Here is a 57,671-nt window from a genome sequence, read left to right as displayed (position 1 = left end):
TGGGCTTACATATTGAAACACCATTTCAGGTATTTCCAGATGGATTTCCAAAGGAATTATTAAATGAGCTTGAAAAACGGACTGGACGTGGAGTTTTAGGGAATAAGCCAGCATCCGGAACCGCCATTATTGAAGAGCTCGGCGAAGAGCACATGAAAACAGGAAAATTGATTATCTACACTTCTGCAGATTCAGTTTTACAAATCGCAGCACACGAGGAAATTGTTCCATTAGATGAGCTTTATAAAATTTGTGAAATTGCCCGTGAATTAACTCTTGATGAAAAGTATATGGTTGGACGTGTCATTGCCCGTCCATTTATTGGGGAACCAGACAATTTCGCAAGAACATCAAACAGACATGACTATGCATTAAAACCATTTGAGCGAACAGTGATGAATGAATTAAGTGATAAAGGTTATGATGTTATCGCAATCGGAAAAATTTCAGATATTTATGATGGTGAGGGAGTTACACAAGCACTACGTACTAAGTCAAATATGGATGGAATGGATAAGTTAGTTCAGACCCTTAATATGGATTTTACAGGCTTAAGCTTTTTAAATTTAGTTGATTTTGATGCTTTATTTGGACACCGTCGTGATCCAATAGGCTACGGAAATGCATTAGAGGAGTATGATGCGCGTTTACCGGAAGTGTTTGAAAAATTAACAGATGACGATTTAGTAATCATTACAGCAGACCACGGAAATGATCCGATTCATCCTGGAACAGATCATACACGTGAATTTGTTCCTTTGTTGATTTATAACAAAAAAATTGATGGTGGTAAGGAATTACCATTACGAACAACTTTTGCTGATATTGGTGCAACTGTAGCTGATAATTTTAATGTAACATTACCTAAACATGGAAAGAGCTTTCTTTCAGAGATTAACGGGGGAATATAGGAATGGATCAAACAATCATTGAAAAAGCAGCACAATTTTTAAAGGATAAAAGCAGGGAAGTACCGGAAATCGGTTTGATTTTGGGTTCAGGATTGGGTGTTTTGGCAGATGAAATTGAAAATCCAATCAAAGTACCATATGACCAAATTCCAGAGTTTCCAGTGTCAACCGTGGAAGGTCACGCTGGGCAATTAGTTTTCGGTAAATTGCAAGGGAAATCAGTTGTTGCTATGCAGGGACGTTTTCACTTTTATGAGGGATACAGCCTTGATAAGGTTACATTCCCTGTTCGTGTAATGAAAGAACTTGGTGTCACGTCTTTAGTAGTTACAAATGCAGCGGGTGGTGTGAATGAATCATTCCAACCAGGCGATCTAATGATTATCACAGATCATCTTAATTTCGGGCAAAACCCACTAATTGGGCCAAATGATTCGAATCTTGGAGCAAGGTTTCCGGATATGTCAGAAGCATATACAAAAGAACTCCGTAACCTTGCAATGGAGGTAGCGAATGAATTGAATATTGCGATACAAGAAGGGGTTTATGTCGGGATGACAGGACCATCTTATGAAACACCAGCAGAAATAAAAATGCTACGAACATTAGGAGGTGACGCCGTTGGAATGTCAACTGTTCCAGAGGTGATTGTTGCCCGACATGCTAAATTAAAGGTCCTTGGTATATCTTGTATCTCAAATATGGCAGCAGGAATTTTAGACCAGCCGCTTACCCATGATGAAGTAATTGAAACTACTGAAAAAGTAAAAACAGAATTTTTATCACTTGTTAAACAAATTGTAAAGAAAATGTAGGTCACACATACCAACAGTTGGAAAAAGGTGAAAAATATGAGAATGGTTGATTTAATCGAAAAAAAGCGGGATGGAATGGAATTAACATCAGAGGAAATTTCATTTGCTGTAGAAGGGTATACAAAAGGTGAAATACCTGACTATCAAATGAGTGCTTTTACAATGGCAGTTTTCTTTAAGGGAATGACGAAACAGGAACAAGCTGATTTTACAATGGCAATGGTTCATTCTGGAGACACGATTGACCTATCAGGAATTGAAGGAATAAAGGTGGATAAACATAGTACAGGTGGAGTTGGTGATACAACCACATTGGTGCTTGCTCCTTTAGTTGCATCAGTCGGGGTACCAGTTGCAAAGATGTCAGGGCGTGGGCTTGGTCACACTGGTGGAACGATTGATAAGCTCGAATCCGTTTCGGGCTTCCATGTTGAAATTACTAACGAAGAGTTTATTCATCTCGTCAATCAAAATAAGGTTGCTGTCATTGGACAAAGTGGGAATCTAACCCCTGCAGATAAGAAACTTTATGCGTTACGGGATGTCACAGCGACTGTTAACAGCATCCCATTAATTGCGAGTTCTATTATGAGTAAGAAAATTGCGGCAGGAGCAGATGCGATTGTTTTAGATGTAAAAACTGGCGCTGGTGCTTTTATGAAGGAAATAGATGATGCAAAAGAGCTAGCAAAGACTATGGTTGATATCGGAAATAATGTCGGCAGAAATACGATGGCCATCATTTCCGATATGAGTCAGCCACTCGGATTTGCTATTGGTAATGCACTAGAAGTAAAAGAGGCGATTGATACGTTAAAAGGTGAGGGTCCTGCTGATCTCGAGGAGCTCTGTCTTGTTTTAGGAAGTCAGATGGTATTACTAGCGAAAAAAGCTAATTCTCTTGAAGAAGCTAGAGGTCTGCTTGAGGAATCGATTAGAAGCGGGAAAGCATTAGACTCCTTTAAAACCTTTTTATCATCGCAGGGTGGAGATGCTTCTGTCGTGGATTCCCCTGAAAAGCTTCCAAAGGCAAAATATCAATTTGAATTTGAAGCCGAATCGGATGGATATGTTTCAGAGATCATTGCTGATTCATTCGGCACAGCAGCAATGCTTCTAGGTGCGGGAAGAGCAACAAAGGAATCGACAATTGATTTGGCCGTTGGCCTTGTGCTACGGAAAAAAATCGGTGATAAGGTTTCAAAGGGAGAAAGTCTTGTAACGATTCATAGTAATTTTGAAGATATTGTTGAAATCAAAAACAAGCTAGCTGAAAGTATTTCGGTTTCTCCAAATCCTGTAAAACCTACAACTTTAATCATCGATAAGATATCATAATTTACAATCCGGGGATAAAAATCCCCGGATTTTTTTTAGGTGTCTAGTTTTAGACTCAATCGGCTCTCTGGTCTAAGCTAATCACTTCGGAATAAGGTGCGCCTTCTGTCAGCGCTTGCCTAATGCTTGATGCCCAGCGCAGAGCACCTAAAACTTTTTTATGTATAATTTTTGTTTTGATGGAAAAAATGGGAAAGTATAAAGAATGGAGGGTTTGGAGATGAATCGCGTATATATTAGTCTGTTAATTTCAACAATCATGATTTTTACGTTTAGCCCTTTCGCTTCTGCACAGGAGTCAACTGTTGATTTAGCGAATAATGCAAAATCAGCAATTTTAATTGAACGTGATACAGGGAAGATTCTTTACGAAAAAAATAGTGATGAAAAGCTTCCACCGGCAAGCATGACGAAGATCATGACATTGCTATTAATCATGGAAGCGCTTGATAAAGGTAGTATCATCTATTCCGAGAAAGTTAGAACAAGTGAACATGCCGCATCAATGGGGGGATCACAAATATTCCTTGAGCCAGGCGAAGAAATGACAGTCGAAGAGATGTTAAAAGGTATTGCCATTGGTTCAGGAAATGATGCATCTGTTGCCATGGCAGAAAAAATAGCAGGTTCTGAAGAAGCATTCGTTGAAATGATGAATGAGAAGGTTAAAAAATTAGGCCTAAAGAATACACAATTTCAAAACCCAACGGGTCTTCCTGCGGAAAATCATTATAGCTCTGCCCATGACATGGCCATCATATCCAAGGAATTGCTGAAATATGAAGATATTACTAAATTCACCGGACAATATGAAGATTATTTACGTCAAAATTCCGATAATAAATTTTGGCTTGTAAATACAAATCGCCTTGTTAAATTTTATCCAGGTGTGGACGGGTTAAAAACTGGCTTTACAACAGAGGCAAAATATTGTTTAACAGCCACTGCCGAAAAAGAGGAAATGCGTTTAATATCTGTTATTTTTGGAGCACCAACTCCCAAGGATCGCAATGCGCAAGTAACCAAGATGCTTGACTATGGATTTAGTCAATATAAGACACACCCTTTATATGATCGAAATCAGGAAGTCGCTGAATCGAAGATAAGTAAGGGAAGTGAAAAGAAAATCAAGCTTGTCACATCTGAGCCTATTTCCCTTTTAACAAAAAAAGGTGAAAAAATTGATGATGTACAAGAAGAAGTGGTTGTAGCTGAAAAGTTAAAGGCACCGATTAAAAAAGGTGATGAGATCGGAAAACTCGTGATTAAGAAAGATGGAAAGGTTTTAAGTGAAAGCCCACTAGTAGCAGAAAAAGATATTGATGCTTCCAGCTGGTGGAATTTATTTAAGCGTACAATGGGCACTTTTAATAAAACTCCATAAATTTATACCTAGTTCTCGATGTCTAGCTCCAGGCGCCATCGGCTTTCTGGTATAGCTAATCGCTTTGGAAGGTAAAATGCACCTTCTGTCAGCGCTTATCTTATGCTTGTCGCCGATGGACGGGCGCCTTGCACTTTTCTGTTTTTTTTGCCGAATGAACACTAGTTTTGTCATCTAGAAGGATTCTTCCGTGTTAATCTCGAAAAGACTCACTATACGATTTAAAGGAGGCATTGTAAAGTGAGTCTTGGTATTGAACTTGAGGTAAAACACAATGTATTATGTATTCGGCTTATAGGTGAGTTAGACCATCATACAGCTGATGAATTGCGATTAAAGGTAACCGATACGATTGAGAACAATCAAATTAATCACATCTTATTGAATCTTGAAAAGCTTACATTTATGGATAGCTCGGGATTAGGTGTAATTTTAGGAAGATATAAGCAAATTAAAAATCTAGGTGGAGAAATGGTTGTTTGTTCCATTTCCACGCAGGTCGAACGTTTATTTGAGATGTCTGGCCTTTTCAAAATCATTCGATTAGAGCGTGATGAGTCTTTTGCGCTTCAGTCATTGGGGGTGGCGTAATGAAAAACGAAATGCACCTTCAATTTTCAGCACTAAGCCAAAATGAGTCTTTTGCTCGTGTTGCTGTTGCAGCATTTATTACACAACTTGATCCAACCTTAGACGAACTAACTGAAATTAAGACAGTTGTTTCTGAGGCCGTAACAAACTCAATTATTCATGGATATGAAAGTGATCCAAATGGGCTTGTTTATATTTCATGCAAAATTGAAGACAGTACTGTGTATATCACCATAAGAGATGAAGGAATTGGAATTAATAATCTCGAAGAAGCAAGGCAGCCATTATTTACAACAAAGCCGGAGCTAGAGCGATCTGGTATGGGCTTTACAATCATGGAAAATTTCATGGATGAGTTTGAAGTGGAAACAGGTACAGCAAGCGGTACAACATTACGGCTAACAAAGCATTTATCAAAGAGTAAAGCGTTATGCAATTAAGGAGACTTGCCAATGGATGTGGAGGTCAAGAATAACAAAAGTGAAACGTATTTAAAGGACAATGAAGTTAAGAATTTAATTAAACTCAGCCAAGAAGGGCGACAGGAAGCACGTGATCTAATCGTCCAGAAGAACATGAGGTTAGTTTGGTCTGTTGTACAAAGATTTTTAAACCGAGGCTATGAACCAGATGATTTGTTTCAAATAGGCTGCATAGGACTTTTGAAGTCTGTAGATAAATTTGATTTATCATATGATGTTAAATTTTCAACTTACGCTGTACCAATGATTATCGGTGAAATTCAGCGGTTTATTCGAGATGATGGTACAGTAAAGGTGAGTCGTTCATTAAAGGAGACCGGGAACAAAATCAGGAAGGCTAAGGATGAACTGTCAAAACAATTTGGTAGAGTTCCAACAATTGTTGAGATTGCAGAGTACTTGGAAATCACTCCTGAGGATGTTGTTTTAGCTCAAGAGGCAAGTCGAGCACCTTCATCAATTCATGAAACCGTCTATGAAAATGATGGAGACCCGATTACATTGCTTGACCAAATAGCAGATAATAATGAGACAAAATGGTTTGATAAAATTGCATTAAAGGAAGCAATTCGTGAGCTGGATGAACGTGAGAGATTAATCGTTTTCCTACGTTATTACAAGGATCAAACCCAATCCGAAGTCGCGACAAGGCTAGGTATATCCCAAGTACAAGTGTCGAGGCTAGAGAAAAAAATATTACAACAAATGAAAGACCGAATGGATGTTTGATCCATTCGGTTTTTTCGTTTATCTGGCCGTGGTAATTATTGGAGTTTGCGGTCAAATCGCATTAGATAGATCAGATTTAACATACTACATATATAAGGAAAACAATGTGTAGGGTGTGAAAGTGATGGAAAAATCAATTTATGTTCGAATGCGCCATCGCGTACTGGTACAACCCAATGCAACTGTGAAAATTGGAGAAATCGTACAAATAAGTGCAGAAAAAAATATCGCCCAGGAGATTAAAAAGATCGTAATTCATCAAGTAAGCAAAAAAGATAATAATATTATTGTCATTGATGTAATGAAGGTCATTGACCAAATCAGGAGACGATTTCCTCATGTTGATATTCAAACGGTAGGTCCAGCACAAACCATCATTGAAGTGGCTATTAAGAAAAAACGGTTTGCACCTGCATTATTTGTAGCCGTTTGGTGTTTATTATTTATAGGAGCAGCTCTTACCATGATGAATTTCCATGAAGACGTATCAATGAGAGAGGTTCATCTTCGCATTTATACCATGATTACAGGTGAAGTGGTTCCAAAACCATTGCTTTTTCAAATTCCATATTCAATAGGTTTAGGGTTAGGGATGATTTTATTTTTTAATCATTTTTTTCGCAAACGACTTAACGAAGAACCAAGTCCACTTGAGGTTGAAATGTTTAACTACCAACAGGATTTAGATAATTACTTAATTATTGCAGAAAATAAAGAAAGCATGAAACACATCGATGACAATTAAAATCCTTCTAGTTATTTTTATTGGATTAGGAAGTGGACTTGCAGTTGGAGGCGGTTTTGTCGCATTCTTAGCCGTCTTAGGCATTATCCCTCGGCTTACACAGTTAACAAAAACGATGAAATTCATTCGACATTATGAGTGGGGTGTTGTACTCGGTGCTGTATTTGGTGGCTGGTTTACTCTAAATGATCACATTTTTTACCTTTGGGATATTTTGGTCCTACCCGTTGGGTTAGCAAGTGGAATATTCGTTGGAATGCTGGCAGCAGCGCTGACAGAGGTACTGAATGTTTTTCCAATCTTAGCAAAACGAATTGGAATCGATAGTAAAATCGTTATTTTAGTTATGGCGATTGTGTTCGGAAAAATCGCAGGGTCTTTATTTCAATGGATGTACTATGTGAAATGATTTAACAAGTAAAAGCCTCCGGGGGATGCCACGATTTTTCAAGTGAATTTTTCAATCAGTATGATCAAAGACTAAGTACGCCACTTTATGTGGCAACGTCTTTATGACCCACTTCCTGTGGGCCAAAATTCGGGCACAAATACGGCAAGGTGCATTTGATTAAATTGCTTTACATTTTCGCATTCGAGGAGTGAACATGAAGTGGCTACTAAAAAAAAGATGAAAGATGATTATAAAAACAGCGTTAAAAAGTATCAGCCTAAACCAAAGTACTTCTTAAATTGTGTTAAGGCATTTCTGGTTGGAGGAGCTATCTGCTTAATCGGTCAAGGAATACAAAATTTCTATATGACAGTATTTAATTTCTCGGAAAAAGATGCGGGAAATCCAACTGTTGCAACTCTTATTTTAATATCTGCCTTGTTAACCGGGTTTGGCCTATATGATAAGCTTGGGCAATTTGCGGGTGCGGGATCTGCGGTACCTGTAACAGGATTCGCAAATTCGATGACAAGTGCCGCAATGGAGTATAAGAGCGAAGGTATTGTACTAGGAATCGCTACGAATATGTTTAAGCTTGCAGGCAGTGTTATCGTTTTCGGAGCAGTTTCTGCGTATATTGTCGGGATTATTCGTTATTTCTTTAATCTCACAATTTCTTGATTGATGGGAAGGGTGGACCAATATGAGGTTAGTTGGAAAACAAACATGGGTATTTGAAAATCAAATCTTTTTAAATTCAACAGGGACAGCTGTGGGACCAAAAGAAAGTCTTGGTCCTTTAGGTTCTAGTTTTGATATAAAATATGATGAATTGCATTGTGGTGAAGATTCCTGGGAATCTGCTGAAAGAAGGCTAATGGTAGATTCCATTGATTCTTGTCTCCAAAAGGTAAACTTGTCAAATGATGACGTCGATTTTTTTTTAGCTGGCGATTTATTAAATCAAAATGTAACGACAAATTATGCGGCTAGACATCATCAAATTCCACTAATTTGTATGTTCGGTGCTTGTTCGACTTCAATGGAGTCACTTGCTGTTGGTTCAGCGCTTGTTGATGGTGGATTTGCAAACAGAATCCTTGCATCGACGAGTAGTCATAATGCAACGGCAGAAAGACAATTCCGTTATCCAACTGAATATGGCGGACAAAAGCCTGATACGGCAACGTTTACTGCTACAGGTGGTGGTACAGCATTGGTGAGTAAAGAGAAGGGACCGATTCGGATTACTTCAGCAACGATAGGAAAAGTAGTCGATTTAGGAATGACAAATCCTTTTGATCTTGGTTCAGCGATGGCACCAGCAGCAGCGGATACCATTACCCGACATTTTCAGGATTTAAATATCAATCAAGATGAATATGACTTGATTGCGACTGGCGACCTCTCCGGTGTAGGAAGTCCGATTCTAAAGGAAATGGTAAAAGAAGAGGGCTATGATTTGGGCAACAAACATAATGACTGTGGATTAATGCTATATCATTCAGACCAAGAGGTGTTTGCAGGTGGAAGTGGCTGTGCTTGTTCAGCAATTGTTACGTATGGTCATATTGTAAAAGAACTCATTAGTGGCAATTTAAACAAGGTTTTTATTGTTGCAACAGGTGCACTTCTTAGCCCAACAATGATTCAGCAAAAGGAAACCATTCCTACAATCGCACATGGAGTGGTGTTGGAACGCGTTTAATTTTATTCAGCAGAAATTCTACTTTATATAAGCAGTAGTATGAATGCATCAACAGTATACATTTCAGTTAGGGCTAAAACCCTGCTGAATAAATTAAGCCTCCGGCGGATGCCTCGATTTTTAAAAGGAAAATTTTCGAGCAAGTTCGAAAAAAATCGGGCGCAAATACGGCAAGGCGTATTTGATGGTGGTGAGTAGGGAATGGAATATTTATATGCTTTTTTAGTCGGTGGAGCAATTTGTGTAATAGGACAGCTTTTACTTGATTTTGCGAAATTCACTCCTGCACATGTGATGAGTGTTTTTGTCGTAGCAGGAACAATTTTAGATGGATTTAATCTTTACGACAATTTAATCAGATTTGCAGGTGCTGGTGCGACTGTTCCCATCACAAGCTTTGGTCATTCACTTTTACATGGCGCAATGCAAAGTGCAGAGGAACATGGATTTATTGGAATCGCAATGGGGATATTTGAATTGACTTCTGCTGGCATATCCTCGGCAGTATTGTTTTCTTTCTTAGTTGCACTGATTTTCAGAGCGAAAGGATAGAATCTATGGATGAAACTAGAAGAAAAGTGATTCTAGTAACAGATGGCGATGAATATGCACAAAAGACATTAGAATATATTGCAAAAGAAGTGGGGGGACGATGTATTTCCAAATCACAAGGAAACCCTACAACTTTATCGGGCAAAGAAATAGTGAAATACATTCTAGATACCCCTCATGACCCTGTTTTTGTAATGTTTGATGATAGTGGCTTATTGGGTGAAGGAATGGGTGAACATGCATTAATGTATGTCGCAAATCATCCTAAAATTGAAGTGTTGGGTGTTATTGCGGTTGCATCGAAAACCCATCAATCAGAATGGACAAAGGTTGACATCAGTATTGACAGAGACTTAAATCTTACGAAATACGGCGTTGACAAAAGCGGGATTACTGAGTATGACATTGGCCGAATTAACGGGGATACGGTGTATTGTTTAGATAAACTGGATGTTCCAATTATCATAGGTATTGGAGATATTGGAAAAATGGCACGTAAAGATGATCTTAAACTTGGTGCACCTGTAACAAGAAAAGCAGTAGAATTAATACTTGAAAGGAGTGGTTACGATCGGACAAGAAAAGAAGATGACTCCAATCTCTCCTGAAATAGTCGATAATGATAAATATTTTGAATCACGTATAGGTTTAGGAACTACAAATTTTGATATCGGTGTTAGAAAGATTAAGATTTTAAATAAAGAAGTTCATCTATATTTTTTAAATGGATTGTGTGATACGGCAATTATTGTTCAAATTTTAGAGGAATTAGTAAATATCAATGATAAAGAAAAGAACTCCTCCCAGGCCTTCGAAATCATTGAGAATCGCCTTGTCCATCAACAAGTGAGTACCATCAAGAATTTAGACGAAGCTGTTGATACTATCCTTTCAGGGCTTATCCTCTTTTTAGTTGATGGGGAGGATTCCGGATTAGCCATTGATGTACGAAGTTATCCAGGTAGAACACCTCAAGAGCCTGATACCGAAAAAGTAATCAGGGGTGCTCGAGACGGATATGTTGAAAACATTATTGTGAATTGTGCATTAACGAGGAGAAGGATTCGTGATGAAAGGCTCCGAAATGAGATTTTGCAGGTTGGTGAGAGATCAAAGACAGATATTTGTGTCTCGTATATTCAGGATGTGGCAGACCCAGATTTAGTTGAGATAATTAAAAAAGAACTTAGCAAGATTGATGTTGATGGCCTAACAATGGCGGATAAAACAATTGAGGAATTTATCGTTCATCAAGGTTTTAATCCATATCCATTGGTAAGATATACAGAGCGTCCAGATGTGGCAGCAACCCATTTACTTGAAGGGCATGTAGTCATAATGGTTGATACTTCACCAAGTGTAATTATCACTCCTACAACGATGTTCCATCATGTACAACATGCTGAAGAATATCGTCAAGCTCCAGCAGTCGGAACCTTACTGAGGTGGACAAGATTTATCGGAATAATCGCATCCATTTATCTTTTGCCACTATGGTTTTTATTAGTATTAGAGCCGGATATGATTCCAAAAGCAATTGATTATATTGGTCCTAACGAAAAATCAAATATCCCGGTAGTTGTTCAAATATTCCTTGCTGACATGGGAATTGAGTTTTTAAGGATGGCTGCGATACATACGCCAACACCATTATCAACTGCAATGGGTTTAATTGCAGCAGCATTAATTGGTCAAATTGCAATTGATGTTGGATTGTTTGTTCCGGAGGTCATTCTATATGTAGCGATTGCTGCAATTGGGACATTTGCAACACCAAGCTACGAATTAAGTGCTGCAAACCGGTTTGCAAGATTGTTCTTATTGATACTTGTTGCCATTTTTAAGGTACCAGGATTTATTATTGGCTGTACCTTATATTTCTTATTTTTAGCAAATATCCGTTCTTTGAATACACCATATTTATGGCCATTTTTGCCTTTTAATGCAAAAGCTTTAATGCAAATTATCATTCGAACTTCGGTTCCCGGGGCAAAGTTAAGACCAAGTATCGTACACCCTCAAAAACCTTTCAAACAATAGTTGCACCATATAATACGTTGTGTTAATCTATTTTTCATAGCACAGCGTTAAAGATATTATGACAGCTGATGACTATAAGTGATTAGCTGTCTTTTTTTATTAAATAAGATGAGATAAGCATGAAATCGTGCTTTTTCATAGTAGGCTCTGATGAGTACTCTTTCAAGGAATGAGGGGAATTCGATGTTTTTGCATGGAACAAGCAAAGTAAATGAAAAAAACCACTTAGAAATTGGTGGGGTAGATGCAGTAGAATTAGCAAAACAATACGGCACACCTTTATATGTGTATGATGTTGCACTTATCAGAGAGCGTGCTAGAAGCTTTCGTGAAACCTTTCAACGATTAAATATTCCTGCACAGGTTGCATACGCAAGTAAAGCCTTTTCAACGATCGCAATGCTTCAACTTGCACATGAGGAAGGGTTATCACTAGATGTAGTTTCTGGTGGGGAATTATATACTGCACTACAAGCAGGTTTTCCAGTGGAACGAATTCACTTCCATGGTAATAATAAAAGCTATGAAGAACTAGACATGGCAGTTAAAAATAAGATTGGCTGTCTTGTTGTTGATAATTTTTATGAGCTTTCATTGTTAGAGCAGGTTTGTATAGAGAATAAGTCAACGGTGAAAATTTTATTACGGGTAACACCAGGAGTTGAAGCGCATACTCATGATTATATTACAACTGGTCAAGAAGACTCTAAGTTTGGATTTGGACTCGATAACGGACAGGCAGACCAAGCAGTCGAGCAGGCACTTCATTCAGAATACTTAGAGTTATTAGGGATTCATTCTCATATTGGTTCGCAAATTTTTGAAACAACAGGATTTTTAGTAGCTACTGGTAAAATGTTTGCAAAACTTAAAGACTGGAAGGACCGCTTGGAGTTTACACCTACGGTTTTAAATCTTGGTGGTGGATTTGGAATTCGCTACACAGAAGAAGATAAACCACTTCCAGCGTCAAAGTATGTTGAAGCAATAATCGGGGAAGTAAAAAAGCATGCTGATGATCTTTCGATTGAAATTCCAGAAATTTGGATTGAGCCAGGTCGATCAATTGTAGGGGATGCAGGAACAACGATCTATTCAGTCGGTTCTCGAAAAGAAGTACCTAATATTCGTCAATATCTGGCAGTTGATGGGGGCATGACAGACAATATTAGACCTGCCCTTTACCAAGCAAAATATGAGGCGGTTTTAGCAAATCGAGTTAAGGATCCTGTTGAAGAGACAGTTTCAATTGCCGGTAAATGCTGCGAATCCGGCGATATGCTTATTTGGGATATACCATTACCAAAAGCAAATTCAGATGATGTTTTAGCTGTTTTCTGTACAGGTGCGTACGGATACGCTATGGCTAATAATTATAACCGCATTCCAAGACCTGCAGTTGTATTTGTAGAGAATGGTGAGGCGCAGCTTGTCGTCCAACGTGAAAGCTATGAAGATCTAGTTAGATTAGATATTCCATTAAAATTGGAAGTAGTAGAATAATAAGAAAAGCGCATGGAGCTAGACATCGAAAAAAGAAACCCACGAAAAATTCGTGGGTTTTCATTATTGTCATTATTTGAAAAAATTCTTAATTGCGTCAATTAGGTTAATAAAAAATTCTTTTACCTTATCTAAGAAGCTTTGCCCTTCTTCAGATTCAAGAAAGTTTGTTAGTTTATCCTTTGCTAAATTTAATTGTTCTCCAACCTGATTCCAGTCGATATTAAGTTCCATTAATTTATTAAAAAGTTCCATTAGTCGATTTATGTCAGCTTCTGTTAACGTAATACCCAAATCATTCGCAGCATTTACAATAATGGTACGAAGTTCTTCATCGTTTTTCGGTGCGTTTTTAGCTATTTCATCCTTAATTTTTGCCATTAAGGCAGCAGCATCTTCTGCACCAAATTTTTCACTTAATTTTGTGGTTTCCACCATTTCTTCATTAGCAATCTGCTTAACTTCCTCAGGAATTACCTTGTCTGAAGAAACCTCGTAAGCTTTAATAATTCCAGTTAATGCTGCTGTTCCAGAAACATCAAAAGGTCCAGTTACATAGATTTTTGCGTCTTTCACACCAGCTGTAATTAATGCATTAGCATACATTTCCTCTGTAATTAAAGTGATATGTTTTGAAATTGTTACATCTAACCCCGATCCTTCTTCCTCAATGGTGATAGAAGCTGAAGATAGGGCTTTGTTCCCGATTCTTGCCTTTGGAATATAATTTCCAAGGTACTGATGTTCTTCAGCGTTAGTGACAACGACAAGCTGTGGGTTCTCCGGTGCGTTCATTTCTTTTAAGATTGCTTCCTTTTGTGTTTCGGTTAAGTCTTCACCAAGTGTAATAATCACATCTCCGGGTGCAGCGTCTGCGAAGCTAAGTGATGGAAAAATGAGTGAAAACACAAGTAAAAATGAGAGTATATGTTTATATCTCAAACTAGTTTCCTCCTTTTATTTTTTTATGCAAGGTTATCCCATCGTACATATTATATATTATTCTTCACCAAAAATATCTTTTTGACGTGTATTTAGGAAAAACGCCCCCTTTCACATTGGATTATTCCAACCATTTATAGTAAAATGAACTCGTTCAATACATATGGACGAAAGATTAGGAGCGGAGGTTTCAAATGAAAAAAGCTAGCATTGAATTTGAAAATGGAGAAAAAATTGTAATTGAATTATATCCAAATGAAGCACCTGGAACTGTAGAGAATTTTGAAAAGCTTGCGAATGAAGGTTTTTATAATGGTCTAACATTCCACCGTGTAATTCCTGGCTTTGTCGCACAAGGTGGTTGCCCACGTGGAAATGGAACTGGTGGACCTGGGTATACAATAAAATGTGAAACAGAAGGAAATCCACATAAACATGTACCAGGAGCATTATCTATGGCACACGCTGGAAAAGACACCGGTGGAAGCCAATTTTTCATCGTACATGAGTCACAGCCTCATTTAGATGGTGTACACACAGTATTCGGACAAGTAATTGAGGGATTGGAGTCTGTGTACCGAATTAAACAGGGCGATGTCATGAAAGAAGTTAAAGTTTGGGAAGAGTAAGATGCGAGGCACAACAGGTCATTCTTGTTGTGTCTTTTTCTTTGTCTTATAATGATTATTGAGGTGAAACTAAATGGGTAAAGGTAGATGGACGGTATTATTTGTTCTGCTTTTAATTTCGATTGCATGGGGAGTTATTTTTTGGCTGTTTATAGCTTAATTAATCATCCATATGAATACTAAAATACATAATCTGTATCGTAAAGTATTAAATTCGACAAAATAAGAATACTTTATGTTATACTGTTTTACATCGCTAAAAGAATTAAATATTTTCCTTCGGGGGTAGGTGAAATTCCTTACCGACGGTGATGAACAAGTTGTTCTAAGCCCGTGACCCATTTTAATGTTAACATTTTTATTATGTTAATAGGCATTATGCCATGAGAATTCATTTGAAATGGTGGACTTTGGTGAGAATCCAAGGCCGACAGTTAGAGTCTGGATGGGAGAAGGATGTTAGTACGGTATGTGAAAAAAATTTGTCCATAATACCTTTATTTGTGTTGGGCAAAATACATATTCTGCTGCTTAAATGACATCGACCAAGACCCCGGATTGTTTTCCGAGGTCTTTTTGTTTTGGCAAATAAAGATAGAACCCCCGTAAATAGTACATGATAAATAGAAAGGTGTGTAGATAAGATGAGAGATCAAGATTATATGAATTTAGCGATAAATGTTGCAAAGGCAGGTAAAGGTCAAACCACTCCCAATCCTGTCGTAGGTGCAGTCATTGTCAATGAAGGACGTGTTGTAGGAATCGGAGCACATCTTAAAGCCGGAGAACCTCATGCAGAGGTGCATGCAATAAGAATGGCTGGTGAAAAGGCACAAAATGCAACCGCGTATGTAACTTTAGAACCGTGTAGTCACCATGGAAAAACTCCTCCATGTGCTGACCTTTTAGTGAATAGTAATGTGAAAAGGGTTGTTATTGCAACGACTGATCCAAATCCACTCGTTGCTGGAAAAGGCATCGCCAAATTAAAAGCAGCCGGAATCGAAGTTGAGGTCGGGGTATGCAAGGAACAAGCAGATGCTTTAAACGCAGTTTTTTATCATTTCTTAGATAAAAAAATTCCTTATGTAACTTTGAAATCTGCCACTACTCTTGACGGGAAAACAGCAACAGTAACTGGTGAAAGTAAATGGATAACCGGTGAGGCTGCTCGAAATGATGTTCATTTATATAGAAGTATCCATGATGCGATTCTTGTAGGGGTAAATACAGTGCTTGTAGATAATCCAAGTTTAACAACAAGGCTTCCAAATGGGACAGGCAAAAATCCGATTCGAATCATCTTGGATTCAACCCTAAGAACCCCCCTTGATGCACAAGTAGTCAATGACGGCGAGGCAGAGACTTGGATTATTGTATCCAATCGGGTAAATGAGGAGAAAATGAACGAATTTTCAGGTAAAAATGGTGTTAGAATTATCAAAATGCAAGAGTCTGAATTATCAATTAACACCTTGCTTACACGTCTAGGTGAAGAAGGCATTTCCTCCATTTATGTTGAAGGTGGAGCAGAAGTGAATGGCAGCTTTTTAAAGGAAAAGGCAATTAACCAAGTCATCGTCTACCTTGCACCAAAGTTAGTAGGTGGAAAGCTAGCACCTACGTCAATTGGTGGTACTGGAATCGAAGCTATCGATGATGCATTACAATTAACAATTAAATCTGTGGAACAGCTCGGAGAAGATGTAAAAATCGTAGCCGAACCGAGAGTGTAGGTGAAAAAAATGTTTACAGGGATTGTTGAAGAAATCGGGAAAGTAAAAGCAATAAACGGATCACAGGATTCGATTGAAATGGTGATTCAGGCTAAAAGAATTCTCGAGGATGTGAACTTAGGTGATAGTATTTCGGTCAATGGAGTTTGTTTAACTGTGACGGAATTCACATCTGATGGTTTCAATGTTGATGTGATGCCAGAAACGGTTAAATCAACGTCATTACGCGAATTAAAACGTAATCACGCTGTCAATCTAGAAAGAGCCATGGCTGCTGGAGGCCGCTTTGGAGGGCATATTGTTTCAGGTCATGTAGATGGTATCGGAAAAATTGTTCGAAAAGAACCAAAAGGAAATGCCGTGTATTATGAAATTGAAGTTCCAGAAGAACTTGTTCAGTTTATGATTTACAAAGGATCGGTTGCGGTGGACGGGACAAGCTTAACTATTTTCGGACTTACGGAAAATACGTTTACTCTCTCTTTGATCCCTCATACGTTATCAGAAACGATTTTACATAGAAAGGGTGTAGGTGACATTGTAAACATCGAATGTGACATGTTTGGGAAGTATGTAAGCTCATTTCTGCAACGATCTTTAGTAAACGAAAAATCAACTAAATCCAAGATTACCACAAGCTTTTTAGAAGAACACGGCTTTAAATAAAAGGGGGGACAACAATGTTTGATCCAATTGAAGATGCACTTTCCGATCTAAAACAAGGAAAAGTAATCATTGTTTGTGATGATGAAGATCGTGAAAATGAAGGAGATTTTATTGCACTTGCCGATAAAGCAACTCCAGAGGTCATTAATTTTATGATCACACATGGACGTGGACTCGTATGTACTCCTATTACAAAAGAGTTGGCCAGTAAATTAAATCTAGACCCGATGGTTACGCATAATACGGACCCGCATGGAACTGCTTTTACAGTAAGTATTGATCATAAAACTACTACAACAGGTATAAGTGCAATTGAACGTTCAACAACAATATTGGAACTACTCAACCCAGATTCAAAAGCATCAGACTTCAAAAGACCTGGTCACGTTTTTCCTTTAATTGCAAAGGAAGGTGGAGTACTCCATAGGGCTGGTCATACAGAGGCAGCTGTCGATTTAGCGGCCCTTTGTGGCTCAGATCCAGCTGGGGTAATCTGTGAAATTGTGAAAGAAGACGGAACCATGGCGAGAGTTCATGATTTGCGAAAGATTGCAGATGAATTTAAGCTAAAAATGATTACGATAAAAGAATTAATTCGTTATCGTAACCAAAATGAACAGCTACGAACTGGAAATGAATAGGTAATTTATACAATTTTAAAAAAATAGCACAATAACTAATAACACCGGAGGTTAATGATGAATAAAATTTATGAAGGACACTTAGTTGGCACAGGTTTAAAAGTAGGGATTGTAGTTGCACGTTTTAATGAATTTATAACAGCAAAGTTATTAACAGGGGCACTTGATGGACTTAAGAGACATGGGGTTGCAGATGAGGATGTAGAAATTGCTTGGGTTCCAGGTGCCTTTGAAATTCCTTTAATAGCTAAAAAAATGGCTGAATCAAGCAAATATGACGCTGTAATTGCGTTAGGGACCGTCATTAGAGGCTCTACTTCCCACTATGATTTTGTATGTAACGAAGTAGCGAAAGGATTGGCTTCAACTTCATTAGCTACTGGAAAACCTGTCATGTTTGGTGTTTTAACAACTGATTCAATTGAACAAGCAATCGAAAGAGCGGGAACAAAAGCAGGAAATAAAGGATGGGATTCGGCTGTATCTGCTATTGAAATGGCGAATCTAGCCCGTTCCTTTGAATAATTAACGAGAGTTTGTATAGATATAGAAGGTTTTGGATATAATTTAAATTTAAGGGTATTCCAAAAAGACTATGGAAAAATAGCTTGGATAATGGTAATCTTAATAAATGTATTAAGGTTAGTCCAAAAGTAATAATGGTTATACTATTTGGAAAGTTTTTCGATAATGAGGGATTTATATGTTAATTCGTTATAAAAAGAATTATGAGAAAATCGCAATGGGGCTTCTTTCATTTATGCCGACCGAAAAGGATCTAAAGAACCTGCAAGCAACTATGAAACAATATGAAGAAGATGATACAAAGCAGCTATTCTTATGGAAAGAAGAAGATATTGTAGGAATTATCGGAACAACAATCCATGACGGGGATCTTGTAGAAATTCAACATATCTGTGTGAATCCATCCCATCGGTACCAAGGCATTGGTAAAACGATGGTGAAGGCACTAAAAGAGCATTTTCCAGATGGTCAATTACGACCAAATGAATATACCGCAGGTTTTTTTGAGAAATGTGATTTCTCAGAGGATGAGAAATGTGAAGAAGGACAGTCATAAGACTGTCCTTTTTAGTTCTTGTTTCGCATCTTCTGTTTTAGTAACAATTGTTTATGCCGTTCGACAATGACATCGCTTCTGTCCCGCAATGAATGTTTATGAATTAATTCCTTATTTGTTAAATCGCTTGCTTTTCCCCATGATTTCCCGGATAGAGAAGCCTGAGAAATGCAGGTGGCAAGTAGATTTTTATCTGCTAAAGGTAAACTTATACTTTCGTATGGTGCACCATTTTCAATATCGTGAAATGTTTTTTGTAAAACTTCAACCAGATCGTCAACCTGCAAGCCTAATTGCACTAATTCGGATTTCTGGTTCTTACAAATTGTAAGTGCACTTTTCATCATTTTAAGTGCACCTGCTTTATTTCCGCGGCGGTGGTGATAAAGTGATACGGCAATCTGAATTAAACCTACCCAATATGGCTTTCTTTCAGGAATAGGATCTTCTTTCCAATGTTCTTCTAATACTTCATGGCATTCAAAATAGTCACGGTCACAGTGAAAATGAATTAAATATTTTATAAGTGCTTGTGGGTACAAATGGGATCACACATCCTTTTAACACTATGTATGTGTAGTTTAACATAATAATGTACCCAAAACATGGGAAAATAAAGTGTTCAGCAAAATGCCGAACACTTTATCGTCATTATTAGTTTTAATTAAAAACACCAAGCAGCTCCCACGATAATTAAAAGAATAAACAACACAACGATTAACGCAAATCCACCACCGAAGCCAAATCCGTCACCCATTTAAAATACCTCCTTAAAATTCTTGGTTACACAGTTATAGTATGACTATTACTACTTCTTGTGTGGGCGGGTGTCTATACGAACATCATTTTTTATAATTATTTGTGGGACAAATATCCAAAATCCAGTTATAGCTTGAATGCAAATTATGTTCTATACTAATTATTGTGTTAAAATAGAAAGAAATGAAACTGTCATGAAGGGTATTTTTGGTGAGATGAGCGTGGACTTACATTACAGCGTAAAAATTGACTCTTTTGAAGGTCCATTAGACCTTCTTTTACATTTAATCAACCGATTAGAAATTGATATTTACGACATACCAGTTGCAGAAATTACAGAACAATACTTAATATATATTCATGCAATGAAAGTTTTACAATTAGATATTGCAAGTGAATACCTTGTTATGGCCGCGACACTTTTAGCGATTAAAAGTAAAATGTTGCTTCCGAAACAAGAAGAAGTACTTATCGATGGTGACTCCGAGTTTGATTATGAAGAGGACCCGCGTGAAGAACTGATGAACCGCTTGATTGAATACCGCAAATATAAGGGTGCTGCTGAAGATCTAAAACATCTAGAAGAAGAACGTTCCCAATTGTTTACAAAGCCTCCTAGTGATTTAAGTGAATTTACGAAGGATGTCAAAATAGATTCTTCATTGGATGTCAACATATACGACATGCTTGGAGCCTTACAAAAGCTAATGCGCCGTAAAAAATTGCAGAGGCCATTATCAACAAGAATTACAAGACAAGAGATTCCTATTGAAAAAAGGATGGAAGAAATTATTAACGAATTAAAGGGGTACCGTGGAAAAAAGAAATTTACAGAGCTTTTTCCATACCATGATAAAAACCATATTGTTGTCACATTCCTTGCGCTTCTTGAATTAATGAAAAATAATGTTGTATTAATTGAACAGCGGAACAATTTTTCAGAAATTTATATATCGAGTATGGAAAGGGATTTTTAGTAATGAAATTAATAGATTGGAAAGCCATTGTCGAGGGGCTTCTTTTTGCAGCAGGAGACGAAGGTTTGACATTGAAACAAATGGCCATTGTTTTAGAAATAAGTGAGAGCACTGCTTTAGACATTATCAATGAGTTAAAGAATGACTACACAAAAGCAGGTAGAGGCATAAATCTAATAGAGGTAGCTGGAACCTATCAATTAACGACAAAAAAAGAACATGCCGTTTACCTGAAGAAACTAGTAGAATCACCTACTTCAACATCTTTATCACAGGCTGCTTTAGAAACACTTGCGATTATTGCCTATCGTCAGCCGATTACACGAGCAGAAGTCGAAGAAATTCGCGGGGTGAAGACGGAGAGACCGATTCATACCTTAACGGCAAAAGCATTAATCAAAGAGGTAGGGCGCGTTGAAGGTACTGGAAGAGCGATTTTATATGGTACAACAAAGGAGTTCTTAGAGTATTTTGGATTAAAGACTTTAAAGGAATTGCCTCCACTTCCTGAAAAAGTGGACGAAGAATATGTCCAGGAGGAAGCAGACCTCTTCTTTGAGAGATTCCAAGAAACGATAGAAGATTCAAATTAACTCACCTTAAGTATGCTATCTATGGTAATATATAGATAATCTATATGGAAAATGGTGGCTAGTGGGGTGGAACTGTGTTAATTAAACAATGTAGTGGATTTGAACTTGAAAAAACGTTAAAAAATACTTTTGAGGACTTTTTTAACCAATCCGAAGTAACATTTGTTGAGGATGGGGAGGAAAGGACATTACAAGTACTTTATTTGCGTTATTTTGATGAACAATTTACATCATTTACTCCTTTTACCGAAGACCCAGTTTTTAAAATTGATTCAAATGAGGTTTATTTTAAGGATCTTGTAGCACTCGTATGCTTGCTTAAGGACCCTAGGTATCGTCATCGTAAGCGAGTTTATCTAAATGAACAAAAACAATTTGAAGAACATTTTAAAGGAATTCAATTTGATAGACTAAAAGAAATTTTTACACATCTCCATCATAAAAATAGCTATGAAGTAAAATCACCATTAGAATTTGTCGAACAATCATAATGAAATTAAACCCCAATTGCAGAGAATATCAGCAGTTGGGGTTTTCTGTTATTCTTGCACGCGTGGCTTAGTCGGGTCACAATTTGGACGATTAATTTCTTTTGTCGATTCTGCTAATTTGATTAAATAATAGCATTCTTCTCTTGCCATATGGTCAGCCATTAGTGGAGTCAAAACTCCTAAGATCTCTTTACTTAATTCCATTTCCTCTAACTCTTCTAAGAACCCCTTAAAAATCTTCATTTCTATTTCTACATCATTGTTAAATCGAGAAAGTGCTGGGAATTCATATTGGCTTGTGCGTAAGAATCCAACCAATTCAACTGCTTTTAAATAAAAATCCTCCCATTCCTTGACGAATTTCTCGCTCTTTTGAAGTAAATTTTTTTCTACCCTATCTAGGTTCGATACAATCACACCCGCATGTCCTGCCGCATCTAATAACCAAATAAGGTGATGATGCAATGCATGCGTAGGTGGGACACTTTTACCTTCTACTAAAAAGCTAGATACACGTAGCCATTCCTCTAATTCATTGACCATATGATTAACAAAAGGAGGAGAAAGACTGATTTTTACATTTCCAATTAATTGATTTTTAAGAATATCTAATTTTAACACGCGAAGTTGTTCTGCAGCAGTTCTTCCCTCATGGATAACTGCGATAATTTGATTTGGCTGTAAAGGTTGTCTTGCCAAGTCTAATAAACGATCAAAAGTTGTAATAAACTTTTCAGTTTTCGCAATTCTTTCTTTTTCACTCAGTGCTAAGGAATCATGTATAAATCGACTATGGTCACCTAGAACCTGCATCCAAAACTGAGTTTCAAATAAGGCTTCCTCTTGAAATGAGCGATTCATTTTTTCATACCTCCTAAAATATACCTATACAAAATTAAACAATAAGCTTTACAAATTTAATAAAAATAGGCATTCGCCAAGTTTTCTACGCTATTTCTATGTGATAAAGGAAAGATTTGTGAATCATAGATTTCAATAACCTACCTAGGGAGTCACAAAAATAGGTAAAACGCATACGATAATGACGATTAAATCTGAGGGAGGATTATGATGGGAAGCCCTGAAAAGTATGTGGAAGATGTGAATAAATGGTTTTTGGAAATGAAAAAACAATTTGAGAATGTGCGGAATGAAGACCTTCAATTAGAACTTATGAATTTTTCAAATTACCTTGATGCCTTTGGGGAAAATTCAACTCCAACTAGTATGCTTGAATTACAGGCTGAGGTAGAGAATCTTTATAATTCCGGATTAAGATTTGCAGAACAATCCGAGGTAAATGAGGAATCTCAAGATATACGAAGAGTGGGAATTGGACAGCATACATTGCCACCTCTCCCATATAACTACGATGCATTAGAGCCATATATATCAAGAGAAATCATGAGACTCCATCATGATAAGCACCATAAGAGCTATGTTGACGGCTTAAACAAGGCCGAGAAAATGATGGAAAAGGCCCGTAATACAGGTGATTATGATTTATTAAAGCATTGGGAAAGAGAAGCAGCCTTCAATGGTTCGGGTCATTATTTGCATACGATTTTTTGGAATGTTATGAAGCCAAAGGGTGGAGGTATGCCAGGACGTGAATTGCTACGCCAGATTAATAGAGATTTTGGTAGCTTTGAAGCTTTTAAAAGACATTTCAGTGAAGCGGCAAACAAAGTAGAAGGTGGAGGTTGGGCAATATTGGTATGGTCACCGAGAGCTGGTCGCTTAGAAATCCTACAGGCGGAAAGTCATCAATTCATGACACAATGGGATACGATTCCGTTATTAGTCCTAGATGTTTGGGAACATGCCTATTATCTACAATATAAAAATGTACGTGCTGACTATGTGAAAAATTGGTGGAATATCGTAAATTGGAATGAAGTGGAACATCGATTTAATGAAGCATCAAAACTTCTATGGAAGCAATATTAAATCATTATTTATTCTGACCAAGCGTTGGTCAGTTTTTTTGTGCTCTTTTTTTGTGTCTAGTTCCAGCGATTAGCCAGTCTTCACCTTGAATAGGCTTCTGTGAGTATCTTTCGAAAAGCCTTCGGTAACAAGCATAGCTTATTTCTGCGAAGATTACTCTAAGAAGCTTTACTTAGTGCTTTAAGCAGCACTCTGGTCTAGTCAATCCGTCAAGAAAGGATAAAATGCATCCTTCTCGCCGGCTTTTCTTATACTTGTCGGACTTGCACAGGATAAGAAAAGCTTTGAAAGCATAAACATCGCACGAAGAAAATGCACTGCATTTTCGAGGAAGTGCTGACATCGACGTTGCCACAGGACGTGGCAGTAGTCAGTCGACGTTCCGCTTTCGAGGCGCTTGCACTTTTCGATGTTTGTACATATTTTATTCATATAGTTGGACATGTTTTGCATACACTTTTACAAACGGCAAAAGGGACGGGGATCGAATGACATTATTTCGCAGGAGATTTGTTACACTTTTCATCATTGTTATGATTCTCATAGGCTTCCTTCCTCAAAAAGCGAGTGCACTTTCTGTTAGTGCAAAAGGTGCGATCTTAATAGAGCAAGAGTCTGGTAGAATTTTGTATGAAAAAAATGCCCATCAACGAATGAGAATCGCTAGTATTACAAAAATCATGACAGCCATCATCGCCATTGAATCAGGAAAACTGAACGATATGGTAAGGGTAAGTAATAAAGCTGTCCGTGCTGAAGGGTCTTCTTTATACCTTAAGCCGAACGAGCAAATAAAGCTCGAGGATTTGGTTTATGGATTGATGTTACGCTCAGGCAATGATGGTGCAGTTGCTATTGCAGAGCATGTAGGCGGTAGTCTAGAAGGCTTTGTTTTTCTGATGAATCAAAAAGCCGCAGAAATTGGTATGCAAAATACAAAATTTGCAAATCCACATGGATTGGATGACCATGAAAACCACTTTTCATCTGCTTATGACATGGCGATTTTAACGCGATATGCGATGACGAATGAAAAATATAGGGAGATTGCAGGCACAAAAGTACACCGTGCACCAAATCCGACAGAAAAATGGGATCGTGTTTGGAGAAATAAAAATAAATTACTTACGAAGCTATATCCGTATAGTACTGGAGGGAAAACAGGATATACAAAGCGGGCCAAACGTACCTTAGTTTCAACGGCATCAAAGGATGGAATTGGCTTAATTGCGGTTACGATTAATGCTTCTGATGACTGGAATGATCACATGAATATGTTTAATGGGGCCTTCGAATCATATGATTTAGTAAAGGTTGTCAAAGAAGGCGACATACAAACAGATAACAGTTTTTATAAAGGTAAAGTGTTTGTCGATCATGACTTTATGTACCCCTTAACTTCAGAAGAAGAAAAAGAGATAAAACTCAATGCCGAATTGGTTGAACCTGATAATAGGGAGTGGCGGAAGCCAGAAAATGTCCCTGATATTGTTGGTACTCTTACCATTAATCTTGGTGATGAGACAATAGAAGAAATGCCTATTTATTTTGATAATGGCAATGTCAAAAGACCAAAAGTAACATTCTGGGAAACACTGAAAAGTATCTTTCTAGTAATTTTAGGGGTTAAATGACGATGGTAAATATCATATGGGTAGCAATGACAATTATCGGGATTATCTTTGCAATCGTAAATGGAACGATAAATGAGGTAAATGAAGCAATCTTTAAAGGAGCTTCAGAGGCAGTCACCATTTGTATAGGTTTAATTAGTGTGCTTGTTTTCTGGTTAGGTCTGATGAGAATTGCGCAAGAGGCTGGCTTATTGGAAAAACTGTCAAAATTATTTAGACCGCTAGTGAGTCGATTATTTCCGGAGGTACCAGTCGACCACCCTGCAATGGGGTATATGCTTTCAAACATGATTGCCAATATGTTTGGACTTGGCAATGCTGCGACACCAATGGGAATTAAGGCAATGGAGCAGCTAAAAGAGCTAAATGGCGGAAAAACATCTGCAAGCCGTTCAATGGTTACTTTTCTAGCAATTAATACAGCAAGTGTGACTCTTGTTCCTACTACAGTAATTGCAATCAGGATGACCTATGATTCTACAAATCCAACGGAAATAGTAGGACCAACTCTAATCGTAACCATTATTTCAGCAATTGGTGCCGTATTAATTGATCGGTATTTTTATTATCGAAGAGTGAAGAAGGGTGGCGTTGAAAAATGAACTTCATTAACACCATATCACTCTGGCTGATACCTGTAATTATTGGATTTATACTCTTATATGGGACAGCAAAACGAATTCCAACATATGAAACATTTGTAGAAGGTGGAAAGGAAGGAATTAAAATTGCCTTTTCTATCATGCCCTTTTTAATTGGAATGTTAGTTGCGATTTCGATTTTTAGGGCATCCGGTGCAATGGATTTTTTCATTAATTTAGTCCGCCCCGCAATGGAATTCGTTGGATTTCCAGCAGAAATTGCTCCATTAGCTTTTATCAGGACTTTGTCCGGTACAGCGGCCTTAGGAATGACAACTGATCTAATTGCTACATATGGTCCTGATTCTTTTATTGGTAGACTTGCATCAATCATGCAAGGAAGCACTGACACTACTCTTTATGTACTAACGGTCTATTTTGGAGCAGTCGGGATTAAAAAAATGGGTGATGCCTTAAAGGTCGGACTATTAGCTGATTTACTAGGAATAGTCGTAAGTATTGTTGTAGTTACGTTAATATTTGGTTCATAAAACACGCAAAAATAGCGTGTTTTTCTTTTTGGAATTATATAGGAAACTACTGGGATGGGCATACTAAATAATGTTTTTATCTTGTACAAATACTTAGAAACAAGTAAGATGTTTAAGGGGTGAGCATAGATGGAACGACTACAGAAAGTTATTGCGCATGCAGGTGTAGCTTCAAGAAGAAAAGCCGAGGAGCTCATTGTTGCAGGCCAAGTAAAAGTTAATGGAAAAGTTGTGAAGGAGCTTGGAATAAAGGTAGGCTCAAATGATAAAATTGAAGTAAGCGGCATTCCACTAGAAAGGGAGGAGCCTGTTTATTATTTGTTTTATAAACCACGTTCGGTAATTTCAAGTGTGAGCGATGATAAAGGAAGGAAGGTTGTAACTGACTTTTTTCCTGAAATTAAAAAACGGATTTATCCAGTTGGAAGACTGGATTATGATACATCTGGATTGTTGTTATTGACGAATGACGGTGAGTTTGCAAATCTTCTTATGCATCCAAAGTACGAAATTGAAAAGGTTTATGTGGCGAAAATTAAGGGAATTCCACCTAAAGAAAAGCTTCGTCAATTAGAAAGAGGCATTAATCTAGAGGATGGAAAGACAGCTCCTGCTAGAGTTAAGCTTATTTCGATGGACAAGCGTAAACAAACATCTATTATCGAGATTAGCATACACGAGGGAAGAAACCGTCAGGTAAAAAGAATGTTTGAGGCGATTGGACACCAAGTAATGAAGCTTAAAAGAGAAAGATTTGGCTTTTTAACACTACAAGGAATACATGCTGGTGAGTTCAGGGAACTGCTCCCACATGAGGTTAAACAGTTAAGGGCTTTAGCAAGTACGAAGGATAATCGTTTGTAGATGGTAGTCTTATTCGAGTTGAAAAAAGTTTCACTCGCCTTTAAGCAAAGCTAAAAGGTGCCTAAATTTCATGAAACTTTTATAGAAAGCAAGCCTTCACTTAGGTTTCATGAAATTTAGTGGAAATAACCCTTTCGATAATGATTCTCAATTGTCACATAACCTTCAAAATGTTTGCGATGTCATGATATTATTAAGTGCTATAATGGCAAAGAAAGTACATATATAAATCTTATATAAAGGGAGATTTCTAATGGACAAGAAAAAGCGACGATTAGTTATTCGAACCATCATATTGTTACTTCTCGCCGCTGCACTCGTTTATACATTGTATATCAATTTCTTTACGAGTAAGGAAAAGGTAGCAGTTGGGGATATGGCACCAGATTTTGTCGTTACAGACTTGAACGGGAAGGAACACCATTTGTCAGAGTATAGAGGGGAAAAAGGTGTATTCTTAAACTTCTGGGGAACATGGTGTGAGCCATGTCAACGTGAATTCCCATATATTGATACATATTATCAGGAATTTAAGGATCAAGGAGTTGAGGTAATCGCCATTAATGTTGGTGAACCTAAATTCAGTGTAAATAACTTTATCAAAAAATACGAATTATCATTTCCTGTTGCAATCGATAAGGGAAACCAGTTGCTAAATGCCTATGGAATTGACCCATTGCCAACTACTATGTTAATTAATAAAGACGGAAAAGTTGTTGAGATCATTACTGGTGAGATGACAAGCAAGATGGTACGAGAATATATGGAGCAAATAATGCCATAGGGAGTTATTTTTCATGGAAAATGTTAAATGCGAATGCGGGCATGTGAATCCACACGGTACAATTTTTTGTGAGGCTTGTGGAAAACCTGTCCAAAGCGAAGAAACAATTCAGGGAGATAAAGAGAAAAAGAAATTGCTTGATATGAGGTATGAGGGTAGTGCAAGACGCTCTCAAACCTATAATAAAACAATAGTTGATAAAATTTGGAACTTCTTTTCCTCTGTAAAAGTGGGGATTTGGATCATTGTTGTCCTTTTGGTTGCTTCAGCACTTGGGACGATTTATCCGCAGGAATTATATATACCTCCTGCAATGAGCCCTGCTGATTTTTATGAACAAGAATATGGAATAACTGGAAGACTATACTATCAATTAGGATTCCACAATCTTTATGGTTCTTGGTGGTATATGATTCTTATTGCAATGCTCGGTATTTCCTTAATTATTTGTAGTATCGACCGTGTAGTACCTTTATATAAAGCGTTAAAAAAACAAGGTGTAACACGTCATGAAAGTTTCTTAAAAAGACAGCGTGTATACGGTAAAAACACAGTTGAAAATGTTGACAAGGACTTTGAAAAAGTTAAAGAAAAATTAATAAAGAAACATTATTCTGTCCGTGAAGAAAATGGGAATATTTTAGCAGAGAAGGGCCGTTTCTCAAGATGGGGTCCATATGTTAACCACTGTGGTCTCATTATATTTTTAATAGGTGCAATGCTCCGGTTTGTACCTGGAATGTATGTAGATGAGGTACTCTGGATTCGCGAAGGAGAAACTGCAAGTGTTCCTGGTACACATGGAAAATATTATTTAGAGAGCGATCGATTCCTAGTAGAAGTTTACGAGAAAGACAAGGAAAAAGAAGTCTTTGAAGAAGCGATTGAGATTTCTGGAAATGGAATGATCGTAAAAAACTATCAAACAGATGTTACGTTATACGAACGTACAGATGAAATCATTCCCGGAGTTGAACCGGAATTAAAAGAAATTAAATCTCATGAAATTCGGGTGAATGAACCATTAAAGCATGACCATTATGCATTCTACCAAGTGGATTATAAACTAAACGAATTTAGTACAATGTCCTTTAACATGATTAACAAAGAAACAAATGAAGATTTTGGAACAATCACGATTAATTTGAGGGACCCACAGGAAAAGTATGATTTAGGAAATGGATACTCACTTGAGCTGGCAAGCTATTTTCCAGATTTCTTTTTTAATGATGAAGGTGAACCAGCTACTAAAACAAAGATTCCTAATAACCCAGCATTTGTTTTTAAAATGTTTGCTCCTGATAAACCTGAAGGAGAAATTAGCTTTGTTGCGATACAGCAAAATATAGAACCTTTGGGTGATAATAAATACAAGATGGCTTTTGCTGGAATAGAAATGAAGAACGTCTCTGGATTAACAGTTAGAAGGGATTTCACATTATGGATACTAGCTGTAGGAGGAGCAATCTTTATGATTGGGGTTATTCAAGGTTCCTACTGGTATCATCGCCGTATCTGGATTCAACGGAAAAATAACGAGGTTATTGTTGCAGGACATACCAATAAAAACTGGTTTGGCTTAAAAAATGAGATGCGATATGTTCTGGCGGACACAGGAATCACAGAACCTATAGATCAAGTTGATGCAAAAAATAAGGAAAATAAGGAGGGATAAAAATGGCTGAATTAAGCTCAAATCTTCTATTTGCTTCTTTTATTCTCTATCTTGTAGCAACCTTTGTCTTTGGTGGCGCAATAAGAGATAAGAAAAGCACAAATGGGTATAACCGCTGGTCACATTTTGGGATTGTCATCACGATCATTGGCTTTGCTGCACAGGTAGGCTATTTTTTTACCCGGTGGGCTGCATCAGGTCATGCGCCTGTAAGTAATTTATTTGAATTTATCACGTTTTTTGGAATGATGTTAGTCCTTGCATTCATCATCATTTACTTTATATATAAAACAAGCATATTAGGCCTTTTCACCTTACCTATAGCATTATTAGTAATTGCATATGGTAGTATGTTTTCAAGAGAAATCTCTCCATTAATCCCAGCATTGCAAAGTCACTGGCTTCAAATTCATGTTACGACAGCTGCGTTAGGTCAAGCCATTCTTTCTATAAGTTTTGTTGCAGGAATCTTGTATCTATTGAAAACTGTCGATCAGACTGTAAAAAGTAAACAAACATTTTGGCTGGAATTCATTATGTATGTACTTGTTGTTGTTGTTGGCTTCGTATCAATAACGACTGCATTCGGGGCAATGAAATATGAATCAGTCTTTTCTTGGGTTGATAAAGAAGGCGCGAATGTCGAAATGATGTACAAATTACCGGCATTAGTCGTACCTAATGAAGGTGAATTATTAACAGACGGTAAGTTCTCAAGTGGTATTGAATTACCAGCATTATTAAGTGCTAGAAAAGTAAATACCGTTCTTTGGTCCATTATTTCAGGTTCTATTCTATATGGATTAATTCGTTTGATTTTACGTAAACGTATTGGTGCTGCATTACAGCCATTAACTAGAAGATTAAATTTAGATTTAGTTGATGAAATTGGATATCGTTCGGTTGCAATTGGATTTCCAATTTTCACTCTAGGAGCGTTAATTTTTGCGATGATTTGGGCACAAATTGCCTGGACACGTTTCTGGGGTTGGGATCCAAAAGAAGTGTGGGCCCTTATCACATGGCTCTTCTATGCAGCCTTCTTACACTTAAGACTTTCAAAAGGCTGGCATGGTCAAAAATCTGCGTGGCTTGCGGTCATCGGATTCTTCATTATTATGTTCAATACGATTTTCGTAAATCTAGTTATTGCTGGTCTACACTCATACGCATAAGGAATTAGCCTTCATCATTTGATGAAGGCTTTTAACTGTATAAAGTCCCACGATTGTGTCGGATTTTCGACTTTTCCATTACTTAAAAAAACAAGTGTGATATATGTTATAGCAAATTATGAAAATTTTATGTACGATAGAGATGTATAGAAATATTCTTTCTGAAAGAAAATGGAGGAATAAGTATGGAAAACGAAGCAAAAGTTTTAATTGTCGATGATGAAGAAAGAATTCGTCGTTTACTTAAAATGTATTTAGAGAGAGAAAATTATGTGGTAGAAGAAGCAGAAAATGGAGATGATGCCTTAGAAAAGGCATTAAAAAACGAATATGATCTTATTCTATTAGATCTTATGATGCCAGGTAAAGACGGCATTGAGGTATGTCGAGAGTTGCGAGAAAAGAAATCAACTCCGATCATTATGTTAACTGCCAAAGGTGAAGAAGTTAACCGTGTTCAAGGCTTTGAAGTTGGAACGGATGACTATATTGTAAAGCCATTTAGTCCAAGGGAAGTTGTTCTACGTGTAAAGGCCTTATTAAGAAGAGCTTCACTTACTACCTACCTTCAAACCGAAACAACAGCTAAAGATGTTATCGTATTCCCACATCTAACAATTGATAATGATGCGCACCGTGTCACTGCAGACGGAAAAGAAGTGGGCTTAACACCTAAGGAGTATGAACTGTTATGCTTCCTAGCAAAATCCCCTGACAAGGTATTTGACCGTGAGCAGTTATTAAAAGAGGTATGGCACTACGAATTCTTTGGTGACTTACGTACAGTTGACACACATGTTAAACGCTTGCGTGAAAAGTTAAATAAAGTGTCCCAGGATGCAGCCAAAATGATTGTCACTGTTTGGGGTGTTGGTTATAAATTTGAGGTCGGCCAAGAATGAAATTTTGGCGAAGTGTTGTAGGAAAACTATGGGCAACCATTCTTTTACTGTTTTCCTTTGTATTATTTGTTTTAACCATTTTATTCATGGAGTATTTTGAGAATTATCATATTCAAGAAGCAGAAAGAAATTTAACCCAACTAGCTGCAAATATTGCGGTCATAATGGAGCAGCACGAGAATAAAGATGTTGCAAGGAACATTGCTTGGGAGCTTGTAAATGACGAAACAAAGGTTATTATTGTGGCAGATGAAAGCACATATTGGGTATCACCTGATCGGAAATCACTTGCAAATATCCCTGTTACCCTATTAACAGAGGATCCAGACCTTAAGCTTGTTATCTCAAATGACCAAAACAAAAGTAAAAGGATTCTACTTCCTGAAAACTATGATGTGAATAAACAGAGCCAAGAGCTATTTGTAGTAGGGGCACCACTTCATATTGAAAATGACCAAAAAGGTGCTGTGTTTCTATATCAATCACTAGACGTTGTACAGCAGACAACCCAGCATACAACCCAATTCATCATATTAGCAGCTGGAATTGGGATTGTACTTACAACTGTTTTTGCCTTTTTCTTATTGACGCGAATTACGGCTCCTTTACGTAAAATGAGGGAAGCGGCTACAGAAGTTGCCAGAGGAAAATTTGATACGAAGGTTCCTATTCTTACTCACGATGAAATTGGTGCTTTAGGATTGGCACTTAACCAAATGGGAAGGCAGTTAAAATATAATATGAATGCTCTTAATCAAGAGAAGGAGCAGCTTGCGAGTATTTTAAATAGTATGGCAGATGGTGTTATAACGTTAAATCGTGATGGAACGATTTTGGTTACAAACCCACCTGCTGAACGCTTTCTTCAAGCTTGGTACTATCAGCAGGGCATGTATCAGGAAGTTGGTGAAGAGCTTCCACCAGAAGTAAAGGATTTATTTCAACGTGCCGTTTCCTTTGAAAAAGAGCAATTTATTGAAATTAGCCTTCAAGGAAGAACATGGGTTATTTTAATGAGTCCACTCTATAATCAGACATATATAAGAGGTGCAGTTGCCGTACTTCGTGATATGACGGAAGAGAGACGGTTGGACAAGCTACGTGAGGACTTCATTGCAAATGTTTCACACGAATTAAGAACACCGATTGCTATGCTACAGGGCTATAGTGAAGCGATTATGGATGATATTGCAAGCTCTGAAGAAGAGAGAAAAGAAATCACAAAGGTAATCTACGATGAGTCACTTCGAATGGGACGACTTGTCAACGAATTGTTAGACATAGCTAGAATGCAATCAGGTCATATTACATTGAATAAAGAAAATGTTGATTTTGATTCATTTATCAATCGTGTGATTCGAAAATTCCAAGGGTTAGCTAAGGAAAATTTAATTACCTTAACTGCGACAAAAGAAGAAGATATCGGTCAAATTTACATGGATACTGACCGTATTGAGCAGGTATTTACAAACTTGATTGACAACGCCATGAGACATACCGATGAAAATGGTAGAGTTGAGGTTCAAGTAACAGGGCAAGAAACATCTATTAAGGTCGATATTAGGGATACAGGATCTGGAATTCCTGAAGAAGATCTACCGTTTGTATTTGAACGCTTCTATAAGGCAGACAAAGCTAGAACGAGAGGGAAATCTGGTACTGGATTAGGACTTGCTATTGTAAAAAACATTATTGGTGCTCACAATGGAAATATTTCCGTCCACAGTAAGCTTGGTGAAGGAACGACATTTACATTCATAATCCCTCGAAAAAGTGAGTAATTTGAAAGAACGTGGCGAAGATTCTTGTTCCATAAGAAACATTTCTCTTGTAAATGAAAAATTCTTCTTGTAATATAAAGAATGTTAATAAAAATTTAATAACAAAAATCAGAATAATAGGTGTCAGAGGATGATGTTCTCATACTTTAAATGAAAGATCAAAAAGGAGGATGAAGAGGACCGAGAATTTCAAGGCGGCGCAGCTTTGAGTACCGGAGCGAGGCAACTGCTTGAGTTAACACCCTTGCAGCCTTGCGCTGAGGAATTGACTTCCAGAATAAACTAGTAGACGCAAGCGCATAACTAGTTATTCACCATGTACTTGGAGCAGTGTTCGAAGAAATTCGATGCGTCATATTCACCGCACTTTTTGAACATCCTTAAAGACTTAATAGGGAATCTGGTGTAAATCCAGAACTGCCCCCGCAACTGTAAAAGTGGACGAAATGAGTAGAACCACTGTATGAATGGATGGCAAACGTTGTTCATCATATGGGAAGGACTCAAAGTAGAATGAAGCTTTAGTCAGTAGACCTGCCTAATTCGTTCGTTTTTTAATAATTCTTCGGGGTGTAGGAATTAACAATAAAGCTATATGCTTTTTTGTTGTTTTTCCAAATTATCAACAAAGCTCACCCGATACGGTGGGCTTTTTATTTTGGTATCAAGTGATTAAAGCACTTTTACATACACAAACTATCTAACACAAAGGGGAACTAGATCATGAAAAAATTATTATTTGCATTACTATCATTGGGATTATTATTTGGATGCAGCAATGACCAACCTACAAATGATACATCAAACAATAACTCGTCAGAAAAGATCAATAAAGAAGAAAAAGCTGAAATTGTCACTGTTGTGATTTCTAAAAACAACGGAGAAGAAATCATTGAAGAAAAAGAAATCGAGATTGAAGCAGGAAAAGAAGTTACCGTTATGGACGTTATGCAGGAAAACTTTGAAATCGAAACACAATTTGATGGTGCATTTGTTGCCAGCATTAACGGAGTTGCGGGCAGTGAAGAAGAAAAAACATCTTGGTTTTATTCTGTAAATGGTGAAGAAGCAATGGTAGGAGCGAATGAATTTAAATTAGAGCCAGAAGATAAGATCGAATTTGACCTCCATAAGTGGGAATAATGAATTTATCAGTAAAAAACCTAACGCTTTTATCGATGCTAATCGCTTTGTCGGTTGTAGGTCGAATTATATTTACATTCCTTCCGAATGTACAACCCACGACTGCGATTATCATTATAACAAGCTTGTTTTTAGGACCAATTTACGGTGTGGTCGTTGCCGTATTTAGTGCGATATTATCAAATCTTGTTATGGGTATGGGCTTATGGACAATTGGACAAATCATTGCATGGGGGATTATTGGTTTAATCAGTGGTTCATTAAGAAAGTATCGCGACCAAATTCCAGTCGTTGTACTAGCCATCTATGCTGTGTTTTGTGGTTTTCTATATGGCTTCGTGATCTCAATTCCACTTTATTTATTTTCTGGTAAGTTCCTCGCTTATTATATAGCTGGACTACCATTTGACATGAGTCATGCAATCGGAAATGGAGTGTTTTTTCTCATACTTTATCCAATTTTAAGACTACTTTTCTTAAAAAATGTAATAATCGCAAAGTAAGGAAGAATATTACCAAAATATTCTTCCTTTTTTTATGAAAACATACTATATTTGGAGTGTAACTTTTTTTAGGAAACACTCGACTAATGAAATGAACGGGAGGATTTACAAAATGGATTCCTTATTTGAGGAACTATATGAAAAGTATCATCACGATGTCTTTTCCTTCTTATTTTATATGGTGAAAAATCGTGAACTGGCTGAAGATCTCGTTCAGGAAGTTTATATAAGAGTTTTAAAATCATATGATAGATTCGAAGGAAAAAGTAGTGAAAAAACATGGCTTTTTTCAATTGCACGACATGTTGCAATTGATTCATTTCGAAAACAAAAAGGTTGGAAACAAAGAATCATGGATTCCTTTGATTGGAGTAGCAAAGAAATAAAAGATTTTGCTCCACTCCCAGAAGAAATAGCATTACAAAATGAGCAAGTCCAGATGATGTATCGCTGCTTGGACCGTTGTACAACCGATCAACGCATGGTACTAATATTACGTTATATCCAATCTCTTTCGATTGCTGAGACTGCAGTGGCTTTAGGATGGACAGAAAGTAAGGTAAAAACAACTCAGCATAGAGCCCTTAAGGTTTTAAAGACCTATATGGAAGAATTTGGTGTAAAGGAGGGTGTAGATGATGAAAAAATCAGAGTGGAGCGATGAACAACTAGAGCAGATGCTATCGCAAATGCCAGGAATAAAAGACAACCGCAAGCCACAAGAGATTTATCAAAATATAACCCTTAAAATGAATAAGCGAAAGAAAAAGGTTTGGATTGTTCCAACCATTGCATCTATGGCAGCAGCGCTTCTTTTATTTATTTTAGCTCCTTCTTTTATAAATAATATGAACAGTTCAAGCCTTGACTCTGCCGAAATGTCGCGAGAAAAAAACAGTAGTGCGATGGATAATGAGGCTTCAAATGATGAATCAGTCAGCATATTAAAAGAAGAAGAAGAGCCAAAACAAAATGATGAGGCAGGTATTTTTTCTGAAGAGGAGAAAACAAGCCAAAGCTATGCTGTAAGTAGTGTGGGGGAAAATGAAGTTCTCTTAACATATGGTGTTTATTTAGGAGGGGTTATGTTTCCTTCCATTGTATCGATCATAGTTGAATCTGATGGTGAGGATGTAGTTGAACAATGGCAAAAAAATCTTCCACAGGTAAATGAATTTATTCGGCAAAATTCGGGATGGGGAATTGATGAGATACCGATGTCCTATTTTGCGGATTTTTCAGAAACTGAAACGAAAGATCAAGCCAAAGTTGTAAGGGTGGACGTAAATAACACGATTCAAACAGGGTCCTTCGCAACTGCCCAATCTGATGGGTTTAGACATACTATCAATTCTTTTCGATATCTGTCCGAGGATTATCAGCATGTTGAACTTTTTCAAAATAATCAACAAGGCATTATGATCGGGCAGACAGGTGTAACTGAGAATTTTATTGATGTTGAAAAAGATACAAAAAAAGCTTATTTATATTTTATTAATGAAGAATCGGGTCAAAAACTTTTAGCCCTATCATATGAAGATTTTGAGACAGTTGAACAAGCGCTGGATGCTATGAAAATAGATACAAATCAAGGCGATTATTTACTACATCCAACTATAATATCTGAAATAAAAGAAATTAATGAAGATGGTACTAATTTAGAGGTTCATTTCAGCAATGATGCTGTTTTAGAGAATACGGATAATTATATCTTAATGTTAGATGCAATTATGCTAACTGCTAAGGAATTTAATTTTGATTCAGTTACATTTTACGGAAAAATCGATCAAATTGGAAATGTACAATTTGGAGAACAAACACAAGTCCCACTTGCACCAAATCCATTACCATTACACTAAAGAGACACTCCGTTGTCTCTTTTTTTGTTTGTCTAAAAAATATGCATGCATTTTTTTACATAATTTATGAAAAATTTTCAAATAATGAAAGGGTGTTATTCTTCATAGCACGGATTGTTCAATTTTTGAGGAGGATATAAATGCTTTTTATTGTTAGAAGGATTTCTATTTTTACCATAATGGCAATTTGTGTAGATTTATTTTTTTTCAATGTTCACAGTGGCCATGCACAGGAGTTACCAGCAAATGCAACTGAGGAGTGGGCATGGCCAGTCTTAGGTAGAATTACTGATACATTTGGAACTAGACAAGGAAATCATAAAGGTTTAGATATCGCAGCCCCACTTGGAGATCACATATATGCGGTTGAAGAAGGAATCGTTAAAGGTTCAGATTTTAAGGGCTCATATGGCCATGTCATTTTTATTGAGCATCCAAATGGTTTTGAAACGGTCTATGCACATCTTAGTAAACGTAGTGTTCAAGAAGGAGAAAAAGTAGAAAAAGGTCAGTTAATTGGGCATATTGGGAGTACAGGAAATTCGACAGGACCACATTTACATTTTGAAGTGCATAATGGGGAATGGAATTCTTCTCGAAACAATGCTGTTGACCCTCTTTACTTACTGACAGACGTACAAATTCTTGTTCCTGCCATTATGCAAAGAGAGGGGATTGAGGTTTCAAAAAAGCTTGAAACCTACACTGTGAAAGAGGGAGAATCTCTTTCTGTCATTGCAAATAAGGTAGGCTTATCTGTTGAAGAAATTAAAAAGTTAAATCAGTTATCAGGTGATTTAATTTTTCCAAATCAGGTCTTAATTGTCGAAAAAACCTAAATAATTTTAAGCTATTTCATTCCCATCAGAAGTTTGTTCATGTATAATGATAAAAACTTTTATGGGGGATTCATATGCGCACTGATTATCACAATCATTTAGAGCTTGGTACACTTGAATTAGACTATTTAATGAAGTTTATTGATGAAGCGAAAGCCAAGAATATCAATCATTTTGGGATATCCGAGCATGCTTATCATTTTTATCAGACTAAAGATATTCTTAGTAATCCTTGGGTTGATGCAAGGAGATATTATGACATGAAGGATTATGTGGATTTATTTAAGCTTGCATGGAAAAATAATATCGATGTAAAAATGTCGATTGAAATGGATTATACACCTGGAAAGCATGCTGAAATGGAAAAATTTATTTCATCCTATGATTTTGATTATGTAATTGGTTCGATTCACTGGGTAGGAGATTTTGGAATTGACTTAGCGGAGTTCCGTGAAGAATGGGATAAACGCGATTTACATGATACATATACGAAATATTATGATCAGGTAATTACATTAGCGCAATCAAACTTGTTTGATATTATCGGACATATTGATCTAGTCAAAATTTTTAAGTATATCCCTGAGGACGAAGAATTCCTTTTGCATCAATTTGATCGTGCAACAACAGCGTTAGCGAATTCCAAAACTTGTGTTGAAATAAGTACTGCTGGATTACGAAAGCCTATCGGAAAGCTTTATCCAGATCCACGACTACTCCAAATGTGCTTTGATAAAAATATTCCAATTGTCTTGTCTTCAGACGCACATCGTCCACAAGATGTAGGTGCCGATTTTGACCAAGCAATCGATTTAGCAAAAAGTGTAGGTTACAAAACACTGATGACATTTGAAAAAGGGGAACGAAAAGAAGTTCCGCTAGGATAAATGCAAAAAACAGGCTACCTAAGCCTGTTTTTTGCATTTAAAAAGAACCCTTTTTGCAAAGGGCTCTTTATATTGAATAGTCTATTCAAATTTTAATGCATCACCATCAAATGGCTCGTCTGCCACTTTAATGGAATCAGTTGGACAGCCCTCGAATGCATCGATCATATCTTCTTCTAATATGTCTGGAATTTCAACAATTCCTTGGTTATCATCAAGTGTTACAAATGCAATACCGTCATCATCGTAATCGTAGATGTCTGGTGCAGCTGCACCACATGCACCACAAGCGATACAAGTTTCTTTGTCAACAATGGTATACTTTGCCATGTCTACTTAACCTCCCGAAATCATTACATGTATAAACATATATTTATATTATTTCCCCATCCCACTTCCTCGAAGGATGGAAACTGCTTCCTCATATCTCATTGTAAAGCTGTTCACAAAACTTTTCAATAAAAATATAATGTGAGATTGCTTATTGGGAAAGGGTTTTTCCTTTCTGACAAGCATATTCATATTTCCACACGAAAACATCCCACTTTTCGTTATTATTTGATAAAATAAAGGTAACATTCAATCGACAAATTTCCATGTATTTGTCGATTGAGAGGGGAGATGAAGGTGAATATTACCTATCGTTCAATATTGATTCTAAAATGCATCGATAAACTGAATGGGGAACGAACAGTTTATGGAATTTATCACTTGTTGAATGGTAAAAAATCCTCTCAAACAATCGGGGATGCAAATCTGTTTAATCTCACACCACTTTTCGGAATTCTTAAACCGTTAGATAGAGAACAATTTAATAAAGAGATAAAGTTGCTTCTTCAACTTTTTCTGATAGAAGAAATAACACCATCAAGTAATAAATTTATCGTTAATGCAAGTGGATATTCCGTCTTAATTGACGAACAGAAAAAGAAATCGATTCCTGCCAATTTAAATGGCTGGAAATACAATGACCAATCGATATTGCTTTGGCGTAGACTTTCACTCCTGACACAGGTTTTGTCGAATTTAATTGAAGAAAAAAAACAATATACTCCAATCCAACAGGATGAAGCGGTTTTTGATTGGGTTAAGGAATTCCTAATGAAAAACGGAAAAAACAAATATTTTTTAGCAGACTCCCTATATAAAGAGGTTTTGAAATCCCTTGAAATGGTTTCAGAACTTGAAGCAACGATTTTTGTCATGAGACTAACAAGTTCAACAAGAATCGGCTATACAATTGAGCAAATTAGTTCCTTATTAAATGAAGATGAGACATGGTGCCAGATACTCTTTCTACATACTTTGCACAAAATTGTTAAGCAACTTGAAATAAATGGTGAGAAGTTTCCTATCCTTATATCGATGACTAAGACAAATCAAGACAAAAATGTGTTATTAACGGCTTCTACGAAGACAACCTACCAAATGTTAATGCAGGGAAAAACAATTGATGAAATTGCAGTCATTCGTAATTTGAAACAGAATACAATTGAAGATCATGTTGTAGAAGTTACACACCAAAAACCTGATTTTTCAATTGATCCATTCGTGTCTCCCGAGCATCAACAATTGATTTTATCAACCTATCAGACAATGCAAACAAAACAATTAAGACCATTAAAGGAAAAATTGTCAACAGACATTTCATATTTTGAAATTAGACTAGTCCTCGCAAGAATGGGTGATACAACATGAATCTTGAGGCGATATTAAGAGGAAAATTTAATCATTCTACCTTTCGGGTAGGGCAAAAGGATATCATCGAAGATATTCTTAGAGGGCATGACGTCATTGCCCTTTTACCAACAGGAGGAGGAAAATCACTTTGCTATCAGTTACCCGCTCAAATTCTTGAAGGTAGTGTTCTTATCATTTCACCACTTGTTGCATTAATGGAGGACCAGGTGCTTCAATTAAAGAAAATGGGTGAAAAAAGGGTAATTGCTCTAAATAGCTTCTTATCGAACGAAAGAAAAAAGAAAATCATGCCAAGCATACACAAATATAAATATATCTTTGCATCACCTGAAATACTACAATCGAAATATTTCATGAACCGATTAAAAGGAATTCACTTTTCTCTATTTGTTGTGGATGAGGCCCATTGTATTTCACAATGGGGACATGATTTTCGTCCCGACTATTCAAGGTTAGGTGATATTCGCAAAAGATTAGGATCTCCACCTTGTCTTGCCTTAACAGCAACGGCGACAAAAGAGGTTTTTGAGGATATCAAGGGAACCTTACAATTAACAAATCCAAGAATGCATATTCACTCTATAGATCGACCAAATATTGCAACCATAGTGAAAAAGGTTGATTCTCCTGAAAACAAAAAAGAAATGCTCGTAAACCTTGCAAGAGAGTTACAGGGACCAGGAATTATCTATTTCTCAAGTCGAATCTTGGCTGAAAATATTGCGCAATATTTAAAGGATAAAGGCTTTGAACGAGTTGCTTTTTATCACGGCGGGATGGAGCAGGAAAAAAGAATGCTGATCCAGGAGCAATTTATCAATAACCAATTATCCATTATTTGCTGTACGAATGCATTTGGAATGGGTGTAAATAAGCCCGATATTCGATTTGTCATTCATTTTCATTATCCTTCACAAATGGAGGCGTATTTACAGGAAATAGGACGTGCTGGTAGGGACGGAAATCCGAGTGTTGCCATTTTGCTTCATCATGAAATGGACCATGAAATTCCTCAAAGTTTAATAAAATATGAACTTCCGACGAAAGAACAAACTCAATTAGTGATTGAATATATCAATCAGGAGATTAATGAAAAGGGTAAATTCATATTTACAAAAACAGTTGAGGAGTACTTCTTTACAGTCTATAGTGTATCAGAAGTTCAATGGAGATTTATTCAATTATATCTGTCTTTGGACGAGGTCATTCAAACGCAAGTTGACGTACAAAATGGCATCCATCTCGTCGATGAAGCTGCAAGTAAGCGATATGCTTATAAGCTGAAAAAACTAAAGCTGATGGAGAAGTGGATAAAAACACAAGGGTGTCGACGTGAAGCAATTTTAACTTATTTTGATGAAAACCTTGAACAGAAACCTTCATCCTGCTGTGATTTATGTGAAATAGACTGGGATATGTACAAACGCAAATTAAATGGGGGAAATGAGTGGAAGCTGCCTTCTTGGAGACAAGAATTACATCGCATCTTTCATAGAAATGGGTGAAGAATATGGGTAGGCGCCAAGCTGATATTATCAAACATTTACCGGATAAAGAAATTGTTTTTCACCTTTATTTAACTCAAGGAATTCTTTTAGTTGTGTCTTTGGTCCTTGGTTTTTTCTTGTTTGACAATTGGTCTTCATTTATTAAGCTATGGGATTGGAAGGACTGGAATATTCTCCTTATTGGTTCTGCCTTTGCATTAGTAGTTGTCTTTGTTGACTTTTTGCTGATGAAGTGGCTTCCTGAAGCAATGTATGATGATGGCGGGATTAATGAACGTATTTTCCAAAAACGAAGCATCCCACATATTTTTATTTTATGTTTATTGATTTCCTTTTCGGAAGAAATATTGTTTAGAGGTGTCATTCAAACTCATTTTGGATTAATCATAGCTAGCTCTATTTTCGCATTACTACATGTACGCTATTTATATAAATGGGTTTTATTGATATCTGTCGTTTTTTTGAGCTTTTTATTAGGATATATTTATGAGCTCTATCAAAATCTGTGGATTACGGTATATGCTCATTTTTGGATTGATTTTATTTTTGCTGTAAAGCTTAGAATAGATTATTTGCGTAGTCATTAAATTAGAGGAGGTATAGTCTTGAAGCAGCCTGAAGAGGAAGAAAAGTCAGTTGAAATAGAAAAAAGCACTTCGACATTACCACCTCGAGGTGAATTTCATAAAACGAAGAAAAAGAAAACAAAAGTTAAAATTAAATACCCGATTGTTCGATTGCTAGCTCTTTTATTTATATTACTTCCAGTTGCAATCCTTAGCTTTAAATTTAATTCGAATCCAGACAAGCTAGAATCAACACCTATAAAAAAGAGTGCAAATTTTGATAGCTTCAGCTACGAAGACGAGGATAAGACTGTGCAAACTCCTAATGTCAATGAGCAAGAAGAAGAACCTGATAATATCGAACATGAACCTAATAAAGAACAAGAAGAGCAAAATCAGCCTGAAGTGGTAAAACAAGAGGAAGTGGAAGCGCCAACTGTTGAAGAATCCGTTCAAAGTGTAGTCGAAAACAATCCTCAAGCTACAGCTGAAGCAACAAAGCAACCTGTACAACAGCAAGAACAACCGAAGGATCGTTATGATGTAAAGTATCATAAGGTGCAAGCAGACGAAAATCTATATCGGATTTCCATGAAATATTATAACAGCCGTGATGGGGAAGAATTAATTAGAAGATGGAATAACCTAAATGGCGATACCGTAATTGAAGGTAAGGTATTACGAATTCCTATAAAAATAAATTAGTAACAAAATGCTAAATAACGCGAGTGTTCCTCGCGTTATTTTTTTTGATCAGACATCTACGCATGTACAAGCTCATATTTTACCATTTGCTATTTACTCATTTTAGAAGAATTTCTTTTTATCCCGTTCATCTTTAAGTATTTCTACTGCTTCTCTAAATCGTTGGGAATGGATAATTTCACGCTCTCGTAAGAAACGCAAGCTATCATTTAAGTCCGGGTCATCACTCATGTTGATGATCCATTGATAGGTCGCTCTTGCTTTCTCTTCTGCTGCGATATCTTCATATAAATCAGCAATAGGGTCGCCCTTTGCCTGGATATATGTTGCAGTAAATGGTACCCCACCAGCATTTTCGTAAAATAATGCGGAGTCATGGTTCACATAGTGTGCACCGAGACCCGCAGCTTTTAATTGATCGGGGGTAGCGTCTTTTGTAAGTTTATATACCATTGTCGCAATCATTTCCAAATGAGCGAACTCTTCTGTTCCAATATCATTTAACAACCCAATAACTTTTCCGGGTATTGTGTACCGTTGATTTAAATAACGTAATGCGGCAGCTAACTCACCGTCTGCGCCACCATATTGTTCAATCAGAAACTTTGCTAACATTGGATTACACGTACTCACTTTGACAGGATATTGCAGCTTTTTTTCATAAATCCACATGGATGTATATTCCTCCCCCTGTAAAATAACGATTTAGATTATTAAACCTGCCACGGCCAAGGTTCGTCATCCCAGTTCCAAGGGTAACTAGAATAGCTATAACGACCAAATTGAGTCAAAGGCCCAAATCTCTCTTCATATTGATTTGCGACCTTTCTTCGTTGCTGTGAAACAGTGTTAAATTGTTGGATGGCTTCATAATCATTAGGATGGGTATCAAGATACAATGTGAGTTCAACTAACACAAAATCCAAAGCCTGTAAATCCTCTAATAACGCATAATACTCTGGGGGCATCTGTTTAGGGTTCATTCACTTTTAGCCTCCCTTTTCGGTTCATTTGGACCAAAATATGGATCGTAAAAGATTTTCCAAAGTGTCCCTGTGTATAAGGCTTCCTTAGGTGAGAATTGAGGTAGATTTGCTGGTTGAAATGGGATATAAAGATTTGGTGGGGTAACGTATGTTTTACGTGTGATCGGTACACAAGGGTCGAATGGGCTTACGAAGGGAAAATAGGATTTCCTAGTAGTAAACATGAAATAACCTCCTTGATGTCAAAATACAAAACGATGTCATTTTACTGTATGGTTTATGATGTTAAAAAATGACAAGATAGGCGGTTGGAAAATTTTTATTATTATATGGAATTTGACAAACGCTTTTATTGATAGCCTTTTCCATAATTTATGGTATCATATCCTTATATTTAAAAAGAATAAATGATTAATCTCTTAATAGTTAGGGCGTGAATCATGCTATATATTTTCGGGATTTTATTTATTGGAGTGCTACTCCTTTTTTATATGTGGAAGGAAGCAAGAGTAGATCGTGTTGTAACGAATACATTTACATTTACGGATTTTCCTAAAAGCTTCGGAAAGATTACCATATTCTTTATTTCGGATATTCACAAAAGAGAGGTATCTAAGAATATTATTAATGAAGTAAAAGGGAAAGCAGATATTGTCATAATTGGAGGGGATTTAACAGAAAAGGGTGTCCCTTTTGAACGTGTAAAAAAAAACCTTCAATTGATTAAAACAGTTGGACCAACCTATTTCGTTTGGGGAAATAATGATTATGAAGTGGATTACCATGAACTTGATTCTTTGCTATTAAGTATGGGAATAAAGATTCTTGATAATACGGCGATGTTTTTTGAAACAGCAGAAGGTGAGAAGCTTGCTCTCCTTGGGATAGATGATTTGAAGGTAGGGAGAAGCAGGTTGGACCTTGCTCTATTCGATGCAGGGGATGAAGCAAATTTTAAAATTTTGGTTAGCCATAATCCAGAAATTAAAAATGATCTCCAACCTAAGAACAAAATTAATCTCATACTGTCTGGGCATACCCATGGTGGACAAATTCGATTTTGGAAATTTGGGCTATACCCCAAAGGCGGTGTAGAGTATAAAGACGGGATGACCATTTTCATTAGTAATGGATATGGTACATCTGGTATACCGTTACGGCTTGGTGCACCACCCGAAACACATTTGATTACTCTTCAATCATCGAATATCTAATACGATTTGCAAAAAATGCCCTATCAACGCTAAATCAAGAACATAATTTATATTTCTTCATAAAATAAAGTAACGGTTGCTGTAGGTGTGATGGTGAGGGAGGGTTTTTTATGCGTCTTGAGCGCTTAACTTATAATAAAATCAAGATTTTTCTAACATTCGATGATCTTGTTGATCGTGGCCTCACTAAAGATGATCTTTTGTCAGATTCACTTAAGGTCCACCAATTATTTCGTGATATGATCGAAGAAGCAAGTGTCGAATTAGGCTTTGAAGCGGACGGACCAATTGCTGTTGAAGTATATTCTTTACAAGCACAAGGTATGGTCATTATTGTAACAAATTCAGTAGGGGACCTTGAAGACGAAGAATTTATGGATGAAGATTATATTGAAATGCAGGTTACTCTTGATGAAAGTAAAGATATATTTTATGAGTTTCATACATTTGAAGATGTGATTCAACTTTCAACCAGATTAAACAGTTTATCAATAGTTGGCGGCAGATTATATTCATATAAAGATTATTTTTATTTATTACTTGAAGACAATTCAGCCATTCAAACAGAAAACGTCATTGCCATTTTAGCCGAATTTGGAAATCCTGCGACAATTACGAAATACCGGGTTCATGAATATGGAAAAATACTTTTTAAAGAAAATGCAATGAAGGAAATTTACAACTATTTTATTAATAAATAAGAAAAGCCTCTAACAATGTATAGGGGTTTTTCTCTATGTTAATAAATTTTATAAGTATCGATGTTAACAGCGATTTTATTTATAAATAAAAATGAAGATTCTTTATTTTTCATCTTGCATAAACATATGGAAGGTGTATACTAGTGACTGGAAAGGTGGACAATAATACTATCTGGAAAATAGATGTTATTTCTGTCTTTATTTTATTCCATCAAGAATGTGAAATCATATTTTAATAACCGAAATCTCGGCATTTCCAGCTTCTTGTTTACACCTTTGAGTAATAGGAACTGATTCTCGCGAAAAATCTTGGGAGGTTTACAAATGGTAGCCGAAAATAATAAGGACATTGCAAAAAAAAATAACGAAGAGAAAATGGATGTCCTCAAATCTACACAAACAGTCATACATAAGGCATTAGAAAAATTAGGGTACCCTGAGGAAGTATACGAGCTTTTAAAAGAACCAATCCGAATGATGACCGTTAAAATTCCAGTAAGAATGGATGATGGTTCTGTAAAAATCTTTACAGGCTATCGCGCACAGCATAATGATGCTGTAGGTCCAACTAAAGGTGGAATTCGCTTTCACCCAAATGTTACTGAAAAGGAAGTTAAAGCGCTTTCGATTTGGATGAGTTTGAAATGCGGCATCGTCGATTTACCATATGGTGGAGGAAAAGGTGGAATCATTTGCGACCCTAGAGATATGTCATTCCGTGAACTTGAGCGACTTAGTCGTGGATATGTTCGTGCAATAAGTCAAATCGTTGGTCCTACAAAGGATATCCCGGCTCCAGATGTATTTACGAATTCTCAAATTATGGCATGGATGATGGATGAGTATAGTCGAATTGACGAATTTAACTCACCTGGATTCATCACTGGAAAACCACTAGTATTAGGTGGTTCACATGGCCGTGAGTCTGCAACAGCGAAGGGTGTAACACTTTGTATTCGTGAAGCAGCAAAGAAACGTGGCATTAATTTAGAAGGTGCTCGTGTAGTTGTTCAAGGCTTTGGAAATGCGGGTAGCTTTTTATCAAAATTCATGCATGATGCAGGTGCTAAGGTAATTGGTATCTCTGATGCATATGGCGGTTTATATGATCCAAATGGTTTAGATATTGATTACTTATTAGATCGTCGTGATAGCTTTGGGACAGTTACTAAGCTATTTAACGATACCATTACAAACAAGGAGCTATTGGAACTTGATTGTGATATTCTTGTTCCTGCAGCTATCGAGAACCAAATTACAGAAGAAAATGCAAATAATATTCGAGCAAGTATAGTAGTGGAAGCAGCAAACGGTCCTACAACACTTGAAGCGACACAAATCTTAACTGAAAGAGGAATCCTCCTCGTACCTGACGTTTTAGCAAGTGCCGGCGGGGTGACTGTGTCCTATTTCGAATGGGTTCAAAATAACCAAGGCTATTACTGGTCAGAGGAAGAAGTAGAAGAAAAGCTCGAAAAAGTAATGGTCAAATCATTTGAAAATATTTATTCAACTGCGCAAAATAGACGTGTTGACATGAGACTTGCTGCCTACATGGTGGGGGTAAGAAAAATGGCAGAAGCGTCTCGCTTTAGAGGTTGGATTTAATTCCTTGCAGGATTAACAGAAATCTCCTATCATTTTATGGTAGGAGATTTTAAGTTTATTCAGAAAGAAGTCCCTTAACTTTTTAAGTGGGGATGAATTCTACAAGAGAAACCAATTCAGTGCGGGTTTTAACCCTGGCTGAATAAAGTTAGAGCTTCCGGCGGAGACATGCGATTTACCAAGGTAATTTTTCGAGCGTGGGATCAAAGACTAAGAACGCCACGTCCTGTGGCAACGTCTTTGTGACCCTCCTCGTGTGGGCCTAAAAAATCTGGGCGCAAATACGCCAAGGTGCATTTGATTAGGAGTGACAAACATGCAATCAGAAGAAGTCATCATTATTGGGGGAGGCCCCTGTGGTTTAGCAGCTGCCATTGCACTGCAGAATATCGGAATCAAACCACTGGTAATTGAAAAAGGGAATATTGTAAATGCCATTTACCATTATCCTACACATCAAACATTCTTTAGTACAAGCGAGAAACTAGAAATCGGGAATGTTCCATTTATTATTGAGGGTCGTAAGCCAAAAAGAAATCAAGCTTTGGCTTATTATCGAGAAGTAGCAAAACGCGAAAAAATTAGTGTACATGCTTTTGAAAAAGTAACAGGTGTCATGAAACTTGAAAATGATCAATTTAAAATCACAACCACTAAAGATGAATATCAGGCAAAATATGTGATTGTTGCGACTGGCTATTATGACAATCCGAATTATATGAATGTTCCTGGTGAAAATCTATCTAAAGTTTTTCATTATTTTAAAGAACCACATCCGTATTTCGATAAAGATGTTGTTGTAATAGGAGGAAAGAACTCAAGTATAGATGCAGCTTTAGAGCTTGTAAATGCTGATGCAAGAGTTACTGTCTTATATCGTGGATCCGAATACTCCTCAAGCATAAAGCCATGGATCTTACCTGAGTTTGAATCACTGGTTCGTAATGGTATTATAAATATGGAATTTAATGCAAATGTAGTTGAAATTACAGAAGATGCCTTGGTCTATCAAGTTGGTGAAGAGCAAAAGAAAATAAAAAATGATTACGTATTTGCGATGACGGGCTATCATCCAGATCATAGCTTTTTGCAAAAAATGAATGTTCAGATTGAGAAGGATACAGGTAGACCTATGTTTAACCCTGACACGATGGAGACGAATGTGGAGGGAATTTTTATTTCGGGAGTTATTGCAGCGGGTAATAATGCGAATGAAATTTTTATTGAAAACGGACGCTTTCATGGAGACTTAATAGCAAAAGCAATTATAGATAGAAAATAGGGCGGCTCTATGAGTCACCCTTTTTATTTAAAAAACATTTCCTGTAGTTCATCATGATCATTTGTCATTTCTAATGTGACCAAAAGCTTGAGTCTTGCTTTTTGTCCATTTAGACCATTAGAAAAAATAACCCCAAGCTTTTTTAATTGGCGTCCACCGCCTTCATAATTGTATACATCCTGCACATACCCGTTAAAACATCGGGACACCAATACGATTGGTATACCATTTTCAATGAGTTCCTTTAATTCAGCTACCATGGTTGGTGGCAGGTTGCCTTGTCCAAGCGCTTCGATTACTATTCCATCTGGATGTATCATCTGAATTGCTCGAAGGATACTGCCGTCCATGCCAGCGTAGGCCTTCAGGAGGACAACATTTTTCGTTACTACTTCAATATCATATGTTTCCCTAATAGTAGGCATATGGTGAAAGGTAATATCTCGTTTGCTCACAATACCTAATGGACCATATTGTGGACTCTGGAATGTCGCAATATTACTAGTGTGGGTTTTAGTTACATTTTTAGCTGTATGAATTTCGTCATTTAAAACAACTAAAACACCCTTTCCAAAAGCGCTGTCGGAAGCTGCAACACGAACAGCGGAGATTAAATTATATGGACCGTCAGCCCCAAGCTCATTGCTCGACCTCATCGCTCCTGTCACGACTATTGGAATATCGAATTGAACGGTAATGTCTAAAAAATAAGCCGTTTCTTCAAGGGTGTCAGTTCCATGGGTAATGACAACGCCTTCGATTTTATCTTCCTTTATACTTGTTTCGATTTTTTTCTTCAGCATTAACATTTCTTTTTCCGTGATATGTGGGGAAGGCAGTTGGAATAATTCCTCAACCATTACATTCGCAATTGCAGCTAAAGAATCAGTGTGAAGTAGAAGTGGATTTTGTTGATCTTGCTCAACAGCTCCGGTTTCTTTATCTTCCATCATGGCAATCGTTCCGCCTGTATGAATAATGAGTATTTTTTTCATCGGACTCGCCTCATTTCAATATTGAAAATTTATCCATTACTTGTTATTTTCATTTACCACATTACATGTTACGATAAAAGTGTTTGCTACTCAAATATAATTTACATTATTGGAGAAGAGGATTCTTTATGGTGGCGGTCATAACCGCAGGACTAGCACCTGGACTTGCATTATTAAGTTATTTTTATTTAAAAGATAAATATGAAGCAGAACCAATTGCAATGGTTTTTAGAATATTCATTTTTGGGGCCCTTTTGGTGTTTCCAATAATGTTTATTCAATATGTGTTGGGGGTTGAAGGGGTATTTTCGCATACCTTTTTACAGGCCTTTTTATCTGTAGCCTTATTAGAGGAGTTTTTTAAGTGGTTTATCCTTTTTTATACTGTTTATCAGCATATTGAATTTGATGAACAATATGATGGAATCGTATATGGTGCTGCTTTGTCGTTAGGATTTGCTACATTGGAAAACATTCTCTATTTACTTGCAAATGGGGTCCATTTTGCAGTAGGTCGAGCCCTTTTACCGGTATCAAGTCACGCTTTGTTCGGTGTGATAATGGGCTTTTATCTTGGAAAAGCAAAATTTTCTCTTAAGGAAAAGAAAAAGTGGATTTTCATTTCCTTCTTATTCCCATTTCTTTTACATGGAATTTATGATTACATACTGCTTTCGATGAAGAAATGGATTTATATCATGGTACCCTTCATGTTGTTTTTATGGTGGTTTGGATTACATAAAGTAAAAATTGCTAAACCATAACCTGTCATTTTTGACGGGTTATTTTTTTGTCTATTTTAATAAAAAATCAAATTTAACTTGAAATACTTCTGAATAAAATACCAATCTCTACAGAAAATACTTGTAAGTATATATAGAAAATGGTTAGGGAGGTAATTGATTATGAGCTTTAAAAAGTATTTGATGTTCCCCATCGTCCTTATCTTGTTTGTTAGTGTGTTCATTGGTGGAACTGCCAATAATGTACATGCTTTTTCTGAGCAGATTATTCAAAGGGGTGCCACAGGTGACGATGTAATTGAGTTGCAATCAAGGCTCCAATATAACGGTTACTACCATGGCACAATTGATGGAGTTTACGGATGGGGTACATATTGGGCTGTCCGAAATTTCCAGAAGGCATTTGGGCTTGAAGAGGTAGACGGATTAGTCGGTGACAAAACAAAAGCAATGATTAACCGCTTTACTAAGTATAATAAGCAATTTGTATACGACAATTTGCGTAAAGGGAATCGTTTCACCCACTATGGAGGTGTTCCTTGGAGCATTCAATCCGCTCCTTCTGAAAAGAATATTCAAAAAGCAAAAACAATGGCTGAGGCAAGACGAACAGAAATAGAGAAACAATTTACGGCAGAGCAAAAGCAGCCGCAACAGCCAAAGGCGCAGGCACCTGCACCGCAGCCAAAGCAGCCGCAAGCTAAGGCACCAGCACCACCGCCGAAGCAACCACAAGCTAAGGCACCAGCACCACCGCCAAAGCAACCAGCAAAACAGCAGCAACCAAAAGTTCAACAACAAGAAGAGGTTCAATCACAAGGTCCAACAGCTGTGAATATGCCAGGTGGATTTTCTCAAAATGATATTCAGCTCCTTGCAAATGCTGTGTATGGTGAAGCACGTGGTGAGCCATATATTGGACAAGTAGCAGTTGCAGCGGTTATTTTAAATCGCCTCGATAGCCCGACATTCCCTGATACAGTGTCTGGGATAATTTTTGAACCACTTGCATTTACGGCAGTTGCAGACGGGCAAATATGGTTAACTCCAAATGAGCAATCAAAAAAAGCTGTAATTGATGCTATAAATGGCTGGGATCCTACAGGCGGAGCAACTTATTACTTTAATCCTGAAACTGCAACAAGTAAATGGATTTGGGGCAGACCACAAATTAAGAGAATCGGAAAGCACATATTCTGTAATTAGATTGGAAGGTGAGGCAAATTGCTAAGAGGAATATTAATTACAGCACTTACAATTGGTATTATTGGAACCGGCTATTGGGGCTATAAAGAACATCAAGAGAAAAATGCCATTCTAATACAGGCAGAAAACAACTATCAACGAGCGTTTCATAATTTATCATATCATATGGATTTATTACACGACAAAATAGGGACAACGCTTGCCATGAATTCAAGAAATTCCCTTTCCCCAACCTTGGCAGATGTGTGGAGACTTACGTCTGAGGCTCATTCAGATGTAGGGCAATTACCACTCACTCTCATGCCCTTTAACAAAACTGAAGAGTTTCTAAGTGATATCGGTGAATTTAGTTATCGGACAGCGGTCCGTGATTTATCAAAAGAGCCTTTGTCTGATGAGGAGTACAAAACCCTTGAGCAGCTATATAAAAATTCGGAGGATATCCAAACGGAACTCCGAACTGTCCAACATCTTGCTATGAAGAATAACCTTCGTTGGATGGATGTTGAATTAGCACTAGCTTCAGGGGAAAAACAGGCTGATAACACAATTATAGATGGCTTAAAAACGGTTGAGAAAAATGTAGCTGCCTATTCCGAGAGTGACTTTGGGGTTACCCTTACAACCACGAAAAAAGATGGTGGGAAATTTCCAAATTTAGAGGGACCACAAATTAATGAGGAACAAGCAAAAGAAATTGCGAGAAAGTTCCTCGGGTTAGAAGGTAACATCGAAATGAAGGTTACCGAAAATGGAGAAGGTTCACCAAATGGTTTTTATAGTTTAGAAATAAATGACCCTAAGTCTAACGTAAATACTTTCATGGATATTACGAAAAAAGGTGGCATTCCAATCTGGGTCATTCGAAATCGTGAAGTTGCAAAAATCGAATTAAGCCTTAATGATGCATTTAATCGTGCTCAAAAATTCCTAAAGGATAATAAATTTGAAAATCTTGAGCTTTTTGAAAGTGCGCAATACGATAATGTTGGAGTATTTAATTTCGTTTCTTCAGTTGATGGAGTGAGAGTATATTCAGATTCGATTAAGATGAAAGTGGCACTCGACGACGGAAATATTATTGGATTTACCGCAAGAGATTATCTAATGGCTGGTAAAATTAACACAGCCGGTAAACCAAAAATTTCAAAAGAGGAAGCGAGAAAAGAAATTAACCCGAACCTTGAAATCATGGAGGATCGTCTAGCCATTATTACAAATGATCTTGATCAAGATGTCCTCTGTTATGAATTTTTAGGGACAATTAATAATGATACGTACCGGATCTTTATTAATGCTGAAAATGGCTTTGAAGAAAAAGTAGAAAAGCTTAAAAATGCAGAACCCGTCTATAAGGGCATGCAATGAATTGTAGAGAATCAAAAAGGAAAGCTAATTTTGCTTTCCTTTTTTTGTGATGTCTAGCCCAAACACCTAGCCCCTCTCTGGTCTAGCCAATCCGTCAAGAAGGATAAAATGCATCCTTCTCGCCGGCTTTTCTTATGCTTGTCGGGGCTGAACAAGGTGCTTGTACTTTTCTAGTTATTCGTGGTTTAATAAGGATACAGAATGTTTAAGAAAGAGTGAACAGAAGTGTTGAAAATTGGGGATATGATTAACCTTGAGCCAACCATTAATCCAAATGGTGAAAAATATCGATGCAGAGTTGTTGAAAAAATGGAAAACAAGCTCTACATTGATTATCCTGTTGATAACAAGACAGGGAAAACAGTTTTTTTGTTAAATGGGACACAGCTAAAGGCTTATGTTGTAGCTGATAGCACTTCAGCTTATTTTTTTGACACTATGGTGTTAGGAAGAGTAAAACAAAATATCCCAATGATTGTTCTTTCCTTACCTGGTGAGGATAGTATGTATAAGATTCAGCGACGTGAATATGTACGTGTTGAAACACCAGTAGATGTTGCGTTACATAGTTTAGATGGGGAATTCCAACCATTTATCTCAATCACTCGTGATATAAGTGCAGGTGGTGCTTCTATTATTCTACCGACTTCCAAAACACTTATACCGGGGATAGATATCCTTACACATTTCGTCCTTCCAACCCTTTCTGATGATTATAAATATGTAACCTTCAGAAGTGATGTAATCCGTATTGTGGATGGCAAAAATGGGGAAAGAAATAGAGCCTCTATTAAATTTGTGGATGTTAACGAATCAGACCGCCAGCTATTAATTAAATTCTGCTTTGAAAGACAATTATTATTGAAGAAGAAAGGGATCCACGCTGGTGAAAATTAGAAGAAGGTAATCCCAACAGAATAAAAATCTCAAAAATTTAGCATACTAGTATTAAAACTCTCTTTAGGGTAGGTATGCAAAATGAAAAATTTCGAACGTATTTTAATTAAGCTAGCTTTAATTCAATTTATTTTTTTGCTTGTGGCACAGGCTATCATATTGTATAGTCCATTGACCCCATATATCACGAGAATGATTGAATATGAGGGGGTCGACAAAGCGGACAAGACCAAAACCATTGAAACATTACTAAATAACAATTAAAATGAATTGCAGGGATTCCCTGCATTTTTTCGTAGGTAGGAATACTGTTCAAATGAATCAATATAATAAAGTTTAGATAAACAAGCTTGTTTGTTTATAACGACTAATATTTCCAATTCCTACCGAGTGTAACATACAGGAGGCATACATAGTTTATGGACAATAAGATTTCAATAGCAATTGACGGACCAGCAGCTGCAGGCAAGAGTACAGTTGCAAAAATTATCGCGAAAGATCTATCCTACATTTATGTTGATACAGGTGCAATGTATCGTGCGTTAACATACAAAGCCCTGCAAATAGATTTAGATTTAGAAAATGAAGAACAGCTTCTTCATGCACTACAAAGTTCAAATCTAGAATTAAGACCTAGTGATAATGGTCAACTTGTTTTTATCGATGGCGAAGATGTGACGGAAAAAATTCGTGAGCATGATGTGACAAATTCTGTTTCGATTGTTTCTAAGCATCGCAAGGTTCGAGAAGATATGGTCAATCGTCAACAAGGATTTGCTAAGCTTGGTGGAGTAGTGATGGATGGGAGGGACATTGGTACTCATGTGCTTCCTAATGCTGAAGTGAAAATATTTTTACTTGCTTCCGTTGAAGAAAGAGCTGTAAGACGCCACGAAGAAAACCTTTCAAAAGGCTTTCAGTCCGATTTAGAAAAATTAAAATCTGAAATTGCCGCTCGGGATAAATTAGATTCTGAACGTGAGGTTGCCCCATTACGAAAAGCAGAGGATGCAATCGAGATTGACACAACATCATTAAGCATCGAAGAGGTTGTTGCGAAAATTATGGATGTAGTAAAGGAAAGGATTTGAATGCCATGAACCTTTATCCCTTTGCAAGAGGATTAGTTGGAGCAATCATCAAACCACTTTACCGCATTGAGGTTTTGGGCAAGGAGAATATTCCAAAGGAAGGTGGAGTCCTAATTTGTTCTAATCATATTGACAATCTTGACCCACCTGTTGTTGGGGTTACATCACCAAGACCCATTTATTTTATGGCGAAAGCGGAATTATTTAAGGTTCCTATATTAGGTTCAATTTTACCGAATATAAATGCTTTTCCAGTTAAACGCGGAATGAGTGATCGTGAAGCACTTCGGACAGCATTAAAGGTATTAAAGGAAGGGAACGTGTTGGGAATTTTCCCTGAAGGCACTAGAAGCAAGGATGGACAGCTTGGAAAAGGGCTATCCGGGGTTGGATTCTTTGCATTACGTTCTGAATGTACTGTCGTTCCCTGCGCGATTTTAGGACCTTATAAAATATTTGGTAAATTAAGAGTGGTTTACGGTAAGCCTGTCCAAATGGAAACATTTCGTGAAGAGAGGGCTTCTGCAGATGTCGTAACCGACAAAATTATGGATTCCATAAGAGAAATACTGGAAAAATATAAATAGATTAAGAGTTTATACTTGACAAATAACCCTATTTATTAGAAGTTTAATTAAAAGAATATTTTTATAACTTTATATTATACATAAAGAGTTTTTTTGTTGGACATTGAAGGAGGTAATTGGAATGGCAGAGGATATGAATCAAGTCGAGTACAAAGAGTTGCAGGTTGGTGATGTTATCACTGGCAAGGTAACGAAGGTAGAGGAAAAACAAGTATTTGTTTCAGTTGAGAACAGTAAGCTAGATGGCATTATCCCAATTAGTGAGCTGTCCAGCCTGCATGTTGAAAAAGCAAGCGATGTTGTATCAGAAGGAGAAGAATTAGAGCTATCTGTTACAAAAGTAGAAGAAGACGCTTTAATTTTATCTAAAAAAGCTGTACTAGCTTCTAAAGCCTGGGATGAGTTAGAGCAAAAATTTAACTCTGGCGAAGTGTTTGAAGCTGTTGTAAAAGATGTAGTTAAAGGTGGACTAGTTGTTGATCTTGGTGTTCGAGGATTTATTCCAGCATCTTTAGTTGAAAATTATTATGTAGAAGACTTCTCCGATTATAAAGACAAATCGTTAACAGTTAAAGTAGTTGAACTTGATCGTGAGAAAAACAGAGTCATCTTATCTCACCGTGCTGTTGTGGAAGAAGATCAAAAAAATAAAAAGCAACAGGTCCTAGATTCACTAAGTGTAGGAGCTGTACTTGAAGGTACTGTTCAACGATTAACAGATTTCGGTGCTTTCGTCGATATCGGTGGCATTGATGGATTAGTCCATATTTCTCAGCTTTCACATGAGCATGTGTCAAAACCATCTGATGTTGTTGCAGAAGGGCAAGTAATTAAAGTTAAAGTTTTATCTGTTGATCGTGACAATGAAAGAATTTCATTGTCAGTGAAAGATACATTGCCAGGACCATGGGAAAACATCTCAGATAAGTTATCAGTTGGGAATGTAGTTGAAGGAACAGTGAGAAGACTTGTTTCTTTCGGTGCATTTGTTGAGGTATTACCTGGTGTTGAAGGACTTGTTCATATTTCACAAATTTCTTCAAAACATATCGGTACTCCTCATGAAGTATTAAAAGAAGGTCAAGCAGTAAAAGTGAAGGTTCTTGAGCTAAATGAAACTGAAAAACGTATTTCCTTAAGCATGAAAGAACTTGAAGAAAATGTGGAAGAAGATTACAGCAAATACCAACAACAAGAGGAATCATCAGGTTTCCAGCTTGGTGAAGTAATTGGCGACCAACTAAATAAATTAAAGTAATAAAGAAAAGCGCAAGCGCCTTAAGAGTGGAACATCGACTAACTACTGCCACGTCCTGTGTCAAACGTCGATGTTAGCACTTCCTCGAAAATGCAGTGCATTTTCTTCGTGCGATGTTTATGCTGTCGAGGCTTTCCTTATCCTGTGCAAGTCCGACAAGTATAAGAAAAGCCGGCGAGAAGGATACCTTTTATCCTTCTTGACGGATTAGCTAGACCAGAGAGCTGCTCAAAGCAAGGCTTTTCGCAAGATACTCACAGAAGCCTATTCAAGGTGAAAACTGGCTAGGCGCTGGAGCTAGATATAAAACAATAAGAAGGCTCTCACCCAACTAAAGTGTACCCTTTGTAAAGGACATTTTAAAAAAGCCTAGGCAGTTTTAAGAAGATGATCTCTGTATTGAACGAGGGCACTGAAAAAGTC

64 protein-coding genes, 1 pseudogene and 2 riboswitches (1 of these 67 running past the window's edge) are annotated in these 57,671 nt (G+C 37.0%); of the genes and pseudogenes, 56 read left to right on the top strand and 9 right to left on the bottom strand.

The features are described from left to right. The 15 genes from deoB to lysA all read left to right on the top strand — a co-directional run. Positions 1–911 carry the 3' portion of a phosphopentomutase gene (deoB, locus tag V7097_RS12225; protein ID WP_335703901.1) on the top strand. 283 nt of this gene lie to the left of the window's left edge, so the window shows 911 of its 1,194 coding nt (coding positions 284–1,194); its start codon lies off the left edge, out of view; its stop codon occupies positions 909–911. 2 nt (positions 912–913) lie between these two features. Then, positions 914–1,726, top strand: a complete 813-nt coding sequence (locus V7097_RS12220) for a purine-nucleoside phosphorylase (RefSeq protein WP_335703900.1) — start codon at positions 914–916, stop codon at positions 1,724–1,726. A 36-nt stretch (positions 1,727–1,762) separates the two neighbouring features. Then, positions 1,763–3,064, top strand: a complete 1,302-nt coding sequence (locus V7097_RS12215) for a pyrimidine-nucleoside phosphorylase (protein ID WP_335703899.1) — start codon at positions 1,763–1,765, stop codon at positions 3,062–3,064. Positions 3,065–3,284: 220 nt separating this feature from the next. Beyond that, positions 3,285–4,448, top strand: coding sequence for a D-alanyl-D-alanine carboxypeptidase family protein (locus V7097_RS12210; RefSeq protein WP_335703898.1), 1,164 nt, complete (start codon positions 3,285–3,287; stop codon positions 4,446–4,448). Between the two features lie 240 nt (positions 4,449–4,688). Beyond that, positions 4,689–5,039, top strand: a complete 351-nt coding sequence (spoIIAA, locus tag V7097_RS12205) for an anti-sigma F factor antagonist (RefSeq protein ID WP_335703897.1) — start codon at positions 4,689–4,691, stop codon at positions 5,037–5,039. Then, on the top strand, positions 5,039–5,479 hold the full coding sequence (gene spoIIAB / locus V7097_RS12200) for an anti-sigma F factor (RefSeq protein ID WP_335703896.1): 441 nt from the start codon (positions 5,039–5,041) through the stop codon (positions 5,477–5,479). The genes spoIIAA and spoIIAB overlap by 1 nt, the downstream gene beginning before the upstream one ends. Before the next feature lie 12 nt (positions 5,480–5,491). Next, positions 5,492–6,250 (top strand): RNA polymerase sporulation sigma factor SigF, encoded by a 759-nt coding sequence (sigF, locus tag V7097_RS12195; RefSeq protein ID WP_335703895.1) that lies wholly within the window; start codon positions 5,492–5,494, stop codon positions 6,248–6,250. Positions 6,251–6,374: 124 nt separating this feature from the next. After that, a complete protein-coding gene (locus tag V7097_RS12190; protein ID WP_335703894.1) occupies positions 6,375–6,995 on the top strand; it encodes a stage V sporulation protein AA in 621 nt (206 codons plus the stop codon). Beyond that, entirely contained in the window at positions 6,985–7,404 is a 420-nt protein-coding gene (locus tag V7097_RS12185) for a stage V sporulation protein AB (RefSeq protein WP_335703893.1), read from the top strand. Before V7097_RS12190 ends, V7097_RS12185 begins: the two co-directional genes overlap by 11 nt. A 219-nt stretch (positions 7,405–7,623) precedes the next feature. Further along, positions 7,624–8,067, top strand: a complete 444-nt coding sequence (spoVAC, locus tag V7097_RS12180) for a stage V sporulation protein AC (protein WP_335703998.1) — start codon at positions 7,624–7,626, stop codon at positions 8,065–8,067. 22 nt (positions 8,068–8,089) lie between these two features. Beyond that, on the top strand, positions 8,090–9,094 hold the full coding sequence (gene spoVAD / locus V7097_RS12175; RefSeq protein ID WP_335703892.1) for a stage V sporulation protein AD: 1,005 nt from the start codon (positions 8,090–8,092) through the stop codon (positions 9,092–9,094). A 201-nt stretch (positions 9,095–9,295) separates the two neighbouring features. Further along, positions 9,296–9,646: a stage V sporulation protein AE gene (gene spoVAE, locus V7097_RS12170; protein WP_335703891.1), complete on the top strand. Its 351-nt coding sequence runs from the start codon at positions 9,296–9,298 to the stop codon at positions 9,644–9,646. Between the two features lie 5 nt (positions 9,647–9,651). Further along, positions 9,652–10,254 (top strand): stage V sporulation protein AE, encoded by a 603-nt coding sequence (locus V7097_RS12165; protein WP_335703890.1) that lies wholly within the window; start codon positions 9,652–9,654, stop codon positions 10,252–10,254. Continuing rightward, a complete protein-coding gene (locus V7097_RS12160; RefSeq protein ID WP_335703997.1) occupies positions 10,235–11,686 on the top strand; it encodes a spore germination protein in 1,452 nt (483 codons plus the stop codon). The genes V7097_RS12165 and V7097_RS12160 overlap by 20 nt, the downstream gene beginning before the upstream one ends. Before the next feature lie 183 nt (positions 11,687–11,869). After that, positions 11,870–13,189 (top strand): diaminopimelate decarboxylase, encoded by a 1,320-nt coding sequence (gene lysA / locus V7097_RS12155; RefSeq protein ID WP_335703889.1) that lies wholly within the window; start codon positions 11,870–11,872, stop codon positions 13,187–13,189. 72 nt (positions 13,190–13,261) lie between these two features. Here the strand turns inward: lysA and V7097_RS12150 are convergent, their stop codons facing one another. Further along, positions 13,262–14,131, bottom strand: coding sequence for a DUF1002 domain-containing protein (locus V7097_RS12150; protein WP_335703888.1), 870 nt, complete (start codon positions 14,129–14,131; stop codon positions 13,262–13,264). Between the two features lie 194 nt (positions 14,132–14,325). On the opposite strand from V7097_RS12150, the gene V7097_RS12145 reads away from it, so the two are divergent. The 6 genes and pseudogenes from V7097_RS12145 (at position 14,326) to V7097_RS12120 (ending at position 18,884) form a co-directional block, all read left to right on the top strand. Continuing rightward, on the top strand, positions 14,326–14,760 hold the full coding sequence (locus V7097_RS12145; RefSeq protein ID WP_335703887.1) for a peptidylprolyl isomerase: 435 nt from the start codon (positions 14,326–14,328) through the stop codon (positions 14,758–14,760). 271 nt (positions 14,761–15,031) lie between these two features. Further along, positions 15,032–15,221: riboswitch (FMN riboswitch) on the top strand. Positions 15,222–15,404: 183 nt separating this feature from the next. Further along, positions 15,405–16,496, top strand: coding sequence for a bifunctional diaminohydroxyphosphoribosylaminopyrimidine deaminase/5-amino-6-(5-phosphoribosylamino)uracil reductase RibD (gene ribD, locus V7097_RS12140; RefSeq protein ID WP_335703886.1), 1,092 nt, complete (start codon positions 15,405–15,407; stop codon positions 16,494–16,496). A 9-nt stretch (positions 16,497–16,505) separates the two neighbouring features. After that, positions 16,506–17,162 (top strand): riboflavin synthase, encoded by a 657-nt coding sequence (gene ribE / locus V7097_RS12135; RefSeq protein WP_335703885.1) that lies wholly within the window; start codon positions 16,506–16,508, stop codon positions 17,160–17,162. Positions 17,163–17,176: 14 nt separating this feature from the next. Next, positions 17,177–17,785, top strand: a pseudogene (ribB, locus tag V7097_RS12130) (3,4-dihydroxy-2-butanone-4-phosphate synthase); the annotation flags it as partial. 75 nt (positions 17,786–17,860) lie between these two features. After that, positions 17,861–18,328 (top strand): 6,7-dimethyl-8-ribityllumazine synthase, encoded by a 468-nt coding sequence (gene ribH / locus V7097_RS12125; RefSeq protein WP_335703884.1) that lies wholly within the window; start codon positions 17,861–17,863, stop codon positions 18,326–18,328. Positions 18,329–18,506: 178 nt separating this feature from the next. Next, entirely contained in the window at positions 18,507–18,884 is a 378-nt protein-coding gene (locus tag V7097_RS12120) for a GNAT family N-acetyltransferase (protein ID WP_335703883.1), read from the top strand. Positions 18,885–18,895: 11 nt separating this feature from the next. Here the strand turns inward: V7097_RS12120 and V7097_RS12115 are convergent, their stop codons facing one another. Both V7097_RS12115 and V7097_RS12110 read right to left on the bottom strand, forming a co-directional pair. Further along, a complete protein-coding gene (locus V7097_RS12115) occupies positions 18,896–19,426 on the bottom strand; it encodes a DUF309 domain-containing protein (RefSeq protein WP_335703882.1) in 531 nt (176 codons plus the stop codon). A gap of 122 nt (positions 19,427–19,548) precedes the next feature. Beyond that, positions 19,549–19,641, bottom strand: coding sequence for a YjcZ family sporulation protein (locus tag V7097_RS12110; RefSeq protein ID WP_335703881.1), 93 nt, complete (start codon positions 19,639–19,641; stop codon positions 19,549–19,551). 217 nt (positions 19,642–19,858) lie between these two features. Between V7097_RS12110 and V7097_RS12105 the strand changes: the two genes are divergently transcribed. The 3 genes from V7097_RS12105 to V7097_RS12095 all read left to right on the top strand — a co-directional run bounded on the left by V7097_RS12105 (position 19,859) and on the right by V7097_RS12095 (position 21,704). Then, on the top strand, positions 19,859–20,620 hold the full coding sequence (locus V7097_RS12105; RefSeq protein ID WP_438824232.1) for a segregation/condensation protein A: 762 nt from the start codon (positions 19,859–19,861) through the stop codon (positions 20,618–20,620). Positions 20,621–20,622: 2 nt separating this feature from the next. Then, positions 20,623–21,213 carry an SMC-Scp complex subunit ScpB gene (scpB, locus tag V7097_RS12100; protein ID WP_335703879.1) on the top strand — a complete coding sequence of 197 codons (591 nt, stop codon included), beginning with the start codon at positions 20,623–20,625 and terminating at the stop codon, positions 21,211–21,213. Between the two features lie 74 nt (positions 21,214–21,287). Next, entirely contained in the window at positions 21,288–21,704 is a 417-nt protein-coding gene (locus V7097_RS12095) for a hypothetical protein (protein WP_335703878.1), read from the top strand. 48 nt (positions 21,705–21,752) lie between these two features. Here V7097_RS12095 and V7097_RS12090 read toward each other — a convergent pair whose 3' ends face one another. After that, a complete protein-coding gene (locus V7097_RS12090; RefSeq protein ID WP_335703877.1) occupies positions 21,753–22,565 on the bottom strand; it encodes a DUF2935 domain-containing protein in 813 nt (270 codons plus the stop codon). 210 nt (positions 22,566–22,775) lie between these two features. Here V7097_RS12090 and V7097_RS12085 point away from each other — a divergent pair, with 210 nt between their 5' ends. The 16 genes from V7097_RS12085 (at position 22,776) to V7097_RS12010 (ending at position 38,832) form a co-directional block, all read left to right on the top strand. Beyond that, on the top strand, positions 22,776–23,654 hold the full coding sequence (locus V7097_RS12085; protein ID WP_335703876.1) for a superoxide dismutase: 879 nt from the start codon (positions 22,776–22,778) through the stop codon (positions 23,652–23,654). A 488-nt stretch (positions 23,655–24,142) separates the two neighbouring features. Further along, positions 24,143–25,288 carry a D-alanyl-D-alanine carboxypeptidase family protein gene (locus V7097_RS12080; protein WP_335703875.1) on the top strand — a complete coding sequence of 382 codons (1,146 nt, stop codon included), beginning with the start codon at positions 24,143–24,145 and terminating at the stop codon, positions 25,286–25,288. Positions 25,289–25,290: 2 nt separating this feature from the next. Beyond that, a complete protein-coding gene (locus tag V7097_RS12075; protein WP_335703874.1) occupies positions 25,291–25,890 on the top strand; it encodes a nucleoside recognition domain-containing protein in 600 nt (199 codons plus the stop codon). Further along, positions 25,887–26,420, top strand: a complete 534-nt coding sequence (locus V7097_RS12070) for a spore maturation protein (protein ID WP_335703873.1) — start codon at positions 25,887–25,889, stop codon at positions 26,418–26,420. Before V7097_RS12075 ends, V7097_RS12070 begins: the two co-directional genes overlap by 4 nt. A 129-nt stretch (positions 26,421–26,549) precedes the next feature. After that, entirely contained in the window at positions 26,550–27,284 is a 735-nt protein-coding gene (rluB, locus tag V7097_RS12065) for a 23S rRNA pseudouridine(2605) synthase RluB (protein ID WP_335703872.1), read from the top strand. Between the two features lie 253 nt (positions 27,285–27,537). After that, on the top strand, positions 27,538–28,068 hold the full coding sequence (gene resA, locus V7097_RS12060) for a thiol-disulfide oxidoreductase ResA (protein ID WP_335703871.1): 531 nt from the start codon (positions 27,538–27,540) through the stop codon (positions 28,066–28,068). Between the two features lie 13 nt (positions 28,069–28,081). Then, positions 28,082–29,743: a cytochrome c biogenesis protein ResB gene (locus tag V7097_RS12055; RefSeq protein WP_335703870.1), complete on the top strand. Its 1,662-nt coding sequence runs from the start codon at positions 28,082–28,084 to the stop codon at positions 29,741–29,743. A gap of 2 nt (positions 29,744–29,745) precedes the next feature. After that, the gene (ccsB, locus tag V7097_RS12050) at positions 29,746–30,918 is read left to right on the top strand and encodes a c-type cytochrome biogenesis protein CcsB (RefSeq protein WP_335703869.1); all 1,173 of its coding nucleotides are present in this window, start codon (positions 29,746–29,748) and stop codon (positions 30,916–30,918) included. Between the two features lie 185 nt (positions 30,919–31,103). Further along, the gene (locus tag V7097_RS12045) at positions 31,104–31,820 is read left to right on the top strand and encodes a response regulator transcription factor (RefSeq protein ID WP_438824229.1); all 717 of its coding nucleotides are present in this window, start codon (positions 31,104–31,106) and stop codon (positions 31,818–31,820) included. Then, the gene (locus tag V7097_RS12040) at positions 31,817–33,601 is read left to right on the top strand and encodes an ATP-binding protein (RefSeq protein ID WP_335703868.1); all 1,785 of its coding nucleotides are present in this window, start codon (positions 31,817–31,819) and stop codon (positions 33,599–33,601) included. Before V7097_RS12045 ends, V7097_RS12040 begins: the two co-directional genes overlap by 4 nt. Before the next feature lie 355 nt (positions 33,602–33,956). After that, positions 33,957–34,157, top strand: a riboswitch (cobalamin riboswitch). A 167-nt stretch (positions 34,158–34,324) separates the two neighbouring features. After that, complete coding sequence (locus V7097_RS12035; protein ID WP_335703867.1) at positions 34,325–34,744, top strand: DUF4430 domain-containing protein; 420 nt, start codon at positions 34,325–34,327, stop codon at positions 34,742–34,744. After that, positions 34,744–35,247, top strand: a complete 504-nt coding sequence (locus tag V7097_RS12030) for an ECF transporter S component (RefSeq protein ID WP_335703866.1) — start codon at positions 34,744–34,746, stop codon at positions 35,245–35,247. The genes V7097_RS12035 and V7097_RS12030 overlap by 1 nt, the downstream gene beginning before the upstream one ends. A gap of 112 nt (positions 35,248–35,359) precedes the next feature. After that, positions 35,360–35,911 (top strand): RNA polymerase sigma factor SigX, encoded by a 552-nt coding sequence (gene sigX, locus V7097_RS12025; protein ID WP_335703865.1) that lies wholly within the window; start codon positions 35,360–35,362, stop codon positions 35,909–35,911. Then, a complete protein-coding gene (locus V7097_RS12020) occupies positions 35,883–37,106 on the top strand; it encodes a hypothetical protein (RefSeq protein WP_335703864.1) in 1,224 nt (407 codons plus the stop codon). The genes sigX and V7097_RS12020 overlap by 29 nt, the downstream gene beginning before the upstream one ends. A gap of 140 nt (positions 37,107–37,246) precedes the next feature. Continuing rightward, positions 37,247–37,945, top strand: a complete 699-nt coding sequence (locus V7097_RS12015; protein WP_335703863.1) for a peptidoglycan DD-metalloendopeptidase family protein — start codon at positions 37,247–37,249, stop codon at positions 37,943–37,945. Positions 37,946–38,019: 74 nt separating this feature from the next. Then, positions 38,020–38,832 (top strand): histidinol-phosphatase, encoded by an 813-nt coding sequence (locus V7097_RS12010; protein WP_335703862.1) that lies wholly within the window; start codon positions 38,020–38,022, stop codon positions 38,830–38,832. A gap of 81 nt (positions 38,833–38,913) precedes the next feature. Here V7097_RS12010 and V7097_RS12005 read toward each other — a convergent pair whose 3' ends face one another. Beyond that, entirely contained in the window at positions 38,914–39,162 is a 249-nt protein-coding gene (locus V7097_RS12005) for a ferredoxin (protein ID WP_335703861.1), read from the bottom strand. Between the two features lie 297 nt (positions 39,163–39,459). Here V7097_RS12005 and V7097_RS12000 point away from each other — a divergent pair, with 297 nt between their 5' ends. Genes V7097_RS12000 through V7097_RS11985 form a run of 4 tightly spaced genes read left to right on the top strand, consistent with a single transcriptional unit; the run spans position 39,460 to position 43,312 of the window. Then, a complete protein-coding gene (locus tag V7097_RS12000; protein WP_335703860.1) occupies positions 39,460–40,530 on the top strand; it encodes a helix-turn-helix domain-containing protein in 1,071 nt (356 codons plus the stop codon). Next, positions 40,527–42,038, top strand: coding sequence for a RecQ family ATP-dependent DNA helicase (locus tag V7097_RS11995; RefSeq protein WP_335703859.1), 1,512 nt, complete (start codon positions 40,527–40,529; stop codon positions 42,036–42,038). Before V7097_RS12000 ends, V7097_RS11995 begins: the two co-directional genes overlap by 4 nt. A gap of 5 nt (positions 42,039–42,043) precedes the next feature. Next, complete coding sequence (locus tag V7097_RS11990) at positions 42,044–42,628, top strand: CPBP family intramembrane glutamic endopeptidase (RefSeq protein WP_335703858.1); 585 nt, start codon at positions 42,044–42,046, stop codon at positions 42,626–42,628. A gap of 18 nt (positions 42,629–42,646) precedes the next feature. Then, positions 42,647–43,312: a LysM peptidoglycan-binding domain-containing protein gene (locus V7097_RS11985; protein ID WP_335703857.1), complete on the top strand. Its 666-nt coding sequence runs from the start codon at positions 42,647–42,649 to the stop codon at positions 43,310–43,312. A 102-nt stretch (positions 43,313–43,414) separates the two neighbouring features. Here V7097_RS11985 and V7097_RS11980 read toward each other — a convergent pair whose 3' ends face one another. Genes V7097_RS11980 through V7097_RS11970 form a run of 3 tightly spaced genes read right to left on the bottom strand, consistent with a single transcriptional unit; the run spans position 43,415 to position 44,522 of the window. Next, the gene (locus V7097_RS11980; RefSeq protein ID WP_335703856.1) at positions 43,415–43,984 is read right to left on the bottom strand and encodes a manganese catalase family protein; all 570 of its coding nucleotides are present in this window, start codon (positions 43,982–43,984) and stop codon (positions 43,415–43,417) included. Positions 43,985–44,025: 41 nt separating this feature from the next. Next, positions 44,026–44,295, bottom strand: coding sequence for a spore coat protein CotJB (locus V7097_RS11975; RefSeq protein WP_335703855.1), 270 nt, complete (start codon positions 44,293–44,295; stop codon positions 44,026–44,028). Continuing rightward, entirely contained in the window at positions 44,292–44,522 is a 231-nt protein-coding gene (locus tag V7097_RS11970) for a spore coat associated protein CotJA (RefSeq protein ID WP_335703854.1), read from the bottom strand. The genes V7097_RS11975 and V7097_RS11970 overlap by 4 nt, the downstream gene beginning before the upstream one ends. A 216-nt stretch (positions 44,523–44,738) precedes the next feature. Between V7097_RS11970 and V7097_RS11965 the strand changes: the two genes are divergently transcribed. From V7097_RS11965 to V7097_RS11950, 4 genes are all read left to right on the top strand, one after another. Then, entirely contained in the window at positions 44,739–45,512 is a 774-nt protein-coding gene (locus tag V7097_RS11965) for a metallophosphoesterase (RefSeq protein WP_335703853.1), read from the top strand. 110 nt (positions 45,513–45,622) lie between these two features. After that, a complete protein-coding gene (locus V7097_RS11960) occupies positions 45,623–46,213 on the top strand; it encodes a genetic competence negative regulator (RefSeq protein WP_335703852.1) in 591 nt (196 codons plus the stop codon). A 375-nt stretch (positions 46,214–46,588) separates the two neighbouring features. Next, positions 46,589–47,821, top strand: a complete 1,233-nt coding sequence (locus tag V7097_RS11955) for a Glu/Leu/Phe/Val family dehydrogenase (RefSeq protein WP_438824231.1) — start codon at positions 46,589–46,591, stop codon at positions 47,819–47,821. 316 nt (positions 47,822–48,137) lie between these two features. Continuing rightward, the gene (locus V7097_RS11950; protein ID WP_335703850.1) at positions 48,138–49,103 is read left to right on the top strand and encodes a YpdA family putative bacillithiol disulfide reductase; all 966 of its coding nucleotides are present in this window, start codon (positions 48,138–48,140) and stop codon (positions 49,101–49,103) included. 23 nt (positions 49,104–49,126) lie between these two features. Here V7097_RS11950 and V7097_RS11945 read toward each other — a convergent pair whose 3' ends face one another. Next, positions 49,127–50,098: an asparaginase gene (locus V7097_RS11945; RefSeq protein ID WP_335703849.1), complete on the bottom strand. Its 972-nt coding sequence runs from the start codon at positions 50,096–50,098 to the stop codon at positions 49,127–49,129. 128 nt (positions 50,099–50,226) lie between these two features. Here V7097_RS11945 and prsW point away from each other — a divergent pair, with 128 nt between their 5' ends. The 8 genes from prsW to rpsA all read left to right on the top strand — a co-directional run bounded on the left by prsW (position 50,227) and on the right by rpsA (position 57,248). After that, the gene (prsW, locus tag V7097_RS11940) at positions 50,227–50,862 is read left to right on the top strand and encodes a glutamic-type intramembrane protease PrsW (protein ID WP_335703848.1); all 636 of its coding nucleotides are present in this window, start codon (positions 50,227–50,229) and stop codon (positions 50,860–50,862) included. A 141-nt stretch (positions 50,863–51,003) separates the two neighbouring features. After that, complete coding sequence (sleB, locus tag V7097_RS11935; RefSeq protein WP_335703847.1) at positions 51,004–52,047, top strand: spore cortex-lytic enzyme; 1,044 nt, start codon at positions 51,004–51,006, stop codon at positions 52,045–52,047. A gap of 18 nt (positions 52,048–52,065) precedes the next feature. After that, positions 52,066–53,415, top strand: coding sequence for a germination protein YpeB (ypeB, locus tag V7097_RS11930; RefSeq protein WP_335703846.1), 1,350 nt, complete (start codon positions 52,066–52,068; stop codon positions 53,413–53,415). 225 nt (positions 53,416–53,640) lie between these two features. Further along, a complete protein-coding gene (locus V7097_RS11925) occupies positions 53,641–54,312 on the top strand; it encodes a flagellar brake protein (protein ID WP_335703845.1) in 672 nt (223 codons plus the stop codon). Positions 54,313–54,393: 81 nt separating this feature from the next. Then, positions 54,394–54,576 (top strand): YpfB family protein, encoded by a 183-nt coding sequence (locus V7097_RS11920; RefSeq protein WP_335703844.1) that lies wholly within the window; start codon positions 54,394–54,396, stop codon positions 54,574–54,576. Between the two features lie 155 nt (positions 54,577–54,731). After that, complete coding sequence (gene cmk / locus V7097_RS11915; protein ID WP_335703843.1) at positions 54,732–55,403, top strand: (d)CMP kinase; 672 nt, start codon at positions 54,732–54,734, stop codon at positions 55,401–55,403. A gap of 5 nt (positions 55,404–55,408) precedes the next feature. Continuing rightward, positions 55,409–55,990: a lysophospholipid acyltransferase family protein gene (locus tag V7097_RS11910; RefSeq protein ID WP_335703842.1), complete on the top strand. Its 582-nt coding sequence runs from the start codon at positions 55,409–55,411 to the stop codon at positions 55,988–55,990. A gap of 121 nt (positions 55,991–56,111) precedes the next feature. Then, on the top strand, positions 56,112–57,248 hold the full coding sequence (gene rpsA / locus V7097_RS11905; protein ID WP_335703841.1) for a 30S ribosomal protein S1: 1,137 nt from the start codon (positions 56,112–56,114) through the stop codon (positions 57,246–57,248). Positions 57,249–57,671 lie beyond the last annotated feature (423 nt).

The sequence above is a fragment of the Bacillus sp. JJ1562 genome (assembly GCF_036962705.1).
GTDB lineage: Bacteria > Bacillota > Bacilli > Bacillales > Bacillaceae_L > Ferdinandcohnia.
The sequence above is the reverse complement of the archived record's forward strand: the minus strand, read 5'-3'. Positions and strand labels throughout refer to the sequence as shown.

Excerpts from the sequence above, each read along its gene's own strand:
- V7097_RS12110 (WP_335703881.1), bottom strand. The coding sequence starts at position 19,641 with ATGGGTGACGGATTTGGCTTCGGTGGTGGATTTGCGTTAATCGTTGTG.
- V7097_RS12145 (WP_335703887.1), top strand. The coding sequence starts at position 14,326 with ATGAAAAAAGCTAGCATTGAATTTGAAAATGGAGAAAAAATTGTAATT.
- V7097_RS11945 (WP_335703849.1), bottom strand. The coding sequence starts at position 50,098 with ATGAAAAAAATACTCATTATTCATACAGGCGGAACGATTGCCATGATG.
- V7097_RS11955 (WP_438824231.1), top strand. The coding sequence starts at position 46,589 with ATGGATGTCCTCAAATCTACACAAACAGTCATACATAAGGCATTAGAA.
- V7097_RS12075 (WP_335703874.1), top strand. The coding sequence starts at position 25,291 with ATGGTAAATATCATATGGGTAGCAATGACAATTATCGGGATTATCTTT.
- resA (WP_335703871.1), top strand. The coding sequence starts at position 27,538 with ATGGACAAGAAAAAGCGACGATTAGTTATTCGAACCATCATATTGTTA.
- V7097_RS11980 (WP_335703856.1), bottom strand. The coding sequence starts at position 43,984 with ATGTGGATTTATGAAAAAAAGCTGCAATATCCTGTCAAAGTGAGTACG.
- spoIIAB (WP_335703896.1), top strand. The coding sequence starts at position 5,039 with ATGAAAAACGAAATGCACCTTCAATTTTCAGCACTAAGCCAAAATGAG.
- V7097_RS12040 (WP_335703868.1), top strand. The coding sequence starts at position 31,817 with ATGAAATTTTGGCGAAGTGTTGTAGGAAAACTATGGGCAACCATTCTT.
- spoVAC (WP_335703998.1), top strand. The coding sequence starts at position 7,624 with ATGAAAGATGATTATAAAAACAGCGTTAAAAAGTATCAGCCTAAACCA.
- ccsB (WP_335703869.1), top strand. The coding sequence starts at position 29,746 with ATGGCTGAATTAAGCTCAAATCTTCTATTTGCTTCTTTTATTCTCTAT.
- V7097_RS11910 (WP_335703842.1), top strand. The coding sequence starts at position 55,409 with ATGAACCTTTATCCCTTTGCAAGAGGATTAGTTGGAGCAATCATCAAA.
- V7097_RS12160 (WP_335703997.1), top strand. The coding sequence starts at position 10,235 with ATGACTCCAATCTCTCCTGAAATAGTCGATAATGATAAATATTTTGAA.
- V7097_RS11995 (WP_335703859.1), top strand. The coding sequence starts at position 40,527 with ATGAATCTTGAGGCGATATTAAGAGGAAAATTTAATCATTCTACCTTT.
- V7097_RS12070 (WP_335703873.1), top strand. The coding sequence starts at position 25,887 with ATGAACTTCATTAACACCATATCACTCTGGCTGATACCTGTAATTATT.
- V7097_RS12020 (WP_335703864.1), top strand. The coding sequence starts at position 35,883 with ATGATGAAAAAATCAGAGTGGAGCGATGAACAACTAGAGCAGATGCTA.
- spoVAD (WP_335703892.1), top strand. The coding sequence starts at position 8,090 with ATGAGGTTAGTTGGAAAACAAACATGGGTATTTGAAAATCAAATCTTT.
- V7097_RS11975 (WP_335703855.1), bottom strand. The coding sequence starts at position 44,295 with ATGAACCCTAAACAGATGCCCCCAGAGTATTATGCGTTATTAGAGGAT.
- V7097_RS12105 (WP_438824232.1), top strand. The coding sequence starts at position 19,859 with ATGAGCGTGGACTTACATTACAGCGTAAAAATTGACTCTTTTGAAGGT.
- V7097_RS12185 (WP_335703893.1), top strand. The coding sequence starts at position 6,985 with ATGACAATTAAAATCCTTCTAGTTATTTTTATTGGATTAGGAAGTGGA.
- scpB (WP_335703879.1), top strand. The coding sequence starts at position 20,623 with ATGAAATTAATAGATTGGAAAGCCATTGTCGAGGGGCTTCTTTTTGCA.
- V7097_RS12015 (WP_335703863.1), top strand. The coding sequence starts at position 37,247 with ATGCTTTTTATTGTTAGAAGGATTTCTATTTTTACCATAATGGCAATT.
- V7097_RS12030 (WP_335703866.1), top strand. The coding sequence starts at position 34,744 with ATGAATTTATCAGTAAAAAACCTAACGCTTTTATCGATGCTAATCGCT.
- V7097_RS12215 (WP_335703899.1), top strand. The coding sequence starts at position 1,763 with ATGAGAATGGTTGATTTAATCGAAAAAAAGCGGGATGGAATGGAATTA.
- V7097_RS12080 (WP_335703875.1), top strand. The coding sequence starts at position 24,143 with ATGACATTATTTCGCAGGAGATTTGTTACACTTTTCATCATTGTTATG.
- ribE (WP_335703885.1), top strand. The coding sequence starts at position 16,506 with ATGTTTACAGGGATTGTTGAAGAAATCGGGAAAGTAAAAGCAATAAAC.
- V7097_RS12210 (WP_335703898.1), top strand. The coding sequence starts at position 3,285 with ATGAATCGCGTATATATTAGTCTGTTAATTTCAACAATCATGATTTTT.
- V7097_RS11990 (WP_335703858.1), top strand. The coding sequence starts at position 42,044 with ATGGGTAGGCGCCAAGCTGATATTATCAAACATTTACCGGATAAAGAA.
- V7097_RS11960 (WP_335703852.1), top strand. The coding sequence starts at position 45,623 with ATGCGTCTTGAGCGCTTAACTTATAATAAAATCAAGATTTTTCTAACA.
- V7097_RS12035 (WP_335703867.1), top strand. The coding sequence starts at position 34,325 with ATGAAAAAATTATTATTTGCATTACTATCATTGGGATTATTATTTGGA.
- V7097_RS12220 (WP_335703900.1), top strand. The coding sequence starts at position 914 with ATGGATCAAACAATCATTGAAAAAGCAGCACAATTTTTAAAGGATAAA.
- rluB (WP_335703872.1), top strand. The coding sequence starts at position 26,550 with ATGGAACGACTACAGAAAGTTATTGCGCATGCAGGTGTAGCTTCAAGA.
- V7097_RS12090 (WP_335703877.1), bottom strand. The coding sequence starts at position 22,565 with ATGAATCGCTCATTTCAAGAGGAAGCCTTATTTGAAACTCAGTTTTGG.
- rpsA (WP_335703841.1), top strand. The coding sequence starts at position 56,112 with ATGGCAGAGGATATGAATCAAGTCGAGTACAAAGAGTTGCAGGTTGGT.
- sigF (WP_335703895.1), top strand. The coding sequence starts at position 5,492 with ATGGATGTGGAGGTCAAGAATAACAAAAGTGAAACGTATTTAAAGGAC.
- prsW (WP_335703848.1), top strand. The coding sequence starts at position 50,227 with ATGGTGGCGGTCATAACCGCAGGACTAGCACCTGGACTTGCATTATTA.
- V7097_RS12045 (WP_438824229.1), top strand. The coding sequence starts at position 31,104 with ATGGAAAACGAAGCAAAAGTTTTAATTGTCGATGATGAAGAAAGAATT.
- cmk (WP_335703843.1), top strand. The coding sequence starts at position 54,732 with ATGGACAATAAGATTTCAATAGCAATTGACGGACCAGCAGCTGCAGGC.
- V7097_RS11965 (WP_335703853.1), top strand. The coding sequence starts at position 44,739 with ATGCTATATATTTTCGGGATTTTATTTATTGGAGTGCTACTCCTTTTT.
- V7097_RS12190 (WP_335703894.1), top strand. The coding sequence starts at position 6,375 with ATGGAAAAATCAATTTATGTTCGAATGCGCCATCGCGTACTGGTACAA.
- V7097_RS12165 (WP_335703890.1), top strand. The coding sequence starts at position 9,652 with ATGGATGAAACTAGAAGAAAAGTGATTCTAGTAACAGATGGCGATGAA.
- sleB (WP_335703847.1), top strand. The coding sequence starts at position 51,004 with ATGAGCTTTAAAAAGTATTTGATGTTCCCCATCGTCCTTATCTTGTTT.
- V7097_RS12010 (WP_335703862.1), top strand. The coding sequence starts at position 38,020 with ATGCGCACTGATTATCACAATCATTTAGAGCTTGGTACACTTGAATTA.
- V7097_RS12005 (WP_335703861.1), bottom strand. The coding sequence starts at position 39,162 with ATGGCAAAGTATACCATTGTTGACAAAGAAACTTGTATCGCTTGTGGT.
- V7097_RS11950 (WP_335703850.1), top strand. The coding sequence starts at position 48,138 with ATGCAATCAGAAGAAGTCATCATTATTGGGGGAGGCCCCTGTGGTTTA.
- ribD (WP_335703886.1), top strand. The coding sequence starts at position 15,405 with ATGAGAGATCAAGATTATATGAATTTAGCGATAAATGTTGCAAAGGCA.
- V7097_RS12120 (WP_335703883.1), top strand. The coding sequence starts at position 18,507 with ATGTTAATTCGTTATAAAAAGAATTATGAGAAAATCGCAATGGGGCTT.
- V7097_RS12085 (WP_335703876.1), top strand. The coding sequence starts at position 22,776 with ATGGGAAGCCCTGAAAAGTATGTGGAAGATGTGAATAAATGGTTTTTG.
- lysA (WP_335703889.1), top strand. The coding sequence starts at position 11,870 with ATGTTTTTGCATGGAACAAGCAAAGTAAATGAAAAAAACCACTTAGAA.
- sigX (WP_335703865.1), top strand. The coding sequence starts at position 35,360 with ATGGATTCCTTATTTGAGGAACTATATGAAAAGTATCATCACGATGTC.
- V7097_RS11920 (WP_335703844.1), top strand. The coding sequence starts at position 54,394 with ATGAAAAATTTCGAACGTATTTTAATTAAGCTAGCTTTAATTCAATTT.
- spoVAE (WP_335703891.1), top strand. The coding sequence starts at position 9,296 with ATGGAATATTTATATGCTTTTTTAGTCGGTGGAGCAATTTGTGTAATA.
- V7097_RS11970 (WP_335703854.1), bottom strand. The coding sequence starts at position 44,522 with ATGTTTACTACTAGGAAATCCTATTTTCCCTTCGTAAGCCCATTCGAC.
- V7097_RS12055 (WP_335703870.1), top strand. The coding sequence starts at position 28,082 with ATGGAAAATGTTAAATGCGAATGCGGGCATGTGAATCCACACGGTACA.
- ribH (WP_335703884.1), top strand. The coding sequence starts at position 17,861 with ATGAATAAAATTTATGAAGGACACTTAGTTGGCACAGGTTTAAAAGTA.